We start from the raw sequence: 57,671 nt of genomic DNA, 5'->3' as shown, positions 1-57,671 counted from the left end.
GTCTCCTTTCCAATTTTCCCCTAATTATAACAATCTATTGTTTAGATTCTGTTAAAGCTGCGTAAAAATATTTCAAATTATAGCCTTACCAATCGCTTTTATTCTATCATACATTTCCCTACAAGAAAATCCTACCAAAATATCCTCTAATCTTAAGATTAAAATTCTGTTTTGTTTAATCCAATTCCAAAGCTCCTGTGTACAACTGATAATATCTTCCTTCCAATGCAAGTAGGTCTTCATGGGCACCACGTTCCACAATCTCTCCTTGCTCCATAACCATAATCGCATTGGAATTACGGACAGTCGAAAGGCGATGAGCAATAATAAATGTAGTACGATTCTCCATTAAACGATCCAGTCCTCTTTCAATGTGTCGTTCTGTTCGAGTATCCACAGAGCTTGTCGCTTCATCCAAAACTAAAATTGGTGCATCGGCAATTGCTGCTCTTGCAATATTTAAAAGCTGACGTTGTCCCTGACTGAGATTTGCTCCATCTCCTTCAATCATTGTATCGTAACCATTGGGTAATCTACGTATAAAAGAATGTGCACTTGCCAGTTCTGCTGCCCGGTAGACCTCCTCATCGGATGCATCCGGTCTTCCGTAGCGAATGTTTTCCCTTACTGTTCCAGTAAATAAATGCGTATCCTGTAAAACGACAGCCATTGCCCTCCGTAATTCATTTTTGGGAATTAAATCAATTGGTATTCCATCTATCGTAATGGTCCCTTTTTCAATATCATAAAAACGTGTCAATAAATTAATTATTGTTGTTTTCCCTGCACCGGTGGAACCTACAAATGCTATTTTCTGACCAGGTTTTGCATAAAGAGAAATGTCTTTTAATATTGTTTTTTCTTTATTATATCCAAAAGTTACATCTGAAAAACGAACATCCCCTTTTACCGGAACCTTATGCTCTCCCTTTTTCCAAACATATTGATTTTTTTCTTCACATACTAAGACATAGCCATTGTCTTTACTTTGCGCTTCCGGCTTTTCTGACATTACCTGAAAAATTCGTTCTGCACCGGCAATGGCTGTAACAACAGCATGATACTGCGTAGAGGCTTCATTAATCGGCCGTCCAAAAGATTGTACCAGCTGTAGAAAAACCACAAGACTCCCTACTGTCATGCTTCCGAATATCGTTAAAAGTCCACCAATGGTAGCTACGATTGCATAATTTACACTATTAATGTTTCTCGCTAGAGGCATCATCATCCCAGCATATCCTTGTGCTATGGTTGCAACCTCTTGAAGTTTTTTATTTCTTTTACTAAATTCATTCATTGCGATATCTTCATAACAAAATGTCTTTACTACTTTTTGACCAACCATAATTTCTTCAATGTAGCTATTTACTTCACCAAGACTTTCTTGTTGTGCTTTAAAGTATTTACTGCTTGCTTTCATCACTCGGCTTGTTGTAAAAAGCAAAACTGGAGCAATCAATAAAGTAAGTATAGTCAAAATCCAGCTTTTGTATAGCATCAACCCTAAAATACCGGTAAGCGTAATTGTACTGGAAAAAAACGTAGTCAAACTATTTTGCATTGCATCATTCAATGTATCTACATCGTTTGTAAAACGACTCATCAATTCTCCGTGGGTATGGGTATCAAAATAAGAAATAGGGAGACCTTGCAAATAATTAAATAATTCTTCACGAATATCCTTTATAGTTTTTTGTGATATCCCTACCATAATACGACTTTGTGCATAAGCAGCTATAATTGATACGAAATAGATAGCGGCCAGAACAAGAACGCCATGAATTAATCCGAGAAAACGTTCCTCAATAGATAAATTTATTGATACAGGCTGCAGGAAATTATCAATAATCGGTTGAAGATAATTGGTTGCCGTAAGCGATGCTCCGATATTAATCAACACCATAAAAAATGCAATCACTAATAGCATTTTTCTTTTTTTTAAGTAGCTCCATAAGTGTAAAATTGTTTGTTTTGTATTTTGGGGTTTTTGTTTAACTAACGCGCGATTTGCCCCATGTCTTCCGCCTCCAACTGCCATTATGCGGTCGCCTCCTTTCCTGTTTGTGACTCATATATTTCTTGATACGCTTGACAACTGTTCATCAACTGCTCATGTGTTCCGACATCAACAATTTCACCATCATCCAATACAATTATTTTATCTGCATCCTGTACAGAACTAATGCGCTGTGCAATTAGAAAAGTAGTGGTGTCTTTTAATGACTTACGAAACGACTGACGAATCTTTGCTTCCGTTGCAGTGTCAACCGCACTGGTACTATCGTCTAATATTAAGACAGCAGGATTTTTTAACATAGCTCTTGCAATACATAAACGCTGTTTTTGGCCACCGGATACGTTGACCCCGCCTTGTTCAATCCAAGTGTCATACCCATTTGGAAATCCCATAATAAATTCATGAGCCTGTGCATTTTGAGCAGCAAGGATCACTTCTTCCTCTGTCGCATTTGGATTCCCCCATTTTAAATTATCTCGTATTGTGCCTGAAAACAAGGTATTTTTTTGAAGTACCATTCCGATTTGACTTCTTAAGGTACGAAGATCATATTCCCTGACATCTTTTCCATCAATCAGTACACGTCCGGCAGTTACATCATATAATCTGGGAATCAATTGAACAAAGGAACTCTTTCCTGCTCCCGTGCTCCCAATGATTGCTACTACATCTCCTGGTTCTGCCGAGAAATTAACGTCCGACAAAATTTCCTCTCCGCTGCTATGCACGTCATAGGAAAAGGATACATGGTCAAAAATGACGCTTCCTTTCATTTTTACATTCGGTTCTCCCTGTAAATCATCAGACAGTCCCTTTCCATCATAATCAGTCAAATCTACCTCTGTATCCAAAACTTCACGAATTCGTTTATATGAGGCACTGGCTCTTGTAAACAAAATAAACATCATTGAAATCATAATCAATGACATAAGAATCATCATAATGTAATTAATAAATGCTGACATTGTAGCCACATCCATGTAACCATTAATAATGCGTTTTCCCCCAATCCATACGATAGAAACAATCGAAGTATTCATCAGTAGCATCATCATCGGCATACTGATAATCACTAAATTCATCGCACGCAAAGAAGCATTCATAAGATCCATGTTTGCACCGCAGAATTTTTCCTTCTCATAGTCTTCTCGAACAAAAGATTTTACGACTCTAACATTGGTTACATTTTCTTGAACATTTCGATTTAGTATATCAACCCGATTCTGCATAAACTGAAACATTGGCATAGCATGACGAACCATTACAACGACAAATATCAACAGTACCGGTACAATTACAGCTAACACTACAGAAAGAGATACACTCAAACGAATTGCCATAATAATTGAAAAAATAAGCATAAGCGGAGCACGTATCAAAATACGCATTCCTGTAACAACCGTATTTTGTAATAAGGTTACATCATTTGTTAATCTTGTGCTGAGGGAAGCCGTAGAAAAAGTATCAATATTCTTAAAAGAAAAGCTCTGTACCTTTTCAAAGAGAATTTGACGTAATTGCGTCGCAAAACCCACTCCAGATTTTGCTGCATATTTTGAATTTCCAATTCCACCTGCAATTGATATTAATGCCAAAAGAATCATAAGAAATCCTGTCGACAGAATATAACCTACATTTCCTGATTCAATTCCCTTTCCTACAATACGTGCCATAAGTAAAGGCTGCATGATTTCAGCAATGACATCGACCAGCATAAAAAGCACAGAAAAAAATAAAAATTTTCTATATGGCTTAAAACAATCTTTCAATTGATTCAAATTTCATTCCCCCTTATTATTTCAAAAAATCCTCTTGATTTTTCTCTAAGTTCTTACATATTTTCTCTAAAAAATGATTATACAGTTCTAATTCTTCCGTTGTGAAATCTCGAAGCATTTCCTTTGTGAGTGTTTCAATCATATCCATGCTTTTCGCAGCTGTAATTTCTCCCTTTTCTGTTAATTGTACCCGACTCGATCTAGAATCCAGTTCATTGGCTTCCTTCTTTACAAAGCCTGCCTTTTCTAAACGTTTTATAGAAACACCTATGGATGCCGGACTGCAATGCATTTTTTTTGCCAATTCGCGCTGGCTGCAACTGCCTAATCTCTGAATTGTAGTCAATATACAAGGCTGTTTGGGATGAAGCCCTTCGCTTTTCATCATTTTATATCCCCACTTCATGCGAAGACCATGCATCTTCCAATCAAGTTCTAACGCTCTTCTCCAAAGTTCCATATTAACCTCCGTTTTCATTTTTATCATTATCCATTATTCTGCAAACAAAGCAAAATAGTAAACCGGTTTATTATAAACTGATTTACTATTTTATCCTTATACTTAGTTTTTGTCAATACCATATAAAATAATTATTTTAAAAAAACAAAATACGGCAGTTGGGTAATATACAGAGCTTATACCCTTACTGCCGCATTTAATATAGTAAATTTTTAGGATTTTTATAATTCCTTCATATATTTTTTCGTTTCACTGACCACAACACCGCTAAGTGCAATAATTGCAATTAGATTTGGAAATGCCATCAAACCATTGAAAATATCAGCTATATTCCACACCGCTTCAATTGTCATAAACGGACCTATAAAAATTGCCAATATGTAAAGCCAACGATATGACATCACCATTTTTTTGCTTCCGTCCGATAGATACTCTAAGCAACGTTCGCCATAATAATTCCAACCTAAAATCGTCGTAAAGGCAAAGAAAACAAGACATGCCATTAATAAGAAAGAAGCAACCTGAGGATTAAATGGAAGTCCAGTCTGAAATGCTTTTGTCGTAACCGAAACGCCTTTTAATCCAATATCCCAAGCACCAGTTACCACAATACAAAGACCTGTCATTGTACATACGATAATGGTATCAATAAATGTACCTGTCATAGATACCAACCCCTGTCTTACCGGATTCTTAGTCTGAGCTGCTGCGGCCGCAATTGGCGCGCTTCCAAGTCCTGCTTCATTCGAGAAAATACCTCGTGCAATACCTTTTTGCATTGCAACAATCATTGCCCCCATTGCACCTCCGGTCATTGCTTTTAATCCAAAAGCTCCATCAATTATTTCTGCAAAAGCTGCAGGAATTGCCTTATAGTTAAAGGTTAATATCATAATGCAAACGATAACATAAATGACTGCCATAAAAGGTACAATTACTTGAGAAACACTTGCAATCCTTTTTATTCCTCCAATAACAACCAAACCAACGCAAAGTGTTAATATTACACCTGCAATCAGTACCGTCCAAGAATACTCCCGACCAAGTAGAACCATTGTCCAATCATTATTAGGGTCAAAGAAATTATTGACAGCTGACGCAATCCCATTTACTTGTGTAAAGGTACCAATTCCAAGTAATCCAACACCTGCTCCAAAAAAAGCAAACATTTTTGCCAACCATCTCCACTTCATACCCATTCCATTTTCAATGTAATAAAACGGACCTCCTGAAACATGCCCATCCCGATCAATTTTTCGGTATTTGATGGCAAGCAACCCTTCAGAATACTTTGTTGCCATACCAAAAAAAGCTGCCAGCCACATCCAGAGAAGGGCTCCTGGTCCACCTTCTACCAAAGCCGTTGCAACTCCGACGATGTTTCCGGTACCAATGGTAGCCGATAAGGCGGTACACAATGCACCAAAACTGGTTACTTCCCCAGCTCCACCTTCTTCATTTTTCACCATAAATTTGAGAGCTTTAGGCAGATGAACAATCTGCAAAAGACCTAACCGAATTGTTAAATAGATACCTACCGCTAAGATTAATACAATAAGCGGTACTCCCCATACAATGCCATCAAACCACTTAATGGCTTCATTCATTTGTTCAAACATGTTATCATTCCTCTCTTACTAGATAATTTCTGCATTCATTGAATGCAAAACAACAAAAAAAAAGCCGAAACAAAATTGTTCGACTTTCCAGAGAAAAGACATTAGATAGAATAGTTTTATTGACTAATTCGCTCTGTCCTTTTGCCTGAGAGATAAGCAGACGTGGTTTTCAATCTGCCGTACACCTTCGGCGCCCTTACGAGACTCTCCAGAGAATCGAGATGCCAGTTTGAAAAAAATCTAGCATCAACGTACAATAAAATATCATAATTTCTATTGTTTTTCAACTATTTTTTTTAAATTTTTTAATCTTCTTGCATTTCCTTATAAAAAAGCATAGCCTCTTCATAAGCCTGCTTTACCTTATCACTAAAGCAAACCATAATTACCTGTTCAATAATTTGACTCTCCCCAGCTGTTTTCATAATGGTCTGAACTGCAATTTTAGCAGCTTCTTCAAGCGGATAGGCATAAACTCCAGTACTGATAGATGGGAAAGCAATGCTCTTGCAGTGATACTGTTCTGCTAATCGAATGCAAGCTTGATAACAACTTTCCAAAAGCTCCGCTTCTCGCTGTCCTCCTCTGTAAATAGGTCCAGGGGTATGAATCACATAACTTGCAGGAAGATCATAGCCCTTTGTAATTTTAGCCTTCCCGGTTTCACAACCATGAAGCGTTTTGCATTCTTCCAATAACTTTTTCCCTGCAGCACGGTGAATCGCTCCATCTACGCCACCGCCTCCCAATAGAGAACAATTCGCTGCATTTACAATGGCATCTACCTTCTGTTTTGTGATATCTCCTTTAATAATCTCTAATTTCATTTCCTCTCTCCCTTTTTCCTTTTCAGTTTTCTTTAATTCATTTTTTATAAATTTAATTTTTTAAAAAAATCTTCCTCATCCATTAACTTTTAAATATTTTTTAGAGCTTTTTATTCGATATTTAAAACTTTAAATTCGTATGACTAAACCACATTTGGAAATACTACATAACATTCAAAAGGAAAAGGAGATTAAAAAATGGAAAAATTTAAAACATTTCCTCTTGCAGATGATTACAAAAGAGAACCGGAATCCAATGAAGCCATTCCATCAGAAGACGATGTCCAGGAAGCAAAAGATTGGGTTGACTTTAACGAAAAATAATACTTCTTCCCTAAATTAATGAATTGGTACATGTATTCTAAATCATGTACCAATTCAATTTATTTACCTTTTAATTATATCATGATTTCTTTTCTGCAAACAATGCATCCTCATCTAAAAACTTTTTAAATCTATCTGAATTTGTCAACAAATATGATACAACAATTGCAGTAATTGGGATAATAGCAACACAACCAATTGCACTAAATACAATACAGATTACCTCTTGAAAAAATGCCTTTGAATTTATTACTTCAGAAATAGTATAATGAAAATTTTTAAATAATACAAAAAGCATTAACGACTCTCCAATATATGCAAAATATAATGTATTCACGGTTGTACCCAGTATATCTCCTCCAATACTCATTCCTGATATTATTAGTTCTTTCTTTGTTAAATGCCTATTATTGCTATAAACCTCATACACGCCGGAAGAAACAGCAATTGCCGTATCTATAATGGCTCCCATCAGACCTATAATAATCATTGAAACCCCAATGCTTCCCATATTAACATTGATGTTTGTTGAAAGGCAAAATATCATATCATCATTTTTCATTAATTCATTCAATCCACCAACATGAGAATGATATGCAGCTACATAAATAAATAAAAATAATAGAAGCATAATTATAAGTACGGAAATAAAGGATGCAATTGTTTTTGCATTTTTCCCGTTCTGATAAAATATAGTACCGTTACTAATTAAAAGACAACTACAAAATGTAGTCAATAATGGATTTAACCCCCATGACATAAGTACAAAGGAGACTGCAAGAATAAATAGATTCCAGCATAGAGATATGATGGTAATCAATCCACGTTCCCCGCCAATTAAAATAAGTAGAGAAATCAAAATTAAAACCAATAATTTAATCATACTGTTTTCCTCCATTTTTTTAATAAAATAAAAGAAATCAGTAACGAAATCGGTATAGCTAAAAGAATTCCTATGCTCCCTACCAAAAAACGATACACTTCAAAAGGCATATGTACAAAAATAATCGTACGTAAATTTATTTCATTTTTCATCTTAAGAATAATTAATGGAATAGAACCGCAAATGTAAGTAAACAGCATGACATTGATCATCGTACCCATAATGTCATGTCCCAATTCCCGTCCAGATTTCACCATGTTTTTTATTGCAATTTCATGATCTCTCACAAGTAGTTCGTTTATCGTAGATGCCATAGTTATAGCGACATCCATAATTGCTCCTAAACCACCAAGTAAAATTTGAGATAAAAAGATCTCCGGTAAATCACTTGGACTGGTGACGTATTCCATAAATGTATAATCCACTCCAGTGGTATGCTGCATTACTATTTTTAAAAGAAACATCATAATCCAAACACAGATTAATGTAGATAGAACAGCAGCCAATGTCTTCTTATTAAAACCACTAATAAGTAAAAGCGATAAAAAGGTAAAGCATAACACCATTATGATACTAAGAGACCATATATTTTCCCCTTTTCCATATAAATTTAATGCATAACAAAAAATCAAAATATTTATTAATAGAGAAAAAAGGACAAAGACTCCTTTTTTTCTTGCAGCCAATAAAACGATAAAAATCAGTCCTGAGAAAAGAATCGCTAAATATTTATCCCTTTTCAGTCCTAATATTAACCCGGTTAACATTTGCGCTTCCTTGTTCTTGAATTGAATAAAAACTTCATCTCCAACTTTATATTCTTCATCATGAACATGAGATGATGAGTAAGTGTTATTCATTTTTATTTTCTGTCCCTTATGTTCACCATTCATTACAATGCCAAACAAATTCTGTTCATAATAAGACTCTTTTTCTCCATGATAACCCTCTGCTTCATCATATAAGGTATTCTCTACGCGACTTATTTTAACAATGGGTGTACTGTACCATTGATAATCGTGAAATACGATAATAATGCCAACAAATAGCAGAAAGATTACGATACAATATATACTTAATGTTTTTTTATATCTCTTTATTATTTCAATTAATTGTAAAATTTTGTCTTTACTAAACATATGTTTTATCATTTCTACCAGCTTTCTAATTTTTAAGCAGTGAATTATTACAAATAACTCTTAAATAGCATAACACAGTATGCTATCTAAAAGAAGAATACAAATATACTAAAAAAGGGTTAAATATTTCTATCTAACCCTTTTAGTGGAGCGAAACTAAAACTTTAAATCCTTCTTTATCCCCAGAATTTAGTATCTATTTTTCTTTCTAATATGTAAAAATCCGGAATAAATGGCTCCTTTATTACAGGCATCCTTACACTCTCCACAACGAATGCATTCCAAAGAGTTAATATTTTTTGTGATTTCTACGTTCATCTTGCAAACTCGCTCACAAGCCTTGCATTTGTTACATTTTGTTCTATCCACTTGCATTTGATAAAAACTGAATCGATTGAGCAAAGAATAAAATGCACCCAGCGGACAAACGTATTTGCAAAATGGCCGATAAATCAATATCGATAAAACAACAGTTAATACAAGTAAACTTACTTTCCAATGAAAAAGAAACCCTATCATTTGTCTTAAACTTTCATGATAAGTGATTAAAGGAATTCCTCCCTCAAGCGTTCCGACAGGGCAAACCCATTGGCAAAAATAAGGCGATGCCATTCCAAATTGATTGGTTAAAAAAATTGGCAATAAAAATACTGGGATTAGCAGCATCCCATATTTTACGAAACGCAAGGCTTTATCCAGCCTTTTCGGCACCTTAATTTTAGGGGTTCCTATTTTAAACAACAAATCTTGTATAAATCCAAATGGACATAAAAGTCCACAGATTAATCTTCCGAAGATAACACCGAAGAATAAGAGTAGGCCAACAACATAATAAGCAAAACTATAATCCCTTCCCCCTAAAACTGCTTGTAAAGCACCAATCGGACAAGAACCAACTGCTCCGGGGCATGAATAACAATTTAATCCAGGCACACACATCATTTTAGACTTTCCAGTATAAATTTTACTTTCTGCAAATCCTTTAAAATTTGCATTGCATAATATTGCAGCCATCGTTTGAATTATTAATCTTTTCCATCTATTTTTCATTTTCATCATCCAACCCCAATACATTCAAGACAAATCTTCACTGCCTTTTGCAATACCATAAAATGTTCTTCTCTTAAAATACCAATTCCTATAAAAAGGAAAGCTAGCAATACTAATACATATTTTATTTTTGATTCAATCAGTTTCATTTCCTTTACCCATTGCCTCCTCAATATCATCCATTTTTCATTTATTTATATAGTATACTACAGGCTTGGTTTCTTTTTCCATTACTTTAAGTTGCGGCCACTATACATGTTTATAAGTAAAAAAATAGTATACCTTTTTAATAATCCAAATATTGAAAATAATCAATTTGAAAATTGACATATTATGCTATAATATGTCTAGACAATCGCACCAAAATAATTTTTAGATTATAAAATTATAGGAGCCGCCTATGAAATTAAATAAAAATCTTCGATTAATACTTTTGTCTATTATTATAATTGTTTTTATATCGGGCTTTGTTAAATTTATGCCTGAGTATTCTTTTGCAGATAATTCTATGAAAATTATAGTCGGTGATGACATCAATTACCCTCCATATAGTTTTCTTGATGAAAAGGGAAGACCAACAGGATTTAATGTGGAACTTGCTAAAGCTGCAGGTGCCGCTATGGGTTATGATGTTGAAATCAGACTTGATGAATGGAGTAAAACCAGAAGTGCATTAGAACAGGGAGAAATAGATGCTATCTCAGGTATGTTTTACTCTGAAGAAAGAGAGAACATTTATAGCTTTTCGGCAAAGCATAGTATTACAAATGGTGACATATTTACTAGAAAAGAGATTGTTATTAATGGAATTGAAGATTTAAGAGATAAAAAAATCGTCGTGCAAAAAGGAGATATCATCGCAGAATTTTTATTAAACCAAAATATGAATATTACACTTATTGAAGTTCCTACCGTAGCAGAAGCACTTACACTTATCGAGAATAAAACTTATGATTATGCTGGAATCTTAAAATTACCAGGTATCTATAACGTCCGTAAAAATTCTTTTAAAAATATAAAAGAACAAGGAATTATACTAAATCCGAATGATTACTGTATGGCAGTAAAAAAAGAAAATGAAAATCTCTTACTTATCTTAAATGGTGGAATGCAAATTATAAAAGCTACCGGAGAATACCAAGAAATTTATGATAAATGGCTTGGAGTATATGAAAAAAAAGACTTTATTACCCACATTAAAGAAAATCTTTGGGTATTCTTGCTGTTTTTATGGATTGTATTAGGGCTTCTTATTTTAAGTTCTATCTTAAAACATCTAGTAAATCAGAAAACAAAAGAACTTGCAGAAACAATAGAAAAAATAAAATATTTAAGTTATCACGATCATATGACAGGATTATACAACCGAAGATTTTTTGAAGAGGAACTTAAACGTCTTGATATAAAAAGCAATCTTCCTCTTTACATTATTATAGGTGATGTAAATGGACTTAAATTGATCAATGATTCCTTTGGACATCTAATGGGTGATAAACTTTTAATTCAAGTAGCAGAAGTATTAAAAAAAGCATGTACATCAAATGAAATTATATCACGAATTGGTGGCGATGAATTTGTAATCCTTATTTCTAAAAGTTCCCATTCACATGCCGAAAATCTTATTTCCACCATCAAAGAAATCAGTAAAAAAGAAAAAATAGGTTCTATAAATATATCCATTTCCTTTGGCTGGGACGTGAAAAAAAATGAGAATGAAGACATTCAAGAAGTTTTTAACCGTGCAGAAGACTATATGTATAAAAAGAAATTATTTGACAGTCCAAGTGTAAGAGGCAAAACAATTGGTGCCATTCTCAATGCTTTGCATGAAAAAAACAAAAGAGAAGAGCAACACTCCAAACGAGTCTCTGATTTATGCAAACGTCTTGCTAATGCATTGAATTTTTCTGATCAGCAGCTCGAAGAAGTAAAAACAGCCGGACTATTGCATGACATCGGAAAAATAGCCATTAATGAAGACATATTAAATAGTTTAAACATATTATCAGAAGAAGAATACTTAGAAATGAAGCGACATTCTGAGGTTGGTTATCGAATACTAAGTGCTATTAATGATATGGGTGAAATAGCAGATTACGTATTATATCACCATGAGCGATGGGATGGTAAAGGATATCCAACAGGTTTAAGAGCTGAAGAAATTCCTTTACAATCTCGTATGATTAGCATTGCCGATACTTATGACGCAATTACCAGTGATCGAAGCTATCGTATTGCCAAATCAAGACAATATGCGATTAATGAGCTTAAATTGAATAGAAGCAAACAATTTGATCCAAATCTCGTAGATCTTTTTATTAAAGAAGTCGTCTTAGCGGAAGAATATAATACGTAACATTTGATACTACTTTAATTTCAAATAAAAGAGGTTAGATTGTGTATCTAACCCCTTAATTACTAATTATTAGAATTATCTTCTTTTCGCCAAATAACCTTTTAGGAACACACCTACTATTGTAATAGACATTACAATTGCTCCGGCAGCAACTGCCTTTTTCCCTACATCATTTTGGGCACTTTCTTTTTCAGTAATTTCATATGCCTTAACGGCAGTCTCTTGCGCCGCTTCCCCTTCTTCCGGTTTTGCTTCCGGCTGCTTTCCGGCACCGGAAGAGCTTTCTGCAACAAGATTATTATCCTTTTGTTCTTCTCCTGCCGCCGGTTGATTTGATTCTAATGACTGTGCCTTTTCATTTTCGACATTTGGCACCTGTGTTTCAACCTGCGGAGTTTTATTTGATTCCGGTTCTGTTGTCTCCGGCGTTTCCTTTGGAGCTTCCGGCTTTACAGGTTCAATCTTTTCATTTGAGTCATTTTTAGACTTCGGTTTAGATGATTCCTCTATCTTAACATTAACATCTTTATCCGTTGCCTCAGTCAATATTTTATCAAACTGCTTTAAAGTATCTTTATCTAAAGTAGAATACTCAGCAACCCATTCATTTAATACAATATTACCGCACGTATGATGGCAGCAAACAACACCATTTTGTACCATAGTCTGCACATAAGTATCTGCAAGTTTTTCAAGAGTTGCCTTATCTGCTTCCCACATATCTCTTCTTGCGGCTTCCATGTTCCATCCAATGATTGATTGTACAATGTATGGGTCTAGCTGTGCTCTAATCTCATCATTAAAAATATACGTCTCTGCAACCTGCTGCCAAGACCAATCATCAATTCCCTCTGTAGTTGCATCCATTAAAAACATATTCTTAATATGATCACCAATTTCTGCAGCACCTGCATAACCATCCTTCAGCATACCTTCAATCCATTTTGGATTGAGTACTCGTGACCTCATTTCATTACGAATAAATTCTGCTAAGGTCTGTACATTTGGATCTCCATTTGCACGTGTATTGATAATATAAGTTAACAAATCATTGCCTGAATATTTTTCAGCAGCAAGCTTTAACCCACCTAGATATTGTGCAACGTCATCATTGTCTAATGTTCCCCAAACAGAGTCCCTTACTTGAGTGATCGTGGAAACATTCTTTAAATTCTCAATAAAGCTTTCTGTAGCCTGTTTCCCAAAGATACCTTTTCCATAGATATAAGACATTCGATTCATATACGCATCAATTAAATCATCTTGCTTTTCCCAAGCACTTGTTGTTTCTGTTAAGTCGGATACACCTGTACCATAAGTTCCCGGTGCAGATCCATAAATTCTTGAAGCTGCCAATGTCTCCGCTTCGGATTCTTCCATACCACTATTTTGCAGCTTATCTTTCAATGCAAGATAATTCTTACGTACTTTATTTTGTTCTTCCATCTCATCAAGAGCTGCCACTTGTCGAAAAGCATCGTCCAAAACATCAATGGTTGTACCAAATGTATCTCTGAATAAACCAGAGATAGTAACTAGAACATCCACTCTTGGTCGTTTGAGCTCTTCAAGCGGTGTTACCATTACTTCCGTTACCTTATCGCCTTTTCCATAAACTGGTTCCACTCCGATAAGTCTCATTATAACCGCAACGGATTCACCTCTCGTTCTCATAGTCTCGATTGCCCATAGTACGACACCTACAGAATCAGGATACTCCCCTTTTTCATTTTTATAGGCTTCAAGCAACGCATCCGCTGCTTTTTTGCCTGTTTCCCATGCCGCCCGATCAGGAACTTGTCTTGGATCAAACGGAATAAGATTACGACCAGTTGGCATTGCCTCCGGAACTCGAATCGGATCTCTAGCAGGACCTGGCTCAATATAAGCACCGTTTAATGCAGCAATAACAGCATCCAACTCCGATGGAACTGCCAATAGGTTTATTCGAATACTGTCTTTTTCCGCTTCACGATTTATTAGATCATAATTAACTATGGAATCCACCATTTGATCTAAAATGGTTCCAGACATTGGTGTTCCTAATGTGTGCAGACCGTAAGGCATTAATTCTTCTGCAAGCTCTTCAAGCTCATGATGCAACTCTTCTACCGCTTTATCAAAGTCTACTTTCAAAGCATCTCCATATTGTTCTGTATAACCTAATTCATCTACCTTTTTTAAAATAAGATCTTTTTTTATGTTTGCCTGATCTGTTAATCCATCATTTACTAATGTTCGGTAATCAATCATTAAAGTCTGAAGTTCTTGTAAATCTCCATAAAGACCTGCTTGAAGCATAGGAGGAATCATATGACCTATTGTCACACCATAACTTCTTCTTTTTGCCTGAACCGCTTCTCCCGGATTATTTACAATATAAGGATAAATATTAACCATATTACCTATTAATTGATCTGGATAATCATCCTCTCCTTGTCCGATGCTTCTTCCCGGAAGCCACTCCAATGTTCCATGAGTACCTAAATGAATAACGGCATCCGCATTAAAATCATTTTGTAGCCAAAAATAAAAAGCTAAATATTGATGCGTTGGAGGTAATGTCGCAGAATGGGCAATGGAATCTGGATCATCACCCCATCCTCTCATTGGTTGAGGTCCGAAAAACACATTACCCATTTGGGTTCCAGGAATTACAATTTCCCCATTATGAACCATTATATTTCCAGGAGCCGGTCCCCATTGCTTTTCTACCTCTTCTCTCATTTGAACCGGTAAATTATGATACCAGCTTAAATAATCTTCTAAGGATATTTTCATAGCACCTTCTTGTACTAATGTATCCAAACAACCAGGTGCCCAACTACCAATATTTCTACCCTTTTGATCAATAATTTCCTTTAACCCTGCTGCTGTTAAATCTACATCACTGCCAATTGTATAACCTTCGTCTTTTAATCGTGTCAGTATATTCGATGCACTTTCAACAACATTTAAGTATGATGCCTTAATTCCATCCTTTCCACCATCATGATTATAATAAATAAGTGCGACTTTTTTATTTGTATTTTCTGCATTCTTTATTTTTGCCCAAGCAAGTGCTCTTCCAGCTAGGCGGTCAGTATTATAATCGAGAGGCATTCTCTTTTCAATAAGATTGCCATCCTCATCCTCTACCTCTTTAATTCCACCTAAAAAAATAGGTTCAATTCTACCATCCAATTCCGGTAAAGCTACTTGTGTTGTCAAGCTAACTTGGTTTCCATATTTGTCTTTTTCCCACTCTTCCAAGCTACTTGTTTGTGTCGGTGCTATTACCGGCACTCCCAATTCTTTAAATAAATTGACACTTTTTTCGGCAGTACTAAAAAAATTAAAACCTAAAACAGTAATAAGAACATCCACTTTGCTTTTTCCATTTTTCATAAAAAGATTATGGATAAATTGGTCACGGTTTTTACTTGAAGTTGGTGGTATTGCAAATAATACATTTGCATTTTTGCTTTCAATCCGATCGATTAAATCCAATTGCATTTGAATATCTTCTGCTACGTACCAAGTTCTTTGCGTGGTTACACCTACCCAAGATTCATTTTCTTTCATTTTCCCGGAGGCTTTATACCAGCCGATATAACCGTCAATTGTTTCAAATACACCTTCCAAGTCCGGTATCTTATTCTTGGAGGTTTTTATTATATCAATGATATTCGCATTTGTACCATTGCTTTCCAAAGCAATGATTTCATCCAAATCTGCATCCGATAAATCTGCAGTTGATTGGATGGTTGCCGTTCCTAAATTTAAAGTAAATTCTTTTACTGCTTCATCTCCAATTTCATTGCTTGCTTGTAGAATGGAATCATAAATCATTTTTAATGTTTTCTGATCTGTACCCAACTCCATTATTTTTTCTGACAGCTTGTCCGGATTAAATGGAAGTTTCTTTGCTTGCGGATGATAAATAAATCCAATTGTACTTGGTAAAGGAGAAGGGATGGTTGCAATCTCTTCTGTTACTTCTAATGGATTCTCACTCCATGTACCTAGTAACAATAATAACCTTCTCATGTTTTCTACACCGCTATTGGTAAAATACGCTTTCAGCTCTTCCGATTTTGAATAATCGATGTCATCCTGTCCATATACTGCAGTCGTATTCGTTATAAAACATTTTCCGGTATTCTTCAAATCATTTTGAATCATTTCCAAAAGGGTATCCATTGTTTCTTGCGCTACCATTTCAAGCATTAAAACATCCGTTTCTGCCAGTCTTTGCTTGACAGTATCCGGATAATCTCGAACTGCTTTTGTACTATAAAGTTTCAAATCCAAAGGATACGATGCGTCTTTTATTAATTCATATGCGCTGCTCAACTGCGGGACATAGGTTGATGCACTACCCAAAACCATCGTTACTTTGACTGGATCTTCAGCACCCTCTAACAAATATGTAATTGCACCCTGTGTCGTTTCTTCAGACTCTTCTGCTGGCGTTTCAGCAGGCTCTTCCGCTGGTGTTTCTGCACCTTCTTCCGCTGCTGTCTCTGCACCTTCTTCCGCTGGCGTTTCTGCACATTCTTCCGCTGGTGTTTCTACACATTCTTCCGCTGGTGTTTCTACACATTCTTCCGCTGGTGTTTCTACACATTCTTCCGCTGGTGTTTCTACACATTCTTCCGCTGGTGTTTCTACACATTCTTCCGCTGGTGTTTCTACACATTCTTCCGCTGGTGTTTCTACAATTTCTTCGACTACCCCTTCTGTACCCGTCGGTTCCTCTGCAAAAACAGTTGCCAATGGCATGCATATACTAAACACCAACATGAATAATATTATCCATGCTAATGTTTTTTTCTTCTGGTTTACCTGTGAGGTCATGATACTACTCCTTTCAATTCTTTATTCATTACTACCAATCGGAACTTCTTCAATCAGAATCAATTTTCCGGTCTCAGGATCTTCATATACCTTACCCATTTCACTGTATCCTTCGCCGCCACTCTTCTCAATTTTCGGTACTTCAACAAGCTGCTGTCCTTTTTCCACATCCACTTTCTGAAAAAGAATGTCTTGCAGATTCCAAGTCATAACCAAAGCAACCAAAAGGCCACAGGAAAATACCAACATAACGTCTACTAAATTTGCTAATCCTGCAATTGGATCCACTTCTTCCTCGGACAAACGACTTCTTTTTGCTCTTCGGTCAAGCATGCTCTTCACCTCCGATTATCAAGTTAAGTACCATTTCAAGAGCATTTAAATCTTGATTGTACCAAGTATTACGTATTTTAGAAATAAACGAGCCGACTGCACCAATGAGCATTCCGACAACGGTGGTATCAAAGGCTACGATAATTGCCTCAGACAACCCAACAAAATCACCCTGACCGAGAGCAGCTAAACCGGGTCCCAACGGAATTAATGTTCCCATCAATCCAAGTATCGGACCAACTTTAGCTAACAAATCTGTTTTGTTGAGAATATGCCGAAGCTGCGTTTCCTCTTGATCTATAATGTCTTTTGCAATCAGCTCTTTCGCCTCTTTTGAAAGGTTAGATTTTTCTAAAAAATCTTCTATAAGTTTTGTTTGCCTTGTATTAAGAAAACTCTTTTCAATGACTTCTTTTATTTTATTACCGTTCCATGGAAACCCGGCTTCTGTATCGTAGATAGTCTCTAATAATTGAAAGATTTTCTTCTTTCTTCTCGTCCTTTTTTCCCCTAAAAAGTTCCCCAATTCCATTAACCCATAAATCAAAAGTATTACAAGTCCTATAATCACAGGAATTAATAAGCACTGTGATGCTGCATGAATTATTTTTGTCAAATACTCTGAACCTGGAATTATCATTTATTTTCTTTCTCCTTTTCTGTGAACTAAAGCATGTTTCATATAACCAATTATGAGTAAAACGAACATTCCTGTAATTGCACCTAAAGTCCAACGACCTGATTCTAAAGAAATGGGTGAAAACGGTGCCATCATGGATTGAACTAAACTAGGAATAAATAAACTACAGCACAAGGTAAATGCACCAAGGAATAATAAAAAAGTATTCAGGATTGTTTCCGCATCTACAGTAATAGTTTTCATCAGCTTTCTTATTCCAAAAGAAATGATAAGCAGCATTAAAAAGAAAACACCTGCAGTAATCCACCCAAGCCATATTGGTGATAGTTTTAAAGCTGGTCCTAATAAAATAACCGCTAAAGCTAACGCTATTAAACACAGCGGACAAGGTAATAAAACAGTGATATATTTTTTATTATTACTTGTTGCATCACAAGCACTGCAGTTGTTCATTTCTCCATTGATTCCTAAATAGATTAAAAAAAGTGCCATTAAAATAGACCCTATAAAGGTATACTTATCTAGTATTGCAACCATTACGCTTTGCATCGGTAGAAAAAACATAACTAATACTCCTAAACTAATTGCAAATGCTGAAGAAAAAAACACTATTTGTTTTACACTATTTTGTGACATACCTAGTATCAATCCTGATTTTAAACTCAAAATCAAAGTTGCAATTAAAAGACCAAACGCAGACATAAACAAAGCAATTCACCTCCTTTCTTTTTAAGAGGAAACTCCCCTAACATCTTTTTTTGCAATAAAAAAAGAATCTTATAGTAATAAATACTAAAAGATTCTCCCATTTTTGGAATCTATATATGTAATATACGTGTACAAAATCAGAACTTCCCTATTCTATCTTGTCTGGCATCAAGGCAGGTCTCCTGGCTAATGAATCATACGCTGCCCACCTTCCCAGATATTAATCCAGTGGTTTTATTGGGCTTTGTCATCAATTACAGTGGTGGATCCGCGCCGGATTTAACCGGTCTTCCCTATTCTCCTCTATTGAGGCACCTTAATGATTTAATTATTCTATTGTTGCAATTACATTATATCTACTTTTGGTCATATGTCAATAATTATTTTACTGCATCCAATAAAAATAGATGTTGCTTGTTTTCAACTCGATTGATTAGCTTAATTGTCTTGGTTGCACTGTCAAACAGTACTGTGCAAGCTGTAATATTTCTTTTCATATCCTCTTCGGACAAAATAGAATTATAATAGCTTTCTGCACGATAACTCAAAATTTCCTCAATATCATCGGTTGTATATCTTTTAATACCTTTTTTTGTGAATAAGGCTTTCATCTTTGCATAGCGAAATAAAGTATTTGCCTCCGGCGGTGCGTAACCTTCATCAAAGCTTTCATTTACATAATGATTTGTATGTACAAAAACGCCATCAACTTCGACAATCTCAGCCCGATTAAATTTTCCTTCAATGGAATAAGCTTTTCCATCAATAAAAAGATTGAAATGAAATCCGGATGCAATTTCAAAGCTTTCAAGCTTTTTCTTTATTTCAGATATACTTTTACAGGTTATTATTTGTCTTGCAAGAAACCAAACAGGTATTTCCGTACGCCGCATATTTTCAATATACATATAATTCATAGAATAGACTAATCCATAACTATTGAATCCAAAAGACGCTCCGGCTAAAGCATCCGGTGTTGAGTAATCAAAAAAGTACATACCATCTATATTGTATTTTATAAAAGCAGAATTACGCTTGGTATATGGGCCATCTTCATTGTGTCCCATCACAATATGATCCCCTTGACGAATCATAATATCGGAACAATGCTCTGGATCTCTGTCTTCCCATAGTTCATAACATAAAAACAACAAATACAAATCTCTGTTAACACCAGCTCCATCCGCACGACCAAACACATGCTGCAATTGCTCCGGATACTGATTTTCAATTTTAGATTTTATAAGATCAAAATCCTTTTTTATATATGGATTTTTCATCTGCTCTTTTATAAATTCTACATTTTCTTGAATGTCCTCTTGAAAGATTTTTCCGATTTGGACTCCAAGCTCATATTCATTTCCTTCAATATTTATGTATGGAAAACGATTCATTTTTCAATTCCTCCTAACTAAATTCCGATAACAACTCCAACACTAATTAAAATCGCTTGCAAAATAAACATCATAATAAATAAAGGGGTAATAAATCTGTACCATTTATCCAGACCGATTCCCATAATACCACATTCTACTGCAACCGCTGTCGGCCAGAACATATTAGAAAAACCATCACCAAATTGATAAGCCGTTACTGCAACTTCACGAGAAATTCCTACTAAGTCAGCCAGAGGTGCCATGATCGGCATTACAACAACTGCTTGACCGGTACCGCTTGGAATAAAGAAGTTGATGATGTTTTGCCCAGCCAGCATACCGACTGCAGCCAAACTACCTGGTAGAGAGCCTACAAGGTTTGAAAGGAATAATACAACCGTATCAATAATGTTACCGGAAGACATAACAACTTCAATCGAATAAGATAATCCAATTAATAAAGCGCCATACATAGCAGATTCTGAAGATTCCACAAAAGAATCAGCAATATCACTGACACTCATATGATTAATGATACCTGTAATAAAAAAGCCTATAATAAATAAAGCGGCAAGTTCTTCCAAATAGAATCCATAAACAGAAATTCCAACAGCCATAGCAATGATTAGAATTAAAAATGTCCACAATGTAATCTTTTGTCGAATTGTAAAAGGCAATGCAATTACCTCTTCACGAGTAAGTATATCTTTTGTCAACAATTTTTCCGGAACACCAAAAAGATAACTCTTTGTATGATCCTTTTTAATTCTATGCGCATACCACATTACATAAGAAATGGATAACGTCATAAACAAGCAAAATGCAACAATGCGGAAGATTAATATCTTGTTATTCATCATAGGAATTCCTGCAACTGCAGAAGCAAGACCAATCGTAAATGGGTTTAGTATCGCTGCTGAAAATCCGGTTGCCATACCTACAAATACCATGGCACCACCTACAATTCGGTCATATCCTAAAGTAATTGCCATTACAATAAAGGCAGGAATCAGTCCATATACTTCTTCATAAGCCCCAATTGTAGTACCTGCTATTCCAAAAACAAGCATTATAATCGGAATAATTAAATGATCACGATTTCCTAAAGAACGAAGCACTGAACCCACCAAAGCATTTAATGATCCTGTTTTCATTAATAGAAAAACATAAGCAGAGGCAAATATGACAAAGAATATGATTTCTGATGCGTTTACCATTCCTGCATATAAGGATTCAAAAAATCCCCAAGGGCCTACAGGAGATGATTCCACGGGTGAATAGCTTCCGGCGACTACCAATTCACGATCTAATTCTTCGTTATATACGGTTTCAAAGGTTCCAGCTGGTAATATCCAAGTTAGAATCATACAAAAAAGAATTAGTAAAATGATAATCGCATAGGCATGAGGCATTTTTAATTTTTTTTTGATTTTTTCCATTTTGTTTCCTCCTATAAAATATCCTTATTAAATTTTTATGTAAACTGTCAGATATACTGTCAGCTTAACAACTCCTTACACAAACAATCACATTTCGTCACATTTATATGATATATCGTCATATTTTATTCACATTATATTAATAATTTTCCGTATTGTCAATATTTAAGTGATATTGTATAATAATTTTTAACAACAACTAAAAAATAAACATGAAGGGAATAAAAATGGATTTTGGAAAAGGTTTAAAAGAACTTAGAAAAGAAAAAAAATTAACACAAGCACAAGTCGCAGAACATTTGGATGTGAGTGTATCTACTTATACAAAATACGAAACAGGCGTCAATGAACCGGATATTACTATGATTAAAAAAATCGCAAAATTTTTCAATGTATCAATCGATTATCTATTGGGAGAAAGCACTTATCTTAATACCACTGAAAATTTAGAAGCTGTTTTAAGCAAAGATCAACAAGAACTCTATGAAATTTATATGTCTCTCAATCTACGAAATCAAGGCAAACTGATTGAAAGAGGAAAAGTTATACTAGAAGAACAGACACATGAAAACCTCGTACTAAGAAAGCGAAGATAAAGATAAAGATAAAGATAAAGATAAAGAAAAAAATAAAAGGAAAGGTCTTTTAAGTTGCCTTTCCTTTTAAACTCTTATCAGAATCAAACAATTTATTATGCAAACAAGCTTTCCATCCCATCCGATCCAACAAATAGTATGCTGCCCGGAGCCATATCAATCAGGTGAATCATTTCTTCATAGTTCATTGGCATCCCTAAAATAGTCAAATCTGCTCTTTCTTCTTGAAGCAAGTCATAAAAACTGCCTGAAACAACCTTTGTTTTTGTATTTGAAGGTAACCTCGCTTCCTCAATAAATAAGAGTAAGTCTTCTTCCACCTTATTTTTTCCTCTGTCATTTTCTATTACCCTACATAAAGTAAGTTGGGCATCATAGTTTCCGGCTAATTTTAATGCACTAAGTACTGCTAAATCATTATTCGGACTTTTTTCTCTCAGCCAAATATTAATACTTTTCTCTGAACCAAGATTGTATTTCGGATGAAGCCACAAACACATTAATGAAATCTTAGAATAACGAAGCGAATCTAAAAGCTCTTTCATTTTTTCTCTTTTTTTATTGTCTTCGCTTACAGTTAGCAATACCGTATTGGGCGGAAGAAAGCTATTTTCAAAACATTGCAGTGCTCTTACCAGCATACTGGTAAAATCATCGGAACGTACAAATACCTTTTGTACAAAAACACCCTCATCCGTAAGTGGCTTTAAAGCATCTTCAATCTGATTTTTATGTTTCTCATCCATAACAATTTCAGAGTAAACAGTCATATAATACAACCGCCCGGAACGATATACTAAGTTTCTTGCAAATCTAGATATACGTCGAAAATCTTCCGGAGTTTCTACAGGGATGGCAATTGCTGGTTTCCATAGTCTTGGATGATATGTCGCTCGCATAATTCTTTGAGCCGCCCATTCAGTGATGGCGACAAAAATACTGCTTCTTACATCTCCCCAAGGTGAAATTAAATTCTTTCTTTTTAATAAAGAATATATCATTGATACAATGAGTATGGTGATCCCTGTAAATAACGGATTAATAAGCAGCATAACTGAAAAACAGCCAATACTTCCTACTAAAGGTACAAAGATTGACATTGCCATAGTTGGACGAAAACTCGTAAGACCCGTGCCTTGCTCAATCAAAACAACAACATTTATCATAAGATAAGTGGTCAAGAAAAACATTGTTAAGAGTTCTGCCAAGCTATCAAGATTTCCTAATAAGATTACAAACAATGATATCATTGAAGAAACGAGAATTGCATAAAGTGGTTCTCCTTTTTTATTTTTTTTAGAAAAAATTTTCCATAAAGGAATAACACGATTTTCAGCAAGTGCGGCTAAAGTTCTCGGCGAACTAACTAATGTGGAAAGTGCAGAAGACAATACTGCACCCATCACACCTGCAACAATCAAAAACTTTACCCTAGCTAGCTTCAATATAACCATATAATCAGATAAGAGTAACTCTTGCGGCGCTTGGCGTGCAAACCAAATAGCTAATAAAATATAGATTACCAATCCTGTAATTACTGCTGCCAACGTCCCCCTAATAATACTTTTTCGAGGATTTTCTAAATCTCCGGACATTGTTGCACCTGTTAAAACACCTGTTACTGCCGGAAAAAATACAGCAAACGTCATCCAGAAACTCCCATCTTTCATTTCCCCGGTTAATACCATTTCCCCCGTATTTAAAGTCGGTCCGGTCATAAAGGATATGATCGAAAGAAAAACAGCGGCTAATATTAAATATTGAACACGAAATGCAAAACGAGCACTAATAATTGAAAGACATGTTAATAAAATCCACGCAATTACACCAACCCATCTTATGGAATGACTCGGAAAAAATGCAACCCAAAGTTCACTAAAACCGGTTATATAAAATGCAACGGAAATTGCTTGTGAAAGATAAAGTGGAATCCCAATCGCACCACCCATCTCCATACCTAGGGAGCGAGTGATTATGGCATATGCTCCTCCTGCTCCAATTTGAATGTTTGTAAGCATGGAAGACATGGAGAGAGTCGTTGATATGGTAATGATATGTGCAAGTGCGATAATCAAAAAAGTCCCCCATAAACCAACATTACCTACAACCCATCCAAGTCTTAAGTACATAATTACACCTAAAATTGTTAATAATGTTGGAACATACACACCTTCAACTGTGTTTAGACCCTTTTGCGTTTTCTTCTTCAAATCCAAATCCCCTTTTTCATTTACTTTTGTCACCTATATGACTTTATTCTAGATAGTTTCAACTGATTTTTCTTCAAATTGCATTTCTGTATTTTCTTTTTCTAATACAACAGCATTCAATTCTTTTTTTACATCATCTAATCTTTTTGTTAAATCTATATTTTCTTTACGCAATGTTCTAATTTCACTTTTTAATTTTATATGTTTAATAAGACCTAAAAAAGTTACTATAATCGCTCCTATTGTCGCAGAAAATATTATAATAATTGCTTGCGATGCTTGAAACTGATAAAATAATAAATTTACCGAAACAGCACGTGCATTCGTCAATGCAAATATTGTAACTAGAATTGAAAAAATGAGACTGCAAATAAAAAATGCTTGATTTTTTTGCATAAAAATCCCTCCTTTAAAGATACAAATTATTTAAATTAATTCTACTACTTGTATATCTAATTTCGCAATTATTATTTCCTAATTTCGACAATATTTTTAGATGGAAGTAATATTTTATATTTCGCAATTATATAAAAAATAGCAGTGTAAACATGTTTACACTGCCACTTCAATTCTTATAAATTATTTAACTTCAATGACTGAAACCGGACAGCTTTCTTTTGCTTCCATTGTCTTTTCTTCTAAATCCGGTGTCACCTCGCCGTAAGCCTCAGCAATTCCATCCTCATTTAAGCGAAACACATCAGGACAAACACCTTCACATAAACCACATCCGATACACCCTTCAATAACTTTTGCTTTCATTCTTATCTCTCCTCTCTTATTGGAAATAATACGATTAAAAACATTTTAAAACGCTCTGGTGCGTAAACAGAATGAGGCTGACCTGATGGCATAACAATGGAATCTCCTGATTGTAAACGGGATGTTTGTCCATTTATCGTTACTTCTCCTGTTCCATCCAGTACCAATACCAACGCATCTCCATCCGAAGAATGAGTGCTGATTTCCTCCCCTTTATCAAAAGCAAATAACGTTAAACTTACCGCTTCATTTTGTGCAAGGGTTTTGCTTACGACCTGACCAGGCAAATAATCTGTTTGATCTGCAAATGGTAAAACAGTTGCAAACTCAATATTCTTTAAATTCTTTTTCAATGGTATCGCCTCCTTTGTAAGATTATATTACCAGTATAAATATAAATAATCCGTAACATTCGTTACAATATTTATATTTTTAACTATGAACCTACAAATATTCTTTCATTTCTGAAAGGTTCAACAATCGAAACCATTTTCCCGATACTTCAATCAGCCCTTCTTCTCTCATTTTCATTAATTCTCTGGAGACAGATGGTCTAGTTGTACCCAAATAATCTGCCATTTCTTCTCGATTCATTTCCAGCTTTACTGTTCCATCTGTCTGTACATTTTCCAGTAATACTTTCGCAATTTTTTGGCGAAGACTACTACTAGACATGAGATGCAATCTTTGATTTAAAAATCTAGCTTTACCAGCCAATATTGCAAGCATATTCTTTATCAATTTTTCATGATGCGAACAGCTCTCTCCACATGTATGATAAAAAAAACGCTTTGGAATCTGAAGTACCTGAGAATCTTTAACAGCAATTGCAAAATAATCGTAGCTTGTTTCCTTCAAAAACAAATAAACCTCTCCAAATAATTCACCTTTCATATGGAATGTGGTGACCACTGTTCTCTTACCGGAAAGAGAATGCCTGCAAACCGTAACTGCTCCAGACAATAATAAGAATAGGTATTCCGGAGTATCACCCTCATGAAATAACACTTCTTCTTTTTTATATTTCTTAGTATGTGCTCCGCTGCAGCTTAAGCATTTTTTAATTTCATCATAATTCATTCCATAAAACAAAGGTGAATTTTGAAACAGATCGCCTTGTTCTTCGTAAAACTTCATTCTGCATCTCCTTTAACAATCATTCTGTTTCGTCATTGCTGCGTTCACTCTTATATAAACTGTTTTTATCGTATAATAGAATTATTGACCAAAACGAATGATTTATTACAAAAATACTACCCAATCTTCTTTATTTCCATTATACATGCTATTTTTATAAGAGAAAACAGTTTGATATTTTAATCCTGAGATTCTTAAGATGTATGAAAAATATAAAGATAATTATTTAACTTATCAAAATGAATAATTAATAATCAAACTAGCATGTCCTTAAAAAGGTAAACGACATTCACATAAATAAGAATGTCGTTCTATAGTAGATATGATGTATCACGTTACAGCAACCCGTAATATGCTAAAATTCCATTATATATGCCAACTGCAAAGCTTTGAGGGTCTGTCGAGAGTAAATAAGCATCGTTTGGATTTGTTAAATATCCCATTTCCACTAAAACCGACGGCATAGCCGTTGCTCTAAGTACATAAAGAGATGGTCGAATGAAAACTCCTCTATTCTCCAAACCTGTCATATAATTTAAGCCCTCTAGTATTCGTTGCCCCATATAAAAAGCAGGACTGTTCTCATAAAAAACAAACGCCTCACTGCCGCTGGCAGTTACAATCTCGCTTGCGTTACAATGTAAACTGATAAAAAAGTCCGCACCCCAATCATTTGCCATAGTTACCCTAGTTCGAAGACTTGTAGCGGTACTTGTACCCAGCTGTTCAGTCGGTGTATTTCTGGATAACCTTGCTTCAAAGTTTGGATTTGCATTTAAAAGAGCCGCAAGTCTTACTCCCACTTCATAATTGATATCTTGTTCCCTCAGTCCATTAGCTTCTGCACCGGCATTAGGATTTACTGGGTTATGCCCTTGATCAATAAAAATTTTAATAGCCATATTCATACTCCAATCTAATCTTTTATTGTTTTATTTCGCTATTAAATATATATATGCGGTTTGATTTTTTTAGGTTCAAAATAAAATAAATATGCGACAAAGTTTAAACTTTATCGCATATCAAATTTTGTAACTATCTGTTTTATGTAAGAGTTAAAAGCATTAATTTTTATCGCTTTTGTCCATAAGATATTGGTAAAAATCTTCTCTTTTTAAAGGCGGGCTATAATAATAACCTTGTACATAATTGCATCTAATTGATTTTAGATATTCAATCTGCTCTTTTGTTTCCGCTCCTTCCGTTATAATATCTAATTTTAACTTGCTTGCAATGTTTGTAATGACTTGCGCAATTTCCCCATTATCATTTTCCGGATATTCTTTAATAAAACTGCGATCAATTTTTAATTTATCGACCCGTAAATTCTTTAAATAACTTAAGGAAAAAAAACCGGTTCCAAAATCATCAATTGCAATTGTCATTCCTAGTGCTTTAAAATTTTTTAAACTATCATTAATAGAATTAATATTTGTCATTAAAACACTTTCTGTAATTTCAATCTCAATATTCTTAAAATCAACGTCATATTTATCTGCAAGTTGCTGCATTGTTTTTAGTAGTTCCGAATCTTTAAATTGTAAGGGTGAAATATTAATTGAAATTCTAAAATCATCACGAAATTTATGCTTTATTGATTGATAATCTTGAAAAACTCTTTCAATCACCCAATATCCAATTTCAATAATTTGCCCAGTCTTTTCTGCTAGAGGAATAAAAACAGCCGGTGATATCTTTCCCAAGTGTTGATTTTCCCATCTCAACAAAGCCTCTGCACCTGTAATTCTTTCTGTAACTATATTTACTTGAGGCTGATAAACCACCTCCAGTTCATTGTTTAAAATTGCCTTTCTTAAGAAAGCCCGAAGCTCTATTTCTTCTTCCATTTTTTTTCTTAAACTAAAATCATAATATAAATACTTCTTTTCTTTTTCTTCAATTGCATTCTCTAATGCAAAATATGCATTTCTGATTAGTTCATGGGATGTCGTTCCATGCAGTGGATACTTTGAAATACCTGCTTTAATATCTAAATATATTTCTTTTTGATTAAAATGAATTGCTTCACTGCTCTTCTCGAAGAATGTTTCTATAAACTCATCCATTTCAGTTTGATCGATTATCGATGATAAACCAATTACAAAATTATTTTTAGTAATCTGAGCTATAAAATCATCCCCTGTTAGCATAGCACTGATCCGATTGATCAGTTTATGAATAATAGAAGGATCTTCCTCCTTTATATTTAATACAATGCTATTATAATTTTGAATGGAAAAATAAACTATTTTCAAATTTTTCTTATTTTCCCTGATATTATTATCAAGTAACCTCAGAAATAAATTTTCATTGGGCAAATTTGTAGTAATATTATAGTCTTGTAATTTATTTACATATTCTTGCTCTTTTTTTCGTTTTGTGAGATCTGAAAAAATGCCAATATATTTCTCTATTACCTGATTTGATTTATTATAGATTGCATAAATATTTAATTTTTTTGGGATATAACATTCCATCTTTCTTCTTATCCCATAATTCGCCTTGCCAATAACCATTTTGAATAATATTTTTCCACATTTCTTTATAAAATTCAGGAGATTGTTTGTCTGATTTAAAATAATTCGTTTTAAGTCCTAAAACTTCCTCTTTTTTATATCCTGTAATTTTTTCAAATGCATAATTTGCATAAATAATCTTTGTTGTACGATCTGTTATTATTACAGCATCATTTATATTATCAGCAATGCGATTTGTAATGTTCAATTGTTCCTTATCCCTTACTGAAATATAATAAATAAGTACAATAATAAACATTAAAATACAAATTCCAGCTATCATCAATATGTCTTGAAACTTCATACCAAAAATAATATTTTCTCGAACAATCGATAGACTTTCTAAATTGAAACTAGAAACGATATACCAAGAAAGCTCCATAGTATCATTTGGGAGTATCCTAAAGTTTGTGTAAACCTCTAAACTGATGTAAGATAAATATATCAGTTTGGAGGTTTTATTTATGCCCAAAAGAAGAAAAGAATCACCCCAAAAACAAGCAATCAGAAAAATGATGCAGGAATACTTAAAAGAGAATGATATTCCTATCAAAAATGGTACAGATGTCAATTCTGTTATGCGTGATATGATGTCTGTATTACTGGAGGGTTCTCTGGAAGGAGAATTAGAAGACGAACTGGGATACTCAAAATATGACTATCGGAATAAGGAAACCGACAATAGTCGGAATGGATATTCTTCTAAAATCATGCATACAAACTATGGAGATATGAATGTTGCTATTCCTCGTGACCGTAATGGAGAATATGAACCCCAGCTTATCAAGAAATATCAAAATACCGTTACGCAAGATATGGAAGAAAGGATACTTTCCATGTATGCAAAAGGTATGACTACAAATGATATTGAATCCCATATGCGTGAGTTATATGACATTGATATTTCTGACAGTACGATTAGCCGAGTTACTGATAAAATTATACCGATTGTAAAGGAATGGCAGGAACGTCCTTTGGAAGAAGTATATGCGGTTGTTTTTATGGATGCAATTCATTTCCACGTTCGTAGTGAAGGAAGAATACGAAAAAAGGCTGTGTATATTGCTTTGGGAATTGATATGAATGGTAGAAAGGACGTTTTAGGTATGTATGTTGGTGAAAATGAAAATGCTAAATTCTGGCTTTCTATACTGAATGGGCTAAAAAATCGTGGTGTAAAAGATATCTTAATAACATGTATTGATGGACTAAGTGGATTTCCACAAGCAATTGAAGCAGTCTATCCTGAAACAGAGATACAGCAGTGCATTATTCATCAAATCCGTAACTCCACTAAATTTGTATCCTACAAAGATTTGAAAGCTCTGATGGCTGATTTGAAGCGAGTCTATACTGCCCCAACAGAAGAATTAGCCCTAAATGAATTGGAGTTGTTTCAAGAAAAATGGGATGTAAAATATCCGAAAATCTATAAATCTTGGCATGATAATTGGTCAACTTTAGCAACCTATTTTAAATATCCTGAAGCTGTTAGGCGGCTTATTTATACCACAAATGCCATTGAGGGATTTAATCGTCAACTTCGTAAAGTAACAAAAAGCAAGACAATTTTTCCTTCTGACGATAGCCTTTTAAAAATGCTATATCTGGCAACGATAGATATCACAAAAAAGTGGACAGGATATCGTAGGGACTGGGGACGGATATATTCCCAGTTAGAGATTTATTTTGAGGAAAGACTAAAAAATCTCAACTTCTAAAAAACAACTTGTTCGGCAAGTTTTATTGACATGCAAAAAAATCATTGTATAATGCAAACAAGGGTAGAATCCCAAAATTGACTCTGCCCTTAAGTAACTATTCACATATCTTATATCAGATTTTTGAGTTTACACAAAACTTGAAACTGTCCCTATCATTTGAGTTTATTTGTGTTAAAGGATTTACTTTCATAAAAAAGACTATATTATTATCTTTTTGATAATAACCATTTTCCTTCTGCCTTATCTCATTCCATAATGTAGGTTGCTCCACTGCGAGTGTAGAATCAACCTTATCCTGAAACATAAATCCAAATGTTTTGTCCTTCGTTAAATGAAATAAATAATAACCGTTTTCATTTAAAAAAGCCGGCTCAATAAAACTATATTCTGAATTTTTAAATTGCTCATGAAATACGTTTAATAAATCATTTCCCAAATAATTTACAATTAATATACCTTTATAAACATGATCACTGGAGTACAAAGGAGCTGCAATTCGAATCATCGGTTTATATGGTACTTCAATTTCTCCGTTTTCCTTATTTAAGTCCATATCGGATATAAATATTTCACCCTCATTTAACTTACTGGTTATTTCATAATAATATCGATCGCTCTTGTCTTGCAATTCATTTTGTGGAACTAAATATGCCCCTTCACTGCTATTATTAACTCGAATTACTTCTTTCCCATTTCTGTTAATTAAACGAATTTGATCAAAACTTTTCTTATTGTTTGCAATTCTTAAAAATAGCTGTTCTGCCTCTAAAAAATTTTTCTTATTCTCTTGATTCAGATAATCATTCGTTTCATTGGAATTTCTTATGACATATACGTTTTCGTTCAACTCTTTAAATGTATCTTGCATAATGTAATTAATAACAGCTGCTCTTTGTTTCTGCTCTCCGATAATAATTTCTTTTGCCTTTTCTATTTCAATCTCTGAAAGATAACTATAAAGAGATATTGATAACAGTAAAAAAGGAATCGTAATGATCGAATAAATCTTTAAAATATTTTTTATATATATAAAATGAAACTTTTTCATATAGAATCTCTCCTGATTGGCTACCTTATTTTCTTTTGTGTATACTGCTTAATTCCTTATTCAAAATGTAATTGATGCATTGAATTGCCGAAAGATTTTTATCTTTTACCTCCAACATAATATCAATATTATCTCTTTCTAAAGTCTTATAAAATTGACTAAATTCATTCATATCTATGTGATTCGAATGAGAACCTGGTTTTTTAAACGGCTCTTGTTGGGAATAATGTATTTTTTGTAAACCATCTTTGGCTTTCCAGGTTTTTTCACATTCATTAATCCAAACATTGTCCGCTTTACTTTTATCGTAAGGATTTACGTAATTGTGTAAATTATCATAAACAACAGGAATGGATAGTTGACTCCCAATCTCGAGTACATCGTTGATGTTATAAGATTTATCATCATTTTCAATTACAATTCTTTGTTTCAGTTCTTTATCGAGTAAACTAAAACGGCAGATAAATCGTTCCATAGCATGATTCTTATCTCCATACACTCCACCGATATGAATAATTATTTTATGAGTATCATTCACTCCAAGACTCTTTAAAAATTGCCCATGATAATGCAAATCTGCAATGGAATTCTCTAATACTTCTTTTTTAGGAGTATTCAGCACTGTATATTGCCCTGGATGCATGGAAACTCTCAAATTATTATTTTTAATTTTCTCACCAATCTTAGATAGTTGTGATTCAAAGATCTCCCACCATTTTAATTGATTGACGGAACTAGATCCGAACGGAATAATACCTGAACTAATCCGAAATAATAGAATATTATTATTTATATTATAATCAATGATATTTTCTAGAGAATTTAAGTTGTAAGTAATTAACTCAAGAAGTTTCTCATTACTTGCATTTTTCATCATACAACTCTTAATATCTGTATTCGGAACATCTATGGTTAAACATGCATACCCTATACTCATAAACTCTCCTATTTGCAACCTTTCTTAATGTTGAATTTATCATAAAAAAAATGGGTTCGCAAGAAAAAGAATCCATACATTCTTTCACATTTTAGACTTCTATTTCTTACTATGGTACAATCGAACTATGTAAATGAGTTGCCAGCAAGGAGGAGATTGTCATATATTTAACTCAATATGAAAAAAAACGGCTTCAATTAATAAGAAAATTACAACCATGCACCTATTTATTTGTATTGATAGGATTTGTGAATTTCTTTCTCTGTTATAATAATTTTATGTATGCTTTCGTAATTGCAATCTTTATAGGTGTATCCTTTTATCTGCTACTTCTATATGAATTAAAAATCTTAAAAAAAGAGATATTCCTTCGCTATGTAGATCATTATTTTGATACAATTGTATCTATTATAAGAAAAAAAATACCAAAAGACATTTTAGAGATTGAATTAAGACATCCAACTAAATATCGCAGATATTATCTTTTCACATTTCTTTCTACACCGAATATTGATATGATCAACCATATTAATTTCATTATGTATAAATATCTCTCAAAAGATCCAAATACATCTGTAATAGATGGGTTTATTGTAGTGATAAGATCAAATAACGATTTAACACTGTACCATCGATTTTATATCCATCTAACATATTTAAAACTCAGATATCATAGCTTCTTAAAGCAATTTAAAAAGTAGAAAGACAGGAGGACGTAACCTGTCTTTCTTATTTTCCATTTTCTTATAAATACTCGCATAATAATTTACTACCGAGTAAGACTAACGAAACTCCAGTACCCGGATGTACACTATCTCCTATAAAATATAGATTGTCTAATTCCCGCGACTTAATCTGCGGCCGAAAAAATGAAGTCTGGGTTAAATTATGACTGATTCCAAAAGCATTACCATAGCTGCAATTAAAAGTTTGTTCCAAGTCTTTTGGGGTCAGATATTTTTCAAACTCAATGTTCTCTTTGATGTCGTTTAAATCCTTTAAACTTTGCAAGGATCGTATAAGTCGTCCTCTCATCTGTCTTATATCTGTCTCATTCCATTCTATTTTTTTATCCAATGTGTTGGGGACTCTTATCATCACATTAATCGCTTCCTTTCCTTTCGGAGCCATAGTAGAATCGATTTTAGTAGGGCAATATAAATAAAAGGATGGTTCAGAAGGAATTTTACCTTTAAATGCTTGCTGTATATTCTTTTTGAAATGTGGACCAATATATATATTATGCACACCCAAAGAGGGATACTTTTTCTTTAAACCTAAATAAGCCATAAATACGGAACAGGAGTAATTATAGGTTCTGTTTATGCTTTTAATATCCGCTAAATTAGTTTGATAGAAGGTTTTCATCGAATAGGTATAATCACTATTACAAACAATAACATCGCCATATATACTTCCCCGATTGGTTTTTATACCTTTTATGTTACTTTTATCTAGAAGAAACTTCTCACATATTGTATTTAATTCAATCGTTCCTCCATGTTCTCTAATATAATTTTCCAGAATATTTATAAAAGAATGCATGCCTCCTTTTAAATACCATAAACCCTTGACGGCAGAAATCATAGGAATAAGCGTGTACATATTAGAACTTTTAAATGGATTCACTCCAATGTACATAGTTTGGAATGCCAGAAAGTTACGTACTTTTTCATCTTTAATGTATTTTGAAATATAATGATAAGAATGAGTTATAGGATTTACTTGGATTAAACTTTTTATTACGTGATTGTTGAAAATATCGTCTTTTGAATCAAAATTGCGATTTAAAAAGGTCTGATAAGCAATCTCATATTTTTTATAAGTGTTCGACAAAAACTTTAAATATCCTCTTTCGTCATGTGGATTAATTTTTCCAATCTCCTGCAATGTCTTTGGCAAATCGGTATAATAGTCAGTGATCTTTTGATCAGCATAATAAACTCGATAATTTGGGTCAAGTTTTATAAAATCTAATTTAAGACCTAATTCATCAAGTATGTTTTTATATTCTTGCGGCATCATTAATATTGAAGCAGTCAAATCAAAGGTAAACCCAGCTTCTTTTATTACACCAGTTTTTCCGCCACATTTTGAATTTTTTTCTATGATGATAACATCATATCCTTTTTTTAAGAGCCGAGCACCGGCAGAGAGCCCACCGATTCCTGCTCCAATAATGATTACTCGCTTTTTCATTCTGAAAACCCCATCACCTTATTAGAATGCATTACTTATATTTCATCCTGTATAAGATTATGAGGTCTTTATTTGTGAATTATTCGTATGAATTATTTTTACGATTCAAACAGGATAAAAATTAGTAACCACTGCCTTTAATGTTTGGGGTCCACTTGAGCAATAAATATGTTCTTTGGATGCTATAAAATTAATGGAATCGTTAGGCTTCAAAACATAGTTTTGATGATCTATTGTTAAAGTAAGTTCACCCTCTAACACCATAATGTATTCCTGCGATTTTTCTGAATGCCCAATAGACGTATAGCTATAGCCAGAATCCAATTCAATTTGAAATAGTTCAAAATTTCGTTGCGGCGTATTGGAATAATAGCAATAGATTCGATAATGTCCTTCATTACTAGACTGTTCCATAATATCATTTTTTCTTATAATAGATGTATAGTTCATTTGCTGTTCTAAAAGAGCTGTATATGGGACTTTCAATCCATTTGCAATTTTCCAAATCGTATTAATCGTAGGGTTTGTTTCGCCCTTCTCAATTTGGGATAGCATCACTTTACTTACTTCACTTAATTCTGAAAGCTGCCCAAGGCTAAAATTTCGCTCTCTTCTAAGTCTCTTTAGATTTTCAGCAATGATTAGATTAATATTCATATGATTGTTCTCCTAAAAACAATTGACAATTATATATTACAATCGTAAAATATAAAGAACAAAATATATTTAACAATTGTACAATATTATTGTACAATTGAAAAGTAAGGAGTGCAAGAAAAATATGATAAAAACAGGTGTAAAGAAAGATTTTTTGAAAGCATTTACCCTCGCATTTCCTAGTACGATTCCCGTACTAACAGGATTTTTAGTTTTAGGCATGGCATATGGTGTTCTAATGCAAACAAAAGGGTATGGACTAATTTGGTCGGTTCTAATGAGTGCTATTGCATTTTGTGGCAGTATGCAGTTTGTTGCGATTACATTGCTTACGATAGCGTTTAATCCAATGCAAGCTTTTACACTAAGCTTAATGGTAAATGCCAGACATTTGTTTTACGGTATTTCCATGCTAGAAAAATATAAGGGATTGGGAAAAGCGAGAGCTTTTTTAATTTATGTATTATGTGATGAAACATTTTCTATTTCATCAAGTGTTACAATACCTGATGGAATTAATCGAAAGTATTTTTATCTTTCTATTTCTTTACTTAATTATATCTACTGGGTACTAGGAACATTTTTAGGTTCTGTTGCAGGGAAATATGTACATTTTAATACGACAGGTTTGGATTTTGTACTGACTTCATTGTTTGTAGTTCTTTTCCTAGAACAATGGAAAACTCCCAACAATCGGTTATCTGCAATGATTGGGATTATAGGTACCTTAATCAGTTTGTTCCTATTTGGTCAGAATCATTTAGTGATTCCTGCAATGATTATCATTTTAGTGACACTATTAATTGGGAGGAAAAAACTATGCAATTAACGGGAACTCAAACACTTATTACGATACTAGCAATTGCTTTAGGAGCAGTTATTACAAGATTTGCACCATTTATACTGTTTCCGGAAACCAAAGAGCCACCTATTTTTATTACATATTTGGGAAGGGTATTACCTCCTGCCATGATGGGATTATTAGTCGTTTACTGTCTAAAAGGTATTTCAATGGAATGTTCACCATATGGTATCCCTGAATTACTATCCATAATATTTATTGTAATTTTACATGAGTGGATGAATAATGTACTAATCAGTATCGGAGGTGGAACCTACTTGTATATGTTCTTAATACAAGTTATTTTTTGTTAATATATCTTATTCCCCTACTCATTCAAAACTTTCAAATTGTAAATAAAAGCCGAGGTATTTTACTCCCTCGGCTTTTAAAAATTAATAATCTTCTAATTTATTAAAAGCAATCAGCCCTAAAAATTCCTGAATGATGTTGGCAGCTAAAAAAGAAGTGATTTGCGCTGAATCATATGCGGGAATTACTTCAACCAAATCAAATCCAACGAACTGAATTCCCTTGGTTTCCCTGATCATGCGAACTGTTTCGTCACTGCTGAATCCGCAGATTTCCATTGTTCCCGTCCCTGGCGCATATGCCGGATCAACAAAATCAATATCAAAAGAAAAAAATGCCTTTTTCTTTCCGACCCGAGCTCTAATCTGTTCGCCGATAGACTGTATTCCCTGTTCACGGACCATGTCTGCGGTAATTACTTGAAACCCGATATCACGGAATGTTTTAAAATGACTTCGTATCCCTACCTGTATCGAGTGCTCCATATCAATCAATCCTTCTTCCCATGCACGGCGAAATGAAGTCGCATGGCTGTATTTTTTCCCCAAATAAGTATCTACCGTATCCATATGCGCATCAAATTGCACTAGTGCAACCGGTCCATATTTTTTTGCCACTGCCCTGAGCTCAGGCAACGTGACGGAATGATCGCCGCCTAATGAAACCGCTACTATATCATTGTCTATAAGCGGCTGAAGTCCTTCTTCTATTTTTTGATAAGACTCCTCAATGTAACCCGGTACAATATTGATGTCACCAAAGTCAACACCTGATAATACGTCGGGTATGTTTATTTTAAATGCAAAATGATACGGTCTGACGGTTACGGACATGTCCCGGATTGCCGAAGGTGCAAAGCGTGCGCCTATCCGAAAAGTGCTTGCCGTATCAAACGGAATCCCTACAATTGCAAAATCAATATCTTTTGTAGTTTGCACATTCGGTAGCCTCATAAATGTTTTTATCCCTGTAAATCGCGGACAATTTAAAGAACTTCTCGGTTTATAATGAACCATTCACTTCCTCCTTATCCTATTTTCTGCATTAAAATCAATTTTTTTCCGTTTCTCCACGAAGCAAATGCTGCATAAAATATAAGATGCTTATTCATTTACGAATAACCTTTTCAGCTTGTCTGCAACGCTTTTTTCTACAATAAAGAGACTCAAAATTAAAAGAATCCCTCCCAAGTATCCTTTTTTTGTAAGAATTTCCCCTAAAAACAAGTTTGCAGCAATCGCGTTAAATGCTGGTTCAAATGCGAATATAATCCCTACACTTTCCGGCGTCGTATATTGCTGCGCCGTCATCTGCACAATAAATGCCGCTGCAGTATTTATTATCCCGTAGACGAGCAGAGCTCCCCATGCCGCTTTTGTCTGCGGAAGCTCAAGCTGTCCCGTTAAAATCGTTCCTGCAAACGAGAGCAAAGCAACTATTCCTATTTGAAGAATTCCTAGTGCGATGGCATCCACCTTTTCAAGGATAGTATCCGCATACATAATCTGAAATGCGACAAAAAGAGAGCACAGAAGGCATAATGCGTCACCAAAATTAAAATGCAATCCTCCGTGAAAAGTCAGTAATGCAACGCCGACCACTGCCATAATACAGCTTACGATTACGTTCCATTCAGGCTTTTTATGGGTCACAAAAAAAGCAATTACCGGGATCATAATAACGGATAAGCTAACTAAAAAACCTGCATTAGATGCTGATGTTTTATATCCTCCGTAGGTAGCTCCAACATACGCAATAAATAGGATAATGCCTATGACAATTCCATGCCTTACCGTTTCACGATTTACTCGTACCATTTTTTTTATAAACAAAAGAAACGGAAAAATAAAGCCTATACCAAAACGTAAAGCAAGCAGACTCATTTCATTGATTTCCTCCGCACATATTTTTAACCATACGAAGGAAAACCCCCAAAAAAATACAATTATCATCAGTGATAAATTTGCTATTCTTTTTTGTTTCTGCATCCAATTCATCTCCTTTCCTTCATTCCGAATAAACTAATTTCCCGTCAATATAGGTATAAACAACATGGCTTCTAGCATCCATCGGTTCTCCGTCTAAAATCAAAAAATCCGCATCTTTTCCTGCACTCAGGCTACCGACTCTGTCATCAATATTCGTAATTTCAGCCGGATAAATAGTGACTGCTTTTAGGGCTTCTTTTTCAGGCAGACCATGCTTGGATGCAAAAATAGCACTTAACAGCAGCAGGTGAACCGGCATGCAAGGATGATCACTCATAATCGCAAATTTGACTCCCGCTTTATATAAAACCGCTGGTGTATCCTGTGATTGTCTTTTCAGCTCGTCTTTTCCTCTTGCAATGAGCAAAGGTCCGATTACGGCCGGCATTTTCGCTTCTTTAAGCTGCTGTGCAACAAGAAATCCTTCTGTGCAATGTTCCAGGGAAATCTTAATATCGAATTCCTTTGCAATCCTCAGAGCGGTGCATATATCGTCCGACCTGTGCGCATGGACCTTCAACGGTAGCTCTTTTTCTATTACAGGAAGCATTGCGTCAAAGCGAAAATCATACAGGTCTTTATTTTGCTGACTCCTTTTTTTATAGAGTCCCGCTTGTATCAAAACGTCTCTCAATAAGGCTGCAATACCCATTCTTGTTGCAGGTGCTTTGTTTCGTTGACGATACATATTTTTTGTATTTTCTCCGAGTGCTGCTTTGACAGCTACCGTCCTTTTAAGGATCAGTTCGTCCACACAATTTTTCGGAGCAGTCTTGACCGCAACACATTGTCCGCCTATCACATTTGCACTTCCCGGACATACAACAACTGATGTCACGCCAGAATTTCTTGCATCTTCAAAGCCTCTGTCAAAAACATTTATTGCATCAAGTGCATGCAGCTGCGGCTGTAGAGCACCACATATTTCATTGGAATCAGTGTTGCTTTTTACAGCGGAATCACAAATAATTCCCAAATGTGTATGGCAATCGACCAATCCGGGCATGACATAATTTCCCTGTACATCAAATGCCCCGTCTATTTTATAGTTATAATCCTTCATGTCACCTAGTTCTTCGATTTTTCCGTTCTTTACTAGAAGATAACCGTTTTCAAAATCTTTTCCCTCCATTGTTAAAATATGACCGTTTATAATTGCTCTCATGTTACACCTCTGATTCTTTGAATTTATGCACACAACAGACTTGCTATATTGACAGCCGGATTGATTCCGGTCGCCTCATACAAACCGTGGAACAACGGGCACACATTTACTTCAAGAACAAAATACCCTTCATCGCCTTCAATAACATCAATTCCAGCAATATCCGCTCCGATGGCTTTTGCAGATGCAACAGCCAGCTGCGTCAGTTCATCATTTAATTTTATTTCCTGTGCAACTCCCCCATTGCAGATATTTGTTTTCCAGTTTTCTCCGAATGCTTGTCTACGTATTCCGCCGATTGCCTCCTCTCCAACAACAAAAATCCTATAATCAAAATAACCTTTCTGCTGTTTATTACGAATAAATTCTTGTATATAAAACGGAACGCTGCAGTTTGTTAAAACTGTAATCAGTTCGATCGCTTCTTCAAGACAGCAGGCTCTGCTCACCCCCTCTCCCCGTCCTCCGGAAATAGGTTTAAATACGATGGGATATGTAAATTCCTTGATTTGTGAAAGAATCTCCGCAACTTGATTTGTGTAGGAACAGATTGTCTTTGGGTGGCGAATTTTTTTCTTTGCTAAAAGCATGCTTGTGTAGCACTTATTCTGACCGTATTGTATGGCCTGAAAATTATTGACCATTCGCTCCCCGTTAAGCTCTAATTCTTTTAAAAGCATAAGTCCGCTTTGCAAAATCGGTCTTTCGACTCTCCCGAGAACAGATTGATATTTGCTCCCTTCATTATAAATCTTGTCGAGAGTCAGCACCTCTTTTCTGGGATCCATTAAATCCACATCATAGCTATTACTTCGGACAGCTTCAATGATTTGACCGATTTCCCATTGATCGTAATTCATGCTTACAATCCCGACTTTTTTACGCATTTTCTTTTCCCTCGATTCTTTCATTTTTAATCTGCGAATCAACAGCTTCCACAATCCTTTCCGACAAATTACGCATGCATTTTACCAGCCCATAGGATAACATCAGATAATTTCGGTCTACTTTAAAATCCAACGACGAAAGCTCTCCTTCACATTTCATTTTTCTGACTGCATAATTATGACGGGATACCGGCCCGGATACTACTATCAAATCGACTCCGTTTCTTGCAATATTTGTGATTAGGCCTTTTTCTTCATTTTCGGCAAAGGGAACCCCTGACCGTCGTCCCTCAATGCCGGCCATCCTGCCACCATAAACCATACAACGGATGTCAAAGCAATATTTTTTTGAATTACCGGAACGAAACCGTGCTGCTTCAATTTTACGCTGAACGATATAACCACCCTCGACCGGATTTATTTGCCCAATCCTTCGGTATACCTCTTCCTTGCTGTCACTGCATTTTATAAGAAGAAGACCTTGCCCACCATAAAGGCAATTGGGCTTTATAATGCAATCCTCACCTTTTTGCTGAAAAAAGAAAACCCATTTTAAAATTTCCTCCGTGTATTCTGCCTTATAAGTTTCAGGGACCCGAAGTACCGGAAAGTATTTTTCTAGAAGGCGAACAGACTGGAGAACCTTAAATTTATCATTAGCAATGTTTCGTACGCAAAGATCATTGATGACATTGATAGATAAACCAGATTCCGGAAAGCTGAAATTCCGCCGGAAAATTAAATCAGGTTTTTCTCCGGTTTTTTTGATTCTCAATTCACCCTCTTGCTCAATAAAATCATCTGGGGTGTAGATGTCTGCCTGAAATCCATTCTGATTAAAAAGTTTTTTTATGTATTGCACTTCATTTTCAATACCGCTTTTTACGCCTTTTTCTTTACAAACAATAGCAATTTGTTGTCCTTCCTTTAAATTTTTACGAAAACAATCTAAAAAAAGTAATTTATGATGTCTATTTAAGTTAAAAATTGGATTTCCTGCCGCAGTATCTCGTTCAACGATTTCACTTTTTTTTTCAATAAAATATGGGGCCAAAGTATTGTCATTGACTTCGAGAAAATTCAAAAACCCATCCTTATCAATCATATAATCTACAGAAGCATATTTAAAATAGTTGATATATTTTTTTCGCATACCCTCTTCCTCCTTTGGTTTAATATCCATACGGCTGATATACATCGACACTGAGAATGCTTCCATCCTCTTTTTCTTTTATCAACACCAGATCCATCGCAATATCCTCATTATTTGTAAGGTATACATTCAACCTTCGATAATGTTCACTCATATCGTTTAAATACTCTTCAATCATCATCTTTTTAGCTTTATCTTCATTTTTTGCTGAAATATATTTCGCATTTAGGTTATAAAGAGACGCAGGCTTCCAAACCTTAGCAAATACTTCTCCTGACTTGTCTTCAAATGCTGCTTGTGCTAGAGGGCTACCAAGCTTTAAAACAAAGTCATGTCTTAAGGTAAGCATCGGCTTTACAAATCGGTTCTTCCCGTTTTTCTCAATCAATTTAACAGACTGTACCAAATCTTTTACCTCTTCTGTAGGATAATTGTGAAACATAAGGGTTTTGTTTATGATTCCTTTCGTAGCCGCTTCATGATATATGCGCTGTGAAGCTTTTACATTTGTGCCTTTGCACATAGAATCGAGCACTTGCTGGGAACCGCTTTCCTGTCCCCATTCAATGGCTCTGCACCCTGATTGATACATGGTTTCGAAAATCTGAGTATTATATCCATCATCCAACCTGCTCATCTGCATCCACCGGACATTCAGTGATCGTTTTAAAATTTCCAAGGACAATTCCCTGTCATATTCCGGAGAAATTGCTTCATCTACGAAAATAAATAAATTGGTGTTATATTTCAGAGACTGTCTTTCCATTTCATCAATGACTTGATAAACTTTTTTCTGTCTGAATTTTAATCCATAAGAGTTCCAATGCATGCAAAACTGGCATTTGGACCATTCACAGCCTTTTGAAGTCAATAACTGCAAAGCAGGTGTAAGATATAGGTTCATGGGAAATCCTTCATAGTCAGCCTCGTCCCATTCTTCTTCACATTGCTCAAACATCTCATTACGCTGGATTTTTTCCTTTTTCCTATAAATCAAGGCTGGAATATCACTGTAATCCTGATCACCTTCTTTGATTTTATTTATTAACTGCCTCATCGCATATTCTCCCTCAGCCCATGAGAGAAAATCGATAAATTCATTTTCTTCGAGATAAATCTCCTTGTTTAAAGAAATATCTGATCCTCCTGCCACAATATATCCATCATATCTTTCTCTTAGTTTGTGCATAAACCAGAGGCTGAAGGTTCTTTGTACCTCCATGATGGATACACCAACAATGGCAGGTAAATCTCGAATAATTTCATCAATAATACTCTTGTATTTATTTCTCACATATTCATCAATTTCATTTTTTTCTAAAAAAGAAATATAATATACTATCGATTTAAAATAGGTCTTCATTTTACTGCTTATTGAAAAAACTGCTTTACAAGCTTGCGTATCTTCGTAAGAGGATAAAAATTTATAATTCCTTTGCTGCATCCTTTCTTTAATCTTCTGAATGTGAAAAAAGCCATATTTTTTATTGGTCTTTTCCAAGAACACGTAAAACTCTTTTATTGCCTCATAATTACTTTTATTATTTAAATTTGTTGTTAAAAGAATCGGAAGCACATTTGTATACAGTTCTTTCAAACAGAATTCGGTAATGACCTCATTTTGAAAAACTATATTGTAATCCCGCTGTTTCACTGAGAATCCATGTTTTTTTAAATTTGAAGTTAAAATCGGCAGACTCAGAGACGGCCGGTCAATCGCACGCACCGGCAATGAAACCAATGAAATATCCAAAGCATTCATTTTACAATCCTCCTCTTTTCTAAATACACACACCACACGCTTTTTTCTTCCATTTCCTAGAATAACAGTCCCCGATATTAAGAATCCCACACCCGGTACATCCCTTTACATAATCGCAGCTTTTGCAGTCAAAATCCTGATGGTAGGGTTCTTTATAATCTGCATAATAGCAAAATGCTGACTGTTCATTTTTGATCTTAAATTCATAAACACCGGCGCCACAACTGTTTAAAACCACATAATGTGTTTTTAATTTTTCAAACTCTTTTTCCTTCAGTATTAGAGTTATAAATCCGCACATAATATCCAAAAGACTCCAGATATCCGGAGTCTCCCGGATATAATCAAGAACTTTCTGCTTTAATTCTTCCGAGATTTCTATTTTCGGTGAGATTTGAATAACCGGTCTTTTTACATCATCCGCCGTATTGTAGGTATAAAGAAGACGGCTTAAAAGTAAGAAATCATTCCAGCGTGAGGCATCCTTTTCCATCAGAAATACTGTGTTGGTATCCAGATAGTTCTTTGCACATAATCTTTCCCTCTCATATATTTCTCCTGCAACAACACGCAGAAAATCAATGTCATTGCCTTCTGCAAGTGCCTCTTCAGTTAAGCTTAAAAATATCTGAATGCCTGGCCGGTATAAATCCACCTCTTGAAGAGCTGAAATGAAATCTTCGTCTGCATAGGTATACGGCATAAAAACAGAGATTAAAGGATAGCTTTTTTCATACCCTACCTTAATAGAATGAATCTCTTTTATTAATTGAATCAAGCAATCTTCCAGCTTCCTGTCTTTTTCTTTTAGTACCATTTTTATCTGCAATGCAGAAGATTCCAGCGGATTTCCTATTATCTTTTTAATTTGCGTAATTGTTTTATTTACTGATAGATCCCTATCTACCTCCACCCAAATTCTTTTTGTCAAGCTACACTCTGCCTTTACAAATTTTACATCGTTCGTCTTCATTGCCATTTTCCTTTCTCACATAACAATAGATCCAGCGTTACATTTTCGTTGAACGCTATAAAAATATCCTTTGTATCACAATATTTTTTAATCTTTTTCAGATAACTCTCAATGACCTGATTTTTTTCAAAGTCAGAATTTGTTTTGGAATAAAATTTTGCATTGATGCTGTACTCGGAATTCGGATGCCAAACCTTGTCGAAATATTTTAATTTTCCGTCTTGATAAAACACCTCATCATAAAGCGGAGAGCCTACCTGTAAAACCAGCTGCTGCTTTAATGTCAGCATTGGAACAGCAAAGCTACAATCCGTATTTTTTTCCACAAGACTTATTGTCCGAATGACATCTTCTATCCCTTCGCCGGGATAATTATGCCAGGTCAATACTTTGTTCCTAATTCCCGCCTCTCCTGCGTAACAGAGGATTTCCTGCGCTTTTGATACGCTGATTCCTTTATTCATCTTTTTTAAAACTTTATCAGAAGCTGATTCCAATCCCCATTCAATAACGCGCGCACCTCCTCGATATAATTGTTCCAATGCAGAACGGTCAAATTCATCATCGAGCCGTCCAAAGGACATCCATAAAAACGGCAACCTTTCTTTTTCAATAATTTTTGAAATTTCAACTCCATGATTCTTAGTCATTGTTTCATCAGCAAAATGAAAAATTTTAATGTTATATTTTTGATACATAAACTTCATTTCATTAACAATGTCCTTTGGATTTCTTTCTCTATAATCTTCCTTAAAGGAAGTTCGGTGTGCGCAAAACTGACATTTTTTCCACGGGCAATTTGTTGAACCCATAATCGGAAACACAGGGGATAAGTATTTCTCTAAAGGTAATCCATCATAATCCGGAAAACAAAAAGAATAATTATTACTTAAAAATTTTTGATTTTTATTTTTCATGATACTTCCCAGTTTATCCCTGTAGATCAAACGGGGAATATCGGCAAAATTCTTTTTTGTTTTCATCTCATGAATCAGGCGGAATAAAGGCTCTTCTCCTTCGCCGAATACAACAAAATCAATGCATTCATTATTTTTCAGATACAATTCTTCAAATTTTGTTGGCTGCGATCCCCCAAATACAATACTTCCTGCATACTGAAACTTATTTTTCAATTGGTGAGCCATCCACAGAGAGAAGCTGTTTTGTGTCGTTATGACAGAGAATCCGATCATCATAGGGTGTTCTGTAGAAATATCAACCAGTTCCTGTCTAATCAGTGTCTGCAGCTTTAAATGAAGAGAAGCCCCTGGTGAAAAGTCCAAAACATAAGGCAGTATAGCAAATAAAAAATCCAAATGCTTTGATATCCGGAATAATATTTTTACCTTCTCCATGAAGCTTCTGTTTTGTAGCTTAAAGTATTCCCGGTTCTGTAAATCTTTTTTTACCTTTTCCAATTGATAAAAGTGATACTTTTTCCTAAATACACTTAAACAATCATAAAAATCTTTAAGCGTAAGATATGTCTCGCGATAAGTATAATTTTTCATAAGAAGAAGTGGCAATATTTCATAGTAAAGCTCCAGAAGATACTCGCTTGTCAAAATCTGGTCCTTTAACAGAATGTTTAAATCGATCTGCATTACCGATACACCCCGTTTTCTTAAATAGCCGGTCAGCTGCGGCAACGCCAAAGCGGGGTAGTCAATAACTTTGCTGCCGCAGGACACCAATAAAAGATCCGTGTTTTTTTTCACATGTAATACACTCCTTTCTTTGCAATCAAAGATTTATTTTCCCTCTCATACTTAAAGATGCTCTGAGGAGAAAAACGATTCTTTTTTATCTCGTATTAATTCACCGGTAATTCAATACATTTAAAAAAAAATATAAAATTATAAATCTTTTTTAAGAAATGAGTATCTATATAAGTGAAATCGTTTATAATGAAATTAAAAAGGGAGGTGGTCCTATGTCTTCAGCAACACATGAAAATTATCCTGTGTTGGAAATTAATTTAGGAGGTATCTATCATAACGCAAAAACAGTGGTGGATATGTGCAAAGAAAAAGGAATCTGGGTGACCGGAGTAGTAAAAGGAACCGATTCTTTTGAAAATTCCTATTTAGAGGTCGCCAGACAGATGATGCGGGCTGGCTGCAATATGATCGGAGATTCCCGTATCAATACCATCAAACGCATGCGTGAGCTAGGATTTGATGCTCCAGTTTTATTGATTCGAATTCCTATGCCTAGTGAGCTTGAGGATGTTGTAAAATTCACTGATGCAAGCTTAAATTCTGAACTGGAAACAATAAAACAGCTAGATTTTCTTGCCGGTCAACAAAATAAAAACCATAAAATAATTCTAATGATGGATTTGGGTGATTTAAGAGAAGGCTATATCGATGACAAGGAACTTATAAAAGATGCGCTCTACATTGAAAAGGAACTAAAAAATATCACTCTTTATGGAATCGGAACTAACTTAGGCTGCTATGGTTCCATTAAACCAGATACCGTCAATCTGGACAGGCTTGTTTCGATTGCAAGAACCATCGAACAGAGAATCGGCCGAAAGCTTGACGTCGTATCAGGAGGTGCGACTTCAACCCTACCTATGGTCATGGACGGTACAGTCCCAGAAGGCATCAATCACCTGCGTGTAGGAGAAGGAATTGCAAATGCACGAGATCTTCAGGATATATGGGGACTCGACCTACCAATATTCCGTAGAAACAACTATATTATTAAAGCACAAATTATTGAAATAAAAGAAAAACCTTCTTATCCGATTGGAGAGATTTTTGTTGATGCATTCGGTCAAAAACAAACTTATGTAGATCGTGGCACTCGGAAAAGAGCTCTTATTGCCTTAGGAAAACGGGACATCGGAGATATTTTCAGTGTCTGCCCTTGTATTGGCGGTACTACTGTAGAAGGCGGCAGCAGTGACCACTTAATCCTTGATATCACAGACTCTGAAACAGACTTAAAGCTAGGCGACATTGTAGAGTTTGAGTCATGCTATTGTGCAATGATTCATTCTACTTATTCCAGCTCTGTCACAAAAAAATATATTTTCCCTCAGGATAGCGAAGAGTAATTTGTGTCTTTTAAAGAGCTCAATAAAAATGGCGGCGATTATCCATATCTGCCGCCACCTTTAAGGTATATTTTATCTTTTAATCCATTCTATCTAATTCATGATAACTGTCTCTATATTCTATCAAAGCTCTATGTAACCGCGACTTTACTGTGCTGACTTTAAGATTCATAATCTCTGATATCTGCTGCGGTTTAATATCCATTACATACCTCATCCAGATCAATCTTTGTGATTTGCCATTCAGTCTTTTTAATGCTTTTATGGCAAGGTTTCCTTCGTATTCCAAAATTAAAATTTCTAGTGTATCGCTGTTGGTTTTTGATGCATCCATGTATTTTACATAATTGTCAACATACATAGTACAAGAATAGTTGTTTTGAGATTTGCGATAATGTTTCATTGCTACGCTGTAGGCTATTTTCCGAATCCATGGACCTGCGCTGCTAGGATTTTTTAATTGATTCATTTTTTCCAATACGATAAACCATGTGTCTTGCTCCAGATCATCCACCAGCCATGCATCCTCAGTGATTCTATATAAATATTTATATAGCATGCCTATATGCACAGAAAAACGATCTAAAAATAACTCATTTCTTTTTTGGATACTATTTATCATTTCATATACCCCCTGTCTTATAAAAATCTTTCCCTTAAAAACCCGCTTCCTCCTTACTATCTAGATGCAAAAAATCATCAAACGTTTTTAAAAAAATAAATAAATAAATTATTTTTTTTGTTTTTTTTGTTTTTTTTATAATTTTTATTAATTTTATCTATAAAAAAACAAAATACTACTATATGTTGTAGTATTTTGTTTTTTTTTGCACTATATATGTTTGATTATCCTGCTTTATCAGCAGGATATCTTTTCTTTATGTTAATTTTCTAATCCTTTACCAGAATTCGCTTTTATATTTGCATTCAAAAAAACCCGCTTAGCGGGTTTTTTACTTTACATTTATATATCATTTGAATATTATTTTCTAGATTCTGTCGATGAAGGCAAAACTGTCATACTATTCCTCTATAACTTCCACATCGTTTATTCCCTGATAAAATTCAATGAATTTTTCCACTTGCAGATTCCTTTGGCTGGAATCGTAAACTGCCAAAATTACAATCTGTTTATCAAGTTTACGCCGTGAAAGATAGGACAAAAACTCGATGGTTTTACTATCCAGATACTGAAAGTTCCAAATTCTAATAATCAGGCATTCTGATTTTTCACTGACAATAAGGGTTTCAAACATACTAAAAAATATCATATCGTCTTTGATAATCTTGTTTCTAATATCAGAATCAATTTTTTCGCATTTACTCTTCCATTGAGATATACAGTATTTCCCAGAATGATAAAGACTATTTAGGATTTCAAACATGCCTTCAGAAGGTATTCTCTGCCCCGGGGTATCACAAAGGTCAATAACTAATTGAGTGCCTGTGTTGTTAAAACTGGCAAGCATTCTAGCATATGTACTCAATTTTTCTGAAGACTTACTGATATAAATCTTAATTTTTTGGCTAAAGAATTGATCGCCCTTTGACTTGTGTAATATCACTTCACTATTCTTACTGTTTGTATCCTCAACGATACGCTTATATAAGGATTCAATTTCATTGGAAGGAGATATATTTAGTTCATTTCGTAAAATTATTTTTAGATTGCGATAAGTACTGATAGCTGCAACTTTGTTGTCAGAAGCATATTGATATTGCATCAAGCGCAAATATACCATCTCATTCAGTGGATCGATATCAGAGAGTTTTGTCAGTGCATTGAAAGCCTCTTCAATTCGGTGGGAATTCATTAAGTCTTGTGCATAGGCAAATTGAGCACTAAAATATTTACGCTGAGCATTCTCACGTTCTCTGAATACCCAATCGCTAAAATCCGGCGCATCAATAATATAGAAATCTTCAAGAAAATCCCCTGAATAGCATCGAACAGATTCATGATATTGCTGACTATAGCTAGCACTATAAAACTGAGCATAATCACTAGTGATCGCCTCACTGTTAATCTTAATTGCCTGTTTACTGTTATTTATAATAAGCTCCTCATTCATCAATTCTCCTATGATCTTTCTGATTTGCCAAAGGTTAAACCTCAGATTATTTAGGGCAGATTTTTTTGTGTAGTCATGCCTAAGAAGATTTGCCAACTGTTCCCTATAAAAAACTTTTGTCGGTTGTGTTGCCATATAAATCAGCAACCCAAATCCTTTTCTAGGTAGTTGCGTTGTCAGATCGATATTATTCACTTTGACATTAACTTCACCAAATAATTTGAGATTCACCATTTTATAAATGCCCCCAATGCAGTATTCATTTATTCTCTATCGATTGTGCTGCAATGTAAAAAGACATTTTCCATTTTTATAAGTAGAATGGATGGTAATATCTTTTAAAGTAGTAGGATCAACCTCTAGCGGATTTTGTTCAAGAATGATAAAATCCGCTTTTTTTCCTGCCTTAAGCGAACCCTTTTCCTCGTCCTGAAAAATTGCATATGCACCGTTTAAGGTATACATTTGAATTGCTTCATAGACTGTAATCCTCGATTTTGGGTTAGGATGATTTACAGCAGAATGAATACCAAGCATTGGATTAATCGGCATGATATCCGAATCAGAACAGCCAGCTACCCTTATCCCCGCATCAAATATTTGTCTGAACGGATTGGTCATGGCGGCTCTCTCTTCCCCTAGACGAGTATCGTACATCATTCCCTTTTCTCTGAAAAAATACTCATAGGTAGGGTGCATCGCTAACGTAATTCCCAATTCCTTAGCTTTTTGAATGTGTTCTGTAAGCGGAAGCTCAAAATGTTCAATTCTATGACGATGGTTTGGATTTATCTTTTTCTGAAGAACAGTTTCGAAAGCAAACAAAAGCCGGTCAATTGCACGAGGGCCAACAGCGTGGATCGCAATTTGAAGATTGAGATCATGGGCATGCTCAATGAATTCAATTAACCCCTGCTCTGTATAAAACAATTTTCCAAGATTATCTTTCGTGTCATTGTAAGGCTCGTATAAAGCGGCATTTCTGGATCGAAACGAGCCATCGAGAAACAAATCTCCCCCCACACGTGGTAGATCATGCTTCAAGACTTTCTTGAGGTCTGTCGTGGAGTAGAAGACCTCGATATCTATTGGAAAAATTTTTTTATTTTGAAGTATTATCTCCGGATGACGTGTATGGAACAATGGACCACCTTCAACTGCCACCATTGTTGTAACCCCGTTCTTTATCGCTGTTTCAAAAGTTTTATCCGCTCCTTCCAAGTAATGCTTATCCTCGAGGCGGTCGTAAACCTTTTTGAGTGCAATAAAGGCAGCTTGATTAATTAGCTTCCCCGTGAAATTTTTGTTCCCATCTTTTTCAAAACCATGATTGATAAAGGGAATACGGAACTGATTGAGCGCGTAGCTATTCATCAAAACAGTATGAAACTCAATTGAACTGATCACCAACGGAAAATCAGCAGATACTCGGTCTAGTTCGACACGCGTTGGAAGACGTCGCTCCTTCAGGTTAAATTCAGAAAGCCGTTTACCAATTGCTACAGGATAGTCATATTTGTACGGCCATTGGTCGATTATCTCCTGTACGTCCCCAATAGATTTTGCATGATCAAAATTAATGGAAATTTCATTTAAAAATGTAGATATTAAGTGTAAATGAGAATCATAAAATCCCGGTAAAATGGTTTTTCCTTTCAAATCAATAATCTCTTCATCTACATTTTTAAGTTCTTGAGCATTTGTATAACCGAGCGCAACAATTCTATCTTCACTAACTTGCATACTGGTGAAGCATTCTCCCGGATTTTCCAAGGTAAGAATTGTACCATTTATAAAATATGCCATAGCATCACCTAAACCTCATAACTAATTTGTATTTGCCACACTCTATTTGCGGCTAAGGATTCTTATATGAAATTATAACATTCCATTAACTATATTTCTATTAATTTTCAGAAATATTCGAAAACTAATGCTTTTCTAATGCTAAGTATGCATTGATTAAAACATTTACCTAATTATACCTCGCTATAATGAAAGTATAAAATTCTGAAACGGAGGTTAACTATGCATAAAAAGAATAAAATCTTGGAATTACTCTTAGAGCTTATTCAAGTTCCAAGTATCACTGATACTTCTGGCGAAGCACAAATGGAAGCTCTTATTTTAAGCAAGCTTCGACAGAATCCCAAACTTCTCCACGACAATACTTTTGGGCTTGAACCAATTAATAATGACCCTCATAACCGCTCAATTGTATGGGGACTTCTCAAAGGGGAAGGCGAAGGAACCGTTATACTACTGAATCACCATGACGTTGTCGATTGCCTTGATTATGGCTCTTTACAATCTTTAGCCTTTAACCCTGAGCAATTGAAAGCGGCCTTAAAAAAGCAAAATCTTTCCCATGAAGTAAAATGTGACCTTGAGAACGAGAATTGGTTGTTTGGCAGAGGTACAGCTGATATGAAGGGCGGGCTTGCAATCCAGCTCACACTACTTGAAAAGTTCGCCCAAAAGAATCATTTTAAGGGAAACCTCCTCTTCTTATCAGTTCCGGATGAAGAAACGCTTTCACTTGGCATGCGTGAAAGTGTAAAACTACTAGAAAAGCTTTCAGCAAAATACAATCTCAGCTATCAACTGCTAATCAATTCAGAACCTCATGAACGAAAAAATGACCGTCTGACCTTCTATGACGGTTCTGTGGGTAAAACCATGGCAGTCATTTATGTGCACGGAAAAAAGTCTCACATTGGTAAAGCGTTTGAAGGGATAAATCCCATAGGAATCCTTTCCAGAATCATTCTCAGCACTGAGCTTAACAGCACCCTGAGTGATTCTAAGCTTGGAGAAAAGTCCATTCCCCCTTCCTGGAGTTTTTCAAGGGACTTTAAAAGAAATTACGATGCATCCATTCCAGAGGCAGCAGGTGGATATCTTAGCTTTTTAACACTTGAAAGTACACCAAAAAAGATTCTTAAGATACTTAAATCCGTTTCAGAAAAGGCATTCTTAGAATCAGTAACACATCTTCAAACAGAATATCTCAAAAATTTTTCAAACAGCACACGACATCCGGAATATCCAGCTCATGTCAAATTTTATGAAGAATTGCTTGAAGATGCTATGACAGTTGCACCAGAAAAAACCAAACATGTACTCGAAAACAGCTATATTGAAATTCGAACTTTACTGAATGAAAAAAAAGTTTCTATACCTGAAAGCAATTTTATCATCATTGAACGCCTATTAGATGTAGCTTCCTATAATACCCCTACGATTGTCATTGCCTTATCGCCACCTTTTTACCCTCATACAACCAGCACTTATGATAATAACTATGATCATTTCAAAGCAATCGCGGAAAAAGCATTAAAGAAATACAATCCGGAAGTTGAACATTATTTTATGGGGATTTCTGATTTAAGCTATGTCGGCCTTCAAAATGAGGATGAGATTATACCATTTGTCGCACCAAACATGCCTCTTTGGCATGATGATTTTTATAAAATTCCTTTTGAAACCTTAAAAACACTCTCTATGCCAACGATTATTTTAGGCCCTTGGGGCAAGGATTTACATCAAAAGACGGAACGTATTTTTATTCCTGATTTGATTGAAACAATCCCTTCATGTATTGAATCGTTAATTCTCAGTACACTATAAAATGGATATAGGAGGTATACAATGAAAGATTTAGTTGTCAATTTTGTCAATACGGCTACTGGCTTTCTGTGGGGTCCCTTTATGATGATCCTATTATTGGGAGGCGGTATTTTCTTAACGTTTAGACTGAAGTTCCTTCAAATCCGCTATTTTGGCTTTATGCTTAAACAAACAATAGGTTCTCTTCCGAAATCAAAAGAAAACAATTCAGATGAAATCAAAGGAACTCTAACACCTTTCCAAGCTGTAACTACAGCCTTGGCATCCACAGTAGGAGCATCAAACATTGTCGGAGTTCCGGTAGCAATTTATTTTGGGGGTCCCGGTGCCGTTTTCTGGATGTGGGTCACCGCTCTTATAGGTATGATTACTAAATATGCAGAAATCGTTCTTGGTGTTAAGTTTAGAGAAAAAAATGCCGACGGTGATTACGTCGGCGGGCCTATGTATTACTTAAAAAACGGTTTGAAATCAAAAATACTCGGAAACACTTATGCCTTTCTCTTCATGCTGACCATTGTCTCAGGGATCATGGTTCAGTCTAATTCTGCTGCAGGATCTGTCTCAATGCTTGGGCTTTCCACATATACTTCTGGAATCATCATCACAATTATGGTCGGTTTAATCGTAGTCGGAGGGGTAAAACGTATCGGCAAGGTTTCCGAAAAATTTGTACCGTTTATGGCTCTGCTTTATGTATTAGGTTGTCTAATTATCATCCTATTTAATATAAAAGAATTGCCTTCTGTCATTTCACTGATTTTTAAAAGCGCTTTCAGCGGGCATGCTGCTGCAGGTGGTTTCCTTGGCAGCGCAGTCACTCAGACATTGAGATGGGGAATTGCACGTGGTGCGTATTCCAATGAGGCAGGAATGGGAAGTGCCCCAATTGCGCATGCAACGGCTAAAACAGATCATCCTGCTCGTCAGGGTCTGTGGGGAATGTTTGAAGTCTTTTTCGATACACTTTTTATCTGCACTATGACAGCTTTGGTTATCTTGACAACGGGAATCTGGAAAAGCACAGATACAATTGCCTCTGGTATGACTGCTCAAGCCTTCAATAATTTTTATGGCCCAATTGGCGGATATGTGGTCAGCTTTTCAGTACTGCTCTTCGTCATCTCGACGATCTATGTCATTCTTTTTTATGGAGAGACACTAGCAGAATACCTTTTTGGAAAGACTTTTTCACTGGTAATGAGATATGTTTATCTAGGGGCATGCTTCATCGGTGCAATCGGAGGATTACAATTTGTCTGGATTTTCCTTGATTTCCTTTTTGGTCTTTCAGTCATTCCAAATATGATTGGTGTAATTGGACTCTCCGGCGTCGTTGTTTCTCTAACAAAAGAATTTTTTAACTCGAATGAACTTTCCGCGAAGAAATAACCACCATAATTAAATAACTATTATATACTGTGTAATACTAATATTTGAACATATCTACAAGAAATAGTTGGCATTTGCTGACTATTTCTTTTTTAACATCAATAAGTGATTTACTCTAAAATACCCATCACACAAATAACCATAAACTGATTGCCATAACCGCCATACCACCAACAAGTCCGTATATAGACAGATGATGTTACCCATACTCTCTTGCAGCTGGAAGAAGCTCATTAAAGGAATATGCTATTTCTCTTTATTGCTTCAAAACTTTTTCCGCTCAAATAATGTTCTATTTTGCATGCATCTTTTACCGCAGTCTCATGATCAACTCCAAGCTTTTCAAGCCAATCTGAAAGAAACAAATGTCGTTCATAGATAACTTCAGCAATGGTTCTTCCTTTATCCGTCAGTAAAATTTTCTTATCTTTTTTCATTAAAATGTAACCTTTTTTTATAAGTGATTTCATTGCTACGCTCACACTTGCTTTTGAGTATCCAAGTTCTTCTGCAATATCTACCGAACGTACAAAACCATTCCTGTTTTGAAGTACCAAAATAGTTTCAAGATAATCCTGTCCTGATTCCCATATATCCATAAACACCTCTCATAAACTATTAAAATAAAAAATTTACGTCATCACATATACTAATGTTACTGATCATTTTGGTCATATGTTCATAATTAAAGTAGCATAGTTTCGGACATATGTCAATAATAGAACGGGAAATTATCATCTTTCCTTAAAACAAAAACAACCTCCGTTTAAGAGGTTGTTTGTAATTATTTAATTCAAATTCTTCTATTTAAAACTCTTCTATTTAATTCCATTATTTATTTTAGTCTATAAGTATCATAACCTTTATAACTTATTACCGCAATCTTATCATCATTACCTAATCTACATAAAATTTCATCTATATTTTTACAATCTCTTATTTTCAAAAAGCTCTCCAATTCAAATTGATTCATAGGATGACGTCTTATAATACTTAATATAGCTTCAAAATCATCTGCTATTTCGCTATGAAATCCTTGTGATTCCAATAAGTCAATAGAGATTCCACCTAAAATATTAATGGCTCTTTCCATTTGTTCCGTTCCTATCGGTTTTACAAATTCTTCCGCAGGAGGTCTTACTGGTGTATTAATATATAATCTTTCATACTTAAAATGTTTCAAAAGTTCCTTATATTCATTTAAACTATCCAAACTGTCATTTATCCCATCAATAAGCATAATTTCCAACCAAAGCTGACCATTATACTTCTCTGTAAATTCTGACATACCTTGTTTTACTTTATTAAAATTAATGCTCTTATGCGGTCTGTTAATTTCTTTTAAAGTCTTTTGATTATATGCATCAAATGTTGGTAGTACTATATCAGCAGGATATAACTCTTCTCTTACTTCTGAATCATAAAAAAGTGCTCCATTTGTAATAACGGCTACAGGTATCTCTGTTCTTTTTTTAATCGCTAAAATTAACTCTCCCAAACCAGAATATAATGTAGGTTCACCTTCTCCAACTATTGTAATAACATCATATTTGATATTACTTTTTTGTATTTGTTCAAATTCAGAAATCATATCTTCTATAGGAAAATACAGATTTCTATCATTAGTTAAAGGATTTGTTCTTCCTAATTGACAATAAATACAAGAATAATTACATGTTTTCTTAGGAATAGGGCTTATACCTAAAGATATCCCTAATCTTCTTGAAGGAACTGGTCCATACACATATTTCATTTCTGACATTTAATTGCCTCCTGTTTTTTACCTAAACTACCCTAACGAATCGTTTCACTAATCAAACGTGTATATGCCTTTTTCTCCCGTGTCCTTGGCATTGCTTTCGTTGAGATTTTTTCTAAAGCCTCTACAATTTCTTCTAATTGTTTACCAGGAAAGCCAGCAAGCAAATTGTCATCAGGAATATTTGTGGCATTCCTACAGCCATAACATCCTAGGCTGACATTTAATTTCTGCGTGAGCCAAGGAACAACTGTAATATCAACACAAGTTCCATTAGAAATACTTGTTGAAAAGTTTAATCTACCACCTTTTTTGTGAATTGAAGCCAGACTTAGCCACATAAAATGCTCCGGCATAGATTCCAATACAATAATATCCGGCTCAAAATCCAATTCGCTTAAAGGTGCCAATGCAATACCCGTATATTGATTTTGTTCAAAACGGGGCATCTCTTCCATTGTTTTTTTAGCTCCTTCTTTTTCGAAAGTACCAAGATGTTCTAAAAACTCTCCACTCATTAATTTATCCGGAACCGGCATAAACCCTAATGCCGAGCCTCCATTTGCACAAGATATATTTTGGCTCGTCGCTAATAGCTTATTTCCCTCTCTAGCTTTCATAATAAACTGACAAAATGTATATTTTTTAGTTTGATCGTAATTTTCAGCCAAATGATTGTCATTTAAGAATTTAATGCCTACGGCTTCATTCTCCATTTTAAGTATTTCTTTCAGTCTTTTAGATAATAATTTATACTCCAATGTTAAAAACCTCCTTATAAATATAATAGAACCTTATGATAACGAAAAAAGTAACGCTGATTCATTCAGTAATTAATTTCAACATATCATGAATATAAACCGATTTCAACTATAGTATAAGAACCTCCCCAGCTGCTCTAAGTTAAATCAATCCCTATTTTATAATTATTTTTCACCCCTTGACTATGGGGTTACCCCATACTGTATAGTTCAAAATATAAAAAATAAATACATGAATACTACCCCTAGAACAGAATTAATTATCCCAATAAATCAATTTAAATTCTATCAAATCTCTTATTAATAATTTTTAGAAGAAACGTAACAATGGTTAA

50 protein-coding genes, 1 pseudogene and 2 riboswitches are annotated in these 57,671 nt (G+C 34.8%); of the genes and pseudogenes, 9 read left to right on the top strand and 42 right to left on the bottom strand.

Annotated features, from left to right (window positions below; genetic code table 11):
- Window positions 1-175: 175 nt before the first annotated feature.
- From I2490_RS15195 to I2490_RS15175, 5 genes are all read right to left on the bottom strand, one after another.
- Complete coding sequence (locus I2490_RS15195) at window positions 176-2,038, bottom strand: ABC transporter ATP-binding protein (RefSeq protein ID WP_206460610.1); 1,863 nt, start codon at window positions 2,036-2,038, stop codon at window positions 176-178.
- Complete coding sequence (locus tag I2490_RS15190) at window positions 2,038-3,795, bottom strand: ABC transporter ATP-binding protein (RefSeq protein WP_280634219.1); 1,758 nt, start codon at window positions 3,793-3,795, stop codon at window positions 2,038-2,040. Before I2490_RS15190 ends, I2490_RS15195 begins: the two co-directional genes overlap by 1 nt.
- Before the next feature lie 16 nt (window positions 3,796-3,811).
- Window positions 3,812-4,255 (bottom strand): MarR family winged helix-turn-helix transcriptional regulator, encoded by a 444-nt coding sequence (locus I2490_RS15185; protein WP_206460609.1) that lies wholly within the window; start codon window positions 4,253-4,255, stop codon window positions 3,812-3,814.
- 221 nt (window positions 4,256-4,476) lie between these two features.
- Window positions 4,477-5,874, bottom strand: a complete 1,398-nt coding sequence (locus I2490_RS15180; RefSeq protein ID WP_206460608.1) for an alanine/glycine:cation symporter family protein — start codon at window positions 5,872-5,874, stop codon at window positions 4,477-4,479.
- A 123-nt stretch (window positions 5,875-5,997) separates the two neighbouring features.
- Window positions 5,998-6,096, bottom strand: a riboswitch (glycine riboswitch).
- 83 nt (window positions 6,097-6,179) lie between these two features.
- Window positions 6,180-6,701: an O-acetyl-ADP-ribose deacetylase gene (locus tag I2490_RS15175; protein ID WP_206460607.1), complete on the bottom strand. Its 522-nt coding sequence runs from the start codon at window positions 6,699-6,701 to the stop codon at window positions 6,180-6,182.
- A gap of 198 nt (window positions 6,702-6,899) precedes the next feature.
- On the opposite strand from I2490_RS15175, the gene I2490_RS15170 reads away from it, so the two are divergent.
- Window positions 6,900-7,025: a CDIF630_02480 family spore surface protein gene (locus tag I2490_RS15170; RefSeq protein ID WP_206460606.1), complete on the top strand. Its 126-nt coding sequence runs from the start codon at window positions 6,900-6,902 to the stop codon at window positions 7,023-7,025.
- Window positions 7,026-7,104: 79 nt separating this feature from the next.
- Here I2490_RS15170 and I2490_RS15165 read toward each other — a convergent pair whose 3' ends face one another.
- The 4 genes from I2490_RS15165 to I2490_RS15150 all read right to left on the bottom strand — a co-directional run bounded on the left by I2490_RS15165 (window position 7,105) and on the right by I2490_RS15150 (window position 10,246).
- The gene (locus tag I2490_RS15165; RefSeq protein ID WP_206460605.1) at window positions 7,105-7,908 is read right to left on the bottom strand and encodes a YibE/F family protein; all 804 of its coding nucleotides are present in this window, start codon (window positions 7,906-7,908) and stop codon (window positions 7,105-7,107) included.
- Window positions 7,905-9,059, bottom strand: coding sequence for a YibE/F family protein (locus I2490_RS15160; protein WP_206460604.1), 1,155 nt, complete (start codon window positions 9,057-9,059; stop codon window positions 7,905-7,907). The genes I2490_RS15165 and I2490_RS15160 overlap by 4 nt, the downstream gene beginning before the upstream one ends.
- Window positions 9,060-9,236: 177 nt before the next feature.
- Window positions 9,237-10,106, bottom strand: coding sequence for a 4Fe-4S binding protein (locus tag I2490_RS15155; protein ID WP_442859746.1), 870 nt, complete (start codon window positions 10,104-10,106; stop codon window positions 9,237-9,239).
- Window positions 10,103-10,246, bottom strand: coding sequence for a CD1871A family CXXC motif-containing protein (locus tag I2490_RS15150; protein WP_206460602.1), 144 nt, complete (start codon window positions 10,244-10,246; stop codon window positions 10,103-10,105). Before I2490_RS15150 ends, I2490_RS15155 begins: the two co-directional genes overlap by 4 nt.
- Before the next feature lie 251 nt (window positions 10,247-10,497).
- On the opposite strand from I2490_RS15150, the gene I2490_RS15145 reads away from it, so the two are divergent.
- Complete coding sequence (locus tag I2490_RS15145; RefSeq protein WP_206460601.1) at window positions 10,498-12,453, top strand: HD domain-containing phosphohydrolase; 1,956 nt, start codon at window positions 10,498-10,500, stop codon at window positions 12,451-12,453.
- Between the two features lie 75 nt (window positions 12,454-12,528).
- On the opposite strand, the gene I2490_RS15140 is transcribed toward I2490_RS15145, so the two are convergent.
- The 6 genes from I2490_RS15140 to I2490_RS15115 all read right to left on the bottom strand — a co-directional run bounded on the left by I2490_RS15140 (window position 12,529) and on the right by I2490_RS15115 (window position 21,788).
- Window positions 12,529-17,292 carry a cobaltochelatase subunit CobN gene (locus I2490_RS15140; RefSeq protein ID WP_206460600.1) on the bottom strand — a complete coding sequence of 1,588 codons (4,764 nt, stop codon included), beginning with the start codon at window positions 17,290-17,292 and terminating at the stop codon, window positions 12,529-12,531.
- 21 nt (window positions 17,293-17,313) lie between these two features.
- Window positions 17,314-17,625 (bottom strand): DUF2149 domain-containing protein, encoded by a 312-nt coding sequence (locus I2490_RS15135; RefSeq protein WP_206460599.1) that lies wholly within the window; start codon window positions 17,623-17,625, stop codon window positions 17,314-17,316.
- Window positions 17,618-18,265, bottom strand: coding sequence for a MotA/TolQ/ExbB proton channel family protein (locus I2490_RS15130; RefSeq protein WP_206460598.1), 648 nt, complete (start codon window positions 18,263-18,265; stop codon window positions 17,618-17,620). Before I2490_RS15130 ends, I2490_RS15135 begins: the two co-directional genes overlap by 8 nt.
- Window positions 18,266-18,967, bottom strand: coding sequence for a DUF2162 domain-containing protein (locus I2490_RS15125; protein ID WP_245157227.1), 702 nt, complete (start codon window positions 18,965-18,967; stop codon window positions 18,266-18,268).
- A gap of 161 nt (window positions 18,968-19,128) precedes the next feature.
- Window positions 19,129-19,307, bottom strand: a riboswitch (cobalamin riboswitch).
- A gap of 46 nt (window positions 19,308-19,353) precedes the next feature.
- Complete coding sequence (locus tag I2490_RS15120) at window positions 19,354-20,367, bottom strand: C45 family autoproteolytic acyltransferase/hydolase (RefSeq protein ID WP_206460596.1); 1,014 nt, start codon at window positions 20,365-20,367, stop codon at window positions 19,354-19,356.
- Between the two features lie 17 nt (window positions 20,368-20,384).
- The gene (locus I2490_RS15115) at window positions 20,385-21,788 is read right to left on the bottom strand and encodes a YfcC family protein (protein WP_206460595.1); all 1,404 of its coding nucleotides are present in this window, start codon (window positions 21,786-21,788) and stop codon (window positions 20,385-20,387) included.
- 227 nt (window positions 21,789-22,015) lie between these two features.
- Here I2490_RS15115 and I2490_RS15110 point away from each other — a divergent pair, with 227 nt between their 5' ends.
- A complete protein-coding gene (locus I2490_RS15110; protein ID WP_206460594.1) occupies window positions 22,016-22,384 on the top strand; it encodes a helix-turn-helix domain-containing protein in 369 nt (122 codons plus the stop codon).
- 95 nt (window positions 22,385-22,479) lie between these two features.
- On the opposite strand, the gene I2490_RS15105 is transcribed toward I2490_RS15110, so the two are convergent.
- The 8 genes from I2490_RS15105 to I2490_RS15070 form a co-directional block, all read right to left on the bottom strand.
- Entirely contained in the window at window positions 22,480-24,594 is a 2,115-nt protein-coding gene (locus tag I2490_RS15105; protein WP_206460593.1) for an amino acid permease, read from the bottom strand.
- Between the two features lie 48 nt (window positions 24,595-24,642).
- Window positions 24,643-24,990, bottom strand: a complete 348-nt coding sequence (locus tag I2490_RS15100; RefSeq protein WP_206460592.1) for a LapA family protein — start codon at window positions 24,988-24,990, stop codon at window positions 24,643-24,645.
- Window positions 24,991-25,173: 183 nt separating this feature from the next.
- Window positions 25,174-25,356 (bottom strand): ferredoxin, encoded by a 183-nt coding sequence (locus I2490_RS15095; protein ID WP_206460591.1) that lies wholly within the window; start codon window positions 25,354-25,356, stop codon window positions 25,174-25,176.
- Between the two features lie 2 nt (window positions 25,357-25,358).
- The gene (locus I2490_RS15090) at window positions 25,359-25,709 is read right to left on the bottom strand and encodes a cupin domain-containing protein (protein ID WP_206460590.1); all 351 of its coding nucleotides are present in this window, start codon (window positions 25,707-25,709) and stop codon (window positions 25,359-25,361) included.
- Window positions 25,710-25,800: 91 nt separating this feature from the next.
- Window positions 25,801-26,493 carry a Crp/Fnr family transcriptional regulator gene (locus tag I2490_RS15085; RefSeq protein WP_206460589.1) on the bottom strand — a complete coding sequence of 231 codons (693 nt, stop codon included), beginning with the start codon at window positions 26,491-26,493 and terminating at the stop codon, window positions 25,801-25,803.
- Between the two features lie 335 nt (window positions 26,494-26,828).
- The gene (locus tag I2490_RS15080; RefSeq protein ID WP_206460588.1) at window positions 26,829-27,395 is read right to left on the bottom strand and encodes an N-acetylmuramoyl-L-alanine amidase family protein; all 567 of its coding nucleotides are present in this window, start codon (window positions 27,393-27,395) and stop codon (window positions 26,829-26,831) included.
- Between the two features lie 162 nt (window positions 27,396-27,557).
- On the bottom strand, window positions 27,558-28,970 hold the full coding sequence (locus I2490_RS15075; protein ID WP_206460587.1) for a putative bifunctional diguanylate cyclase/phosphodiesterase: 1,413 nt from the start codon (window positions 28,968-28,970) through the stop codon (window positions 27,558-27,560).
- Entirely contained in the window at window positions 28,924-29,481 is a 558-nt protein-coding gene (locus I2490_RS15070) for a PAS domain-containing protein (protein ID WP_206460586.1), read from the bottom strand. Before I2490_RS15070 ends, I2490_RS15075 begins: the two co-directional genes overlap by 47 nt.
- Between I2490_RS15070 and I2490_RS15065 the strand changes: the two genes are divergently transcribed.
- Window positions 29,474-30,730 (top strand): IS256 family transposase, encoded by a 1,257-nt coding sequence (locus I2490_RS15065; RefSeq protein WP_442859719.1) that lies wholly within the window; start codon window positions 29,474-29,476, stop codon window positions 30,728-30,730. The two genes, I2490_RS15070 and I2490_RS15065, sit on opposite strands and share 8 nt — an antisense overlap.
- A gap of 115 nt (window positions 30,731-30,845) precedes the next feature.
- Here I2490_RS15065 and I2490_RS15060 read toward each other — a convergent pair whose 3' ends face one another.
- The 4 genes from I2490_RS15060 to I2490_RS15045 form a co-directional block, all read right to left on the bottom strand.
- Window positions 30,846-31,781, bottom strand: coding sequence for a cache domain-containing protein (locus I2490_RS15060; protein WP_206460585.1), 936 nt, complete (start codon window positions 31,779-31,781; stop codon window positions 30,846-30,848).
- Window positions 31,782-31,806: 25 nt separating this feature from the next.
- Window positions 31,807-32,718, bottom strand: a complete 912-nt coding sequence (gene uvsE, locus I2490_RS15055) for a UV DNA damage repair endonuclease UvsE (protein WP_206460584.1) — start codon at window positions 32,716-32,718, stop codon at window positions 31,807-31,809.
- Window positions 32,719-33,462: 744 nt separating this feature from the next.
- The gene (locus I2490_RS15050) at window positions 33,463-34,917 is read right to left on the bottom strand and encodes a phytoene desaturase family protein (protein ID WP_206460583.1); all 1,455 of its coding nucleotides are present in this window, start codon (window positions 34,915-34,917) and stop codon (window positions 33,463-33,465) included.
- A gap of 105 nt (window positions 34,918-35,022) precedes the next feature.
- On the bottom strand, window positions 35,023-35,574 hold the full coding sequence (locus tag I2490_RS15045; protein ID WP_206460582.1) for a helix-turn-helix domain-containing protein: 552 nt from the start codon (window positions 35,572-35,574) through the stop codon (window positions 35,023-35,025).
- Between the two features lie 124 nt (window positions 35,575-35,698).
- Here I2490_RS15045 and I2490_RS15040 point away from each other — a divergent pair, with 124 nt between their 5' ends.
- Window positions 35,699-36,403 carry an AzlC family ABC transporter permease gene (locus tag I2490_RS15040; protein ID WP_206460581.1) on the top strand — a complete coding sequence of 235 codons (705 nt, stop codon included), beginning with the start codon at window positions 35,699-35,701 and terminating at the stop codon, window positions 36,401-36,403.
- Window positions 36,394-36,729 (top strand): branched-chain amino acid transporter permease, encoded by a 336-nt coding sequence (locus I2490_RS15035; protein WP_206460580.1) that lies wholly within the window; start codon window positions 36,394-36,396, stop codon window positions 36,727-36,729. Before I2490_RS15040 ends, I2490_RS15035 begins: the two co-directional genes overlap by 10 nt.
- A gap of 81 nt (window positions 36,730-36,810) precedes the next feature.
- Here the strand turns inward: I2490_RS15035 and speB are convergent, their stop codons facing one another.
- The 8 genes from speB to I2490_RS14995 all read right to left on the bottom strand — a co-directional run bounded on the left by speB (window position 36,811) and on the right by I2490_RS14995 (window position 46,373).
- A complete protein-coding gene (speB, locus tag I2490_RS15030) occupies window positions 36,811-37,743 on the bottom strand; it encodes an agmatinase (RefSeq protein WP_206460579.1) in 933 nt (310 codons plus the stop codon).
- Window positions 37,744-37,830: 87 nt separating this feature from the next.
- Window positions 37,831-38,715 carry a DMT family transporter gene (locus I2490_RS15025; RefSeq protein ID WP_206460578.1) on the bottom strand — a complete coding sequence of 295 codons (885 nt, stop codon included), beginning with the start codon at window positions 38,713-38,715 and terminating at the stop codon, window positions 37,831-37,833.
- Between the two features lie 19 nt (window positions 38,716-38,734).
- The gene (locus I2490_RS15020) at window positions 38,735-39,880 is read right to left on the bottom strand and encodes an amidohydrolase (protein ID WP_206460577.1); all 1,146 of its coding nucleotides are present in this window, start codon (window positions 39,878-39,880) and stop codon (window positions 38,735-38,737) included.
- 23 nt (window positions 39,881-39,903) lie between these two features.
- Window positions 39,904-40,767, bottom strand: coding sequence for an ATP-grasp domain-containing protein (locus I2490_RS15015; RefSeq protein WP_206460576.1), 864 nt, complete (start codon window positions 40,765-40,767; stop codon window positions 39,904-39,906).
- Window positions 40,760-41,920, bottom strand: coding sequence for an ATP-grasp domain-containing protein (locus tag I2490_RS15010; RefSeq protein WP_206460575.1), 1,161 nt, complete (start codon window positions 41,918-41,920; stop codon window positions 40,760-40,762). The genes I2490_RS15015 and I2490_RS15010 overlap by 8 nt, the downstream gene beginning before the upstream one ends.
- Before the next feature lie 19 nt (window positions 41,921-41,939).
- Complete coding sequence (locus I2490_RS15005; protein ID WP_206460574.1) at window positions 41,940-43,682, bottom strand: B12-binding domain-containing radical SAM protein; 1,743 nt, start codon at window positions 43,680-43,682, stop codon at window positions 41,940-41,942.
- A gap of 19 nt (window positions 43,683-43,701) precedes the next feature.
- Window positions 43,702-44,661: a hypothetical protein gene (locus I2490_RS15000; protein ID WP_206460573.1), complete on the bottom strand. Its 960-nt coding sequence runs from the start codon at window positions 44,659-44,661 to the stop codon at window positions 43,702-43,704.
- Window positions 44,652-46,373, bottom strand: a complete 1,722-nt coding sequence (locus I2490_RS14995) for a B12-binding domain-containing radical SAM protein (RefSeq protein ID WP_206460572.1) — start codon at window positions 46,371-46,373, stop codon at window positions 44,652-44,654. Before I2490_RS14995 ends, I2490_RS15000 begins: the two co-directional genes overlap by 10 nt.
- A gap of 215 nt (window positions 46,374-46,588) precedes the next feature.
- Here I2490_RS14995 and I2490_RS14990 point away from each other — a divergent pair, with 215 nt between their 5' ends.
- Window positions 46,589-47,722 (top strand): alanine/ornithine racemase family PLP-dependent enzyme, encoded by a 1,134-nt coding sequence (locus I2490_RS14990; protein WP_206460571.1) that lies wholly within the window; start codon window positions 46,589-46,591, stop codon window positions 47,720-47,722.
- Window positions 47,723-47,801: 79 nt separating this feature from the next.
- On the opposite strand, the gene I2490_RS14985 is transcribed toward I2490_RS14990, so the two are convergent.
- From I2490_RS14985 to I2490_RS14975, 3 genes are all read right to left on the bottom strand, one after another.
- The gene (locus I2490_RS14985) at window positions 47,802-48,344 is read right to left on the bottom strand and encodes an RNA polymerase sigma factor (RefSeq protein WP_206460570.1); all 543 of its coding nucleotides are present in this window, start codon (window positions 48,342-48,344) and stop codon (window positions 47,802-47,804) included.
- Window positions 48,345-48,744: 400 nt separating this feature from the next.
- A complete protein-coding gene (locus tag I2490_RS14980) occupies window positions 48,745-50,028 on the bottom strand; it encodes an AfsR/SARP family transcriptional regulator (protein ID WP_206460569.1) in 1,284 nt (427 codons plus the stop codon).
- Window positions 50,029-50,064: 36 nt separating this feature from the next.
- Window positions 50,065-51,600 (bottom strand): amidohydrolase, encoded by a 1,536-nt coding sequence (locus I2490_RS14975; protein ID WP_206460568.1) that lies wholly within the window; start codon window positions 51,598-51,600, stop codon window positions 50,065-50,067.
- A gap of 222 nt (window positions 51,601-51,822) precedes the next feature.
- On the opposite strand from I2490_RS14975, the gene I2490_RS14970 reads away from it, so the two are divergent.
- Together I2490_RS14970 and I2490_RS14965 are read left to right on the top strand one after the other, a co-directional pair.
- Entirely contained in the window at window positions 51,823-53,424 is a 1,602-nt protein-coding gene (locus tag I2490_RS14970; RefSeq protein WP_206460567.1) for a M20/M25/M40 family metallo-hydrolase, read from the top strand.
- A gap of 21 nt (window positions 53,425-53,445) precedes the next feature.
- Window positions 53,446-54,816: an alanine/glycine:cation symporter family protein gene (locus tag I2490_RS14965; protein ID WP_206460566.1), complete on the top strand. Its 1,371-nt coding sequence runs from the start codon at window positions 53,446-53,448 to the stop codon at window positions 54,814-54,816.
- A gap of 127 nt (window positions 54,817-54,943) precedes the next feature.
- Here the strand turns inward: I2490_RS14965 and I2490_RS17095 are convergent.
- From I2490_RS17095 to I2490_RS14950, 4 genes and pseudogenes are all read right to left on the bottom strand, one after another.
- Window positions 54,944-55,057 (bottom strand): annotated as a pseudogene (locus I2490_RS17095) (zinc transporter ZupT); the annotation flags it as partial.
- Complete coding sequence (locus I2490_RS14960) at window positions 55,050-55,415, bottom strand: metal-dependent transcriptional regulator (protein ID WP_206460565.1); 366 nt, start codon at window positions 55,413-55,415, stop codon at window positions 55,050-55,052. The pseudogene I2490_RS17095 and the gene I2490_RS14960, both read right to left, overlap by 8 nt.
- Before the next feature lie 236 nt (window positions 55,416-55,651).
- Window positions 55,652-56,578 carry a radical SAM protein gene (locus tag I2490_RS14955; RefSeq protein WP_206460564.1) on the bottom strand — a complete coding sequence of 309 codons (927 nt, stop codon included), beginning with the start codon at window positions 56,576-56,578 and terminating at the stop codon, window positions 55,652-55,654.
- A 32-nt stretch (window positions 56,579-56,610) separates the two neighbouring features.
- A complete protein-coding gene (locus I2490_RS14950; protein WP_206460563.1) occupies window positions 56,611-57,336 on the bottom strand; it encodes a DUF169 domain-containing protein in 726 nt (241 codons plus the stop codon).
- Window positions 57,337-57,671 lie beyond the last annotated feature (335 nt).

Origin of the sequence: Anaerovorax sp. IOR16, assembly GCF_017168145.1 — a bacterium.
In the GTDB taxonomy this organism is placed as follows: Bacteria; Bacillota; Clostridia; order Peptostreptococcales; family Anaerovoracaceae; genus IOR16.
The sequence above is the reverse complement of the archived record's forward strand: the minus strand, read 5'-3'. Positions and strand labels throughout refer to the sequence as shown.

Excerpts from the sequence above, each read along its gene's own strand:
- I2490_RS15195 (WP_206460610.1), bottom strand. The coding sequence starts at position 2,038 with ATGGCAGTTGGAGGCGGAAGACATGGGGCAAATCGCGCGTTAGTTAAA.
- I2490_RS15185 (WP_206460609.1), bottom strand. The coding sequence starts at position 4,255 with ATGGAACTTTGGAGAAGAGCGTTAGAACTTGATTGGAAGATGCATGGT.
- I2490_RS15180 (WP_206460608.1), bottom strand. The coding sequence starts at position 5,874 with ATGTTTGAACAAATGAATGAAGCCATTAAGTGGTTTGATGGCATTGTA.
- I2490_RS15175 (WP_206460607.1), bottom strand. The coding sequence starts at position 6,701 with ATGAAATTAGAGATTATTAAAGGAGATATCACAAAACAGAAGGTAGAT.
- I2490_RS15170 (WP_206460606.1), top strand. The coding sequence starts at position 6,900 with ATGGAAAAATTTAAAACATTTCCTCTTGCAGATGATTACAAAAGAGAA.
- I2490_RS15165 (WP_206460605.1), bottom strand. The coding sequence starts at position 7,908 with ATGATTAAATTATTGGTTTTAATTTTGATTTCTCTACTTATTTTAATT.
- I2490_RS15160 (WP_206460604.1), bottom strand. The coding sequence starts at position 9,059 with ATGATAAAACATATGTTTAGTAAAGACAAAATTTTACAATTAATTGAA.
- I2490_RS15155 (WP_442859746.1), bottom strand. The coding sequence starts at position 10,106 with ATGATGAAAATGAAAAATAGATGGAAAAGATTAATAATTCAAACGATG.
- I2490_RS15150 (WP_206460602.1), bottom strand. The coding sequence starts at position 10,246 with ATGAAACTGATTGAATCAAAAATAAAATATGTATTAGTATTGCTAGCT.
- I2490_RS15145 (WP_206460601.1), top strand. The coding sequence starts at position 10,498 with ATGAAATTAAATAAAAATCTTCGATTAATACTTTTGTCTATTATTATA.
- I2490_RS15140 (WP_206460600.1), bottom strand. The coding sequence starts at position 17,292 with ATGACCTCACAGGTAAACCAGAAGAAAAAAACATTAGCATGGATAATA.
- I2490_RS15135 (WP_206460599.1), bottom strand. The coding sequence starts at position 17,625 with ATGCTTGACCGAAGAGCAAAAAGAAGTCGTTTGTCCGAGGAAGAAGTG.
- I2490_RS15130 (WP_206460598.1), bottom strand. The coding sequence starts at position 18,265 with ATGATAATTCCAGGTTCAGAGTATTTGACAAAAATAATTCATGCAGCA.
- I2490_RS15125 (WP_245157227.1), bottom strand. The coding sequence starts at position 18,967 with ATGTCTGCGTTTGGTCTTTTAATTGCAACTTTGATTTTGAGTTTAAAA.
- I2490_RS15120 (WP_206460596.1), bottom strand. The coding sequence starts at position 20,367 with ATGAATCGTTTTCCATACATAAATATTGAAGGAAATGAATATGAGCTT.
- I2490_RS15115 (WP_206460595.1), bottom strand. The coding sequence starts at position 21,788 with ATGGAAAAAATCAAAAAAAAATTAAAAATGCCTCATGCCTATGCGATT.
- I2490_RS15110 (WP_206460594.1), top strand. The coding sequence starts at position 22,016 with ATGGATTTTGGAAAAGGTTTAAAAGAACTTAGAAAAGAAAAAAAATTA.
- I2490_RS15100 (WP_206460592.1), bottom strand. The coding sequence starts at position 24,990 with ATGCAAAAAAATCAAGCATTTTTTATTTGCAGTCTCATTTTTTCAATT.
- I2490_RS15095 (WP_206460591.1), bottom strand. The coding sequence starts at position 25,356 with ATGAAAGCAAAAGTTATTGAAGGGTGTATCGGATGTGGTTTATGTGAA.
- I2490_RS15085 (WP_206460589.1), bottom strand. The coding sequence starts at position 26,493 with ATGAAGTTTTACGAAGAACAAGGCGATCTGTTTCAAAATTCACCTTTG.
- I2490_RS15080 (WP_206460588.1), bottom strand. The coding sequence starts at position 27,395 with ATGGCTATTAAAATTTTTATTGATCAAGGGCATAACCCAGTAAATCCT.
- I2490_RS15075 (WP_206460587.1), bottom strand. The coding sequence starts at position 28,970 with ATGGAATGTTATATCCCAAAAAAATTAAATATTTATGCAATCTATAAT.
- I2490_RS15065 (WP_442859719.1), top strand. The coding sequence starts at position 29,474 with ATGCCCAAAAGAAGAAAAGAATCACCCCAAAAACAAGCAATCAGAAAA.
- I2490_RS15060 (WP_206460585.1), bottom strand. The coding sequence starts at position 31,781 with ATGAAAAAGTTTCATTTTATATATATAAAAAATATTTTAAAGATTTAT.
- uvsE (WP_206460584.1), bottom strand. The coding sequence starts at position 32,718 with ATGAGTATAGGGTATGCATGTTTAACCATAGATGTTCCGAATACAGAT.
- I2490_RS15050 (WP_206460583.1), bottom strand. The coding sequence starts at position 34,917 with ATGAAAAAGCGAGTAATCATTATTGGAGCAGGAATCGGTGGGCTCTCT.
- I2490_RS15045 (WP_206460582.1), bottom strand. The coding sequence starts at position 35,574 with ATGAATATTAATCTAATCATTGCTGAAAATCTAAAGAGACTTAGAAGA.
- I2490_RS15040 (WP_206460581.1), top strand. The coding sequence starts at position 35,699 with ATGATAAAAACAGGTGTAAAGAAAGATTTTTTGAAAGCATTTACCCTC.
- I2490_RS15035 (WP_206460580.1), top strand. The coding sequence starts at position 36,394 with ATGCAATTAACGGGAACTCAAACACTTATTACGATACTAGCAATTGCT.
- speB (WP_206460579.1), bottom strand. The coding sequence starts at position 37,743 with ATGGTTCATTATAAACCGAGAAGTTCTTTAAATTGTCCGCGATTTACA.
- I2490_RS15025 (WP_206460578.1), bottom strand. The coding sequence starts at position 38,715 with ATGCAGAAACAAAAAAGAATAGCAAATTTATCACTGATGATAATTGTA.
- I2490_RS15020 (WP_206460577.1), bottom strand. The coding sequence starts at position 39,880 with ATGAGAGCAATTATAAACGGTCATATTTTAACAATGGAGGGAAAAGAT.
- I2490_RS15015 (WP_206460576.1), bottom strand. The coding sequence starts at position 40,767 with ATGCGTAAAAAAGTCGGGATTGTAAGCATGAATTACGATCAATGGGAA.
- I2490_RS15010 (WP_206460575.1), bottom strand. The coding sequence starts at position 41,920 with ATGCGAAAAAAATATATCAACTATTTTAAATATGCTTCTGTAGATTAT.
- I2490_RS15005 (WP_206460574.1), bottom strand. The coding sequence starts at position 43,682 with ATGAATGCTTTGGATATTTCATTGGTTTCATTGCCGGTGCGTGCGATT.
- I2490_RS15000 (WP_206460573.1), bottom strand. The coding sequence starts at position 44,661 with ATGGCAATGAAGACGAACGATGTAAAATTTGTAAAGGCAGAGTGTAGC.
- I2490_RS14990 (WP_206460571.1), top strand. The coding sequence starts at position 46,589 with ATGTCTTCAGCAACACATGAAAATTATCCTGTGTTGGAAATTAATTTA.
- I2490_RS14985 (WP_206460570.1), bottom strand. The coding sequence starts at position 48,344 with ATGATAAATAGTATCCAAAAAAGAAATGAGTTATTTTTAGATCGTTTT.
- I2490_RS14980 (WP_206460569.1), bottom strand. The coding sequence starts at position 50,028 with ATGGTGAATCTCAAATTATTTGGTGAAGTTAATGTCAAAGTGAATAAT.
- I2490_RS14975 (WP_206460568.1), bottom strand. The coding sequence starts at position 51,600 with ATGGCATATTTTATAAATGGTACAATTCTTACCTTGGAAAATCCGGGA.
- I2490_RS14970 (WP_206460567.1), top strand. The coding sequence starts at position 51,823 with ATGCATAAAAAGAATAAAATCTTGGAATTACTCTTAGAGCTTATTCAA.
- I2490_RS14965 (WP_206460566.1), top strand. The coding sequence starts at position 53,446 with ATGAAAGATTTAGTTGTCAATTTTGTCAATACGGCTACTGGCTTTCTG.
- I2490_RS14960 (WP_206460565.1), bottom strand. The coding sequence starts at position 55,415 with ATGGATATATGGGAATCAGGACAGGATTATCTTGAAACTATTTTGGTA.
- I2490_RS14955 (WP_206460564.1), bottom strand. The coding sequence starts at position 56,578 with ATGTCAGAAATGAAATATGTGTATGGACCAGTTCCTTCAAGAAGATTA.